The 49938-nt window shown below is 41.6% G+C and carries 50 protein-coding genes, 4 tRNA genes and 3 pseudogenes; 31 read left to right on the top strand and 26 right to left on the bottom strand.

What is annotated here, in order from left to right; genetic code table 11:
• The 3 genes and pseudogenes from IKB69_RS01365 to IKB69_RS01355 all read left to right on the top strand — a co-directional run.
• A pseudogene (locus IKB69_RS01365) lies at positions 1-539 on the top strand (aspartate carbamoyltransferase); the annotation flags it as partial.
• 10 nt (positions 540-549) lie between these two features.
• Complete coding sequence (locus IKB69_RS01360) at positions 550-1860, top strand: homoserine dehydrogenase (RefSeq protein ID WP_290945340.1); 1311 nt, start codon at positions 550-552, stop codon at positions 1858-1860.
• Positions 1853-2317 carry a YraN family protein gene (locus tag IKB69_RS01355; RefSeq protein ID WP_290945325.1) on the top strand — a complete coding sequence of 155 codons (465 nt, stop codon included), beginning with the start codon at positions 1853-1855 and terminating at the stop codon, positions 2315-2317. Before IKB69_RS01360 ends, IKB69_RS01355 begins: the two co-directional genes overlap by 8 nt.
• A 526-nt stretch (positions 2318-2843) precedes the next feature.
• On the opposite strand, the gene IKB69_RS01350 is transcribed toward IKB69_RS01355, so the two are convergent.
• The 4 genes from IKB69_RS01350 to IKB69_RS01335 all read right to left on the bottom strand — a co-directional run bounded on the left by IKB69_RS01350 (position 2844) and on the right by IKB69_RS01335 (position 3259).
• Positions 2844-2931, bottom strand: a tRNA-Ser gene (locus IKB69_RS01350).
• 27 nt (positions 2932-2958) lie between these two features.
• Positions 2959-3033, bottom strand: a tRNA-Cys gene (locus tag IKB69_RS01345).
• A gap of 12 nt (positions 3034-3045) precedes the next feature.
• Positions 3046-3132 (bottom strand) — tRNA-Leu (locus IKB69_RS01340).
• A 52-nt stretch (positions 3133-3184) separates the two neighbouring features.
• Positions 3185-3259 (bottom strand) — tRNA-Gly (locus tag IKB69_RS01335).
• A gap of 129 nt (positions 3260-3388) precedes the next feature.
• Between IKB69_RS01335 and IKB69_RS01330 the strand changes: the two are divergent.
• The 7 genes and pseudogenes from IKB69_RS01330 to lepA all read left to right on the top strand — a co-directional run.
• Positions 3389-4522, top strand: a pseudogene (locus tag IKB69_RS01330) (succinyldiaminopimelate transaminase); the annotation flags it as partial.
• Positions 4523-4606: 84 nt separating this feature from the next.
• Positions 4607-6022, top strand: coding sequence for a UDP-N-acetylmuramate--L-alanine ligase (murC, locus tag IKB69_RS01325; RefSeq protein ID WP_290945338.1), 1416 nt, complete (start codon positions 4607-4609; stop codon positions 6020-6022).
• Positions 6019-6429, top strand: a complete 411-nt coding sequence (locus tag IKB69_RS01320) for a hypothetical protein (protein WP_290945323.1) — start codon at positions 6019-6021, stop codon at positions 6427-6429. Before murC ends, IKB69_RS01320 begins: the two co-directional genes overlap by 4 nt.
• Before the next feature lie 8 nt (positions 6430-6437).
• Positions 6438-6872: a CoA-binding protein gene (locus tag IKB69_RS01315; RefSeq protein WP_290945321.1), complete on the top strand. Its 435-nt coding sequence runs from the start codon at positions 6438-6440 to the stop codon at positions 6870-6872.
• 125 nt (positions 6873-6997) lie between these two features.
• On the top strand, positions 6998-8176 hold the full coding sequence (locus IKB69_RS01310) for an outer membrane family protein (protein WP_290945319.1): 1179 nt from the start codon (positions 6998-7000) through the stop codon (positions 8174-8176).
• A gap of 162 nt (positions 8177-8338) precedes the next feature.
• The gene (locus IKB69_RS01305; RefSeq protein ID WP_290945317.1) at positions 8339-9277 is read left to right on the top strand and encodes a UDP-glucuronic acid decarboxylase family protein; all 939 of its coding nucleotides are present in this window, start codon (positions 8339-8341) and stop codon (positions 9275-9277) included.
• Positions 9277-11070: a translation elongation factor 4 gene (gene lepA, locus IKB69_RS01300; protein WP_290945315.1), complete on the top strand. Its 1794-nt coding sequence runs from the start codon at positions 9277-9279 to the stop codon at positions 11068-11070. The genes IKB69_RS01305 and lepA overlap by 1 nt, the downstream gene beginning before the upstream one ends.
• 73 nt (positions 11071-11143) lie before the next feature.
• Here lepA and IKB69_RS01295 read toward each other — a convergent pair whose 3' ends face one another.
• The 4 genes from IKB69_RS01295 to IKB69_RS01280 form a co-directional block, all read right to left on the bottom strand.
• Positions 11144-12343 (bottom strand): acetate kinase, encoded by a 1200-nt coding sequence (locus tag IKB69_RS01295; protein WP_290945313.1) that lies wholly within the window; start codon positions 12341-12343, stop codon positions 11144-11146.
• Positions 12344-12603: 260 nt separating this feature from the next.
• Positions 12604-13113 (bottom strand): rRNA maturation RNase YbeY, encoded by a 510-nt coding sequence (gene ybeY / locus IKB69_RS01290; protein WP_290945311.1) that lies wholly within the window; start codon positions 13111-13113, stop codon positions 12604-12606.
• 57 nt (positions 13114-13170) lie between these two features.
• The gene (locus IKB69_RS01285) at positions 13171-14304 is read right to left on the bottom strand and encodes an ATP-binding protein (RefSeq protein WP_290945309.1); all 1134 of its coding nucleotides are present in this window, start codon (positions 14302-14304) and stop codon (positions 13171-13173) included.
• A 93-nt stretch (positions 14305-14397) separates the two neighbouring features.
• Positions 14398-14718: a c-type cytochrome gene (locus tag IKB69_RS01280; protein WP_290945307.1), complete on the bottom strand. Its 321-nt coding sequence runs from the start codon at positions 14716-14718 to the stop codon at positions 14398-14400.
• Positions 14719-14951: 233 nt separating this feature from the next.
• Here IKB69_RS01280 and IKB69_RS01275 point away from each other — a divergent pair, with 233 nt between their 5' ends.
• The 17 genes from IKB69_RS01275 (at position 14952) to IKB69_RS01195 (ending at position 26795) form a co-directional block, all read left to right on the top strand.
• Positions 14952-15968, top strand: a complete 1017-nt coding sequence (locus tag IKB69_RS01275) for a flagellar basal body P-ring protein FlgI (RefSeq protein ID WP_290945336.1) — start codon at positions 14952-14954, stop codon at positions 15966-15968.
• Between the two features lie 71 nt (positions 15969-16039).
• The gene (locus IKB69_RS01270) at positions 16040-16333 is read left to right on the top strand and encodes a Rod binding protein (RefSeq protein ID WP_290945306.1); all 294 of its coding nucleotides are present in this window, start codon (positions 16040-16042) and stop codon (positions 16331-16333) included.
• Positions 16334-16393: 60 nt separating this feature from the next.
• Positions 16394-18364 carry a glycosyltransferase gene (locus IKB69_RS01265; protein ID WP_290945304.1) on the top strand — a complete coding sequence of 657 codons (1971 nt, stop codon included), beginning with the start codon at positions 16394-16396 and terminating at the stop codon, positions 18362-18364.
• Positions 18364-19539, top strand: coding sequence for a glycosyltransferase family 9 protein (locus IKB69_RS01260; RefSeq protein ID WP_290945302.1), 1176 nt, complete (start codon positions 18364-18366; stop codon positions 19537-19539). The genes IKB69_RS01265 and IKB69_RS01260 overlap by 1 nt, the downstream gene beginning before the upstream one ends.
• Complete coding sequence (locus IKB69_RS01255) at positions 19536-19736, top strand: hypothetical protein (protein WP_290945300.1); 201 nt, start codon at positions 19536-19538, stop codon at positions 19734-19736. The genes IKB69_RS01260 and IKB69_RS01255 overlap by 4 nt, the downstream gene beginning before the upstream one ends.
• Entirely contained in the window at positions 19714-20277 is a 564-nt protein-coding gene (locus IKB69_RS01250; protein ID WP_363240031.1) for a methyltransferase domain-containing protein, read from the top strand. The genes IKB69_RS01255 and IKB69_RS01250 overlap by 23 nt, the downstream gene beginning before the upstream one ends.
• A 10-nt stretch (positions 20278-20287) precedes the next feature.
• Positions 20288-20452, top strand: a complete 165-nt coding sequence (locus tag IKB69_RS01245; RefSeq protein WP_290945298.1) for a hypothetical protein — start codon at positions 20288-20290, stop codon at positions 20450-20452.
• Between the two features lie 53 nt (positions 20453-20505).
• The gene (locus tag IKB69_RS01240; protein ID WP_290945296.1) at positions 20506-21246 is read left to right on the top strand and encodes a hypothetical protein; all 741 of its coding nucleotides are present in this window, start codon (positions 20506-20508) and stop codon (positions 21244-21246) included.
• A gap of 16 nt (positions 21247-21262) precedes the next feature.
• A complete protein-coding gene (locus IKB69_RS01235) occupies positions 21263-21565 on the top strand; it encodes a hypothetical protein (protein ID WP_290945294.1) in 303 nt (100 codons plus the stop codon).
• A complete protein-coding gene (locus IKB69_RS01230) occupies positions 21562-22113 on the top strand; it encodes a class I SAM-dependent methyltransferase (protein WP_290945331.1) in 552 nt (183 codons plus the stop codon). Before IKB69_RS01235 ends, IKB69_RS01230 begins: the two co-directional genes overlap by 4 nt.
• Positions 22114-22146: 33 nt before the next feature.
• Positions 22147-22539, top strand: coding sequence for a methyltransferase domain-containing protein (locus IKB69_RS01225; protein ID WP_290945292.1), 393 nt, complete (start codon positions 22147-22149; stop codon positions 22537-22539).
• Entirely contained in the window at positions 22536-23009 is a 474-nt protein-coding gene (locus tag IKB69_RS01220; RefSeq protein WP_290945289.1) for a methyltransferase type 11, read from the top strand. Before IKB69_RS01225 ends, IKB69_RS01220 begins: the two co-directional genes overlap by 4 nt.
• Before the next feature lie 82 nt (positions 23010-23091).
• A complete protein-coding gene (locus tag IKB69_RS01215) occupies positions 23092-23571 on the top strand; it encodes a hypothetical protein (RefSeq protein ID WP_290945287.1) in 480 nt (159 codons plus the stop codon).
• A 92-nt stretch (positions 23572-23663) separates the two neighbouring features.
• Complete coding sequence (locus IKB69_RS01210; RefSeq protein WP_290945285.1) at positions 23664-23909, top strand: hypothetical protein; 246 nt, start codon at positions 23664-23666, stop codon at positions 23907-23909.
• Between the two features lie 87 nt (positions 23910-23996).
• The gene (locus IKB69_RS01205; protein WP_290945283.1) at positions 23997-24932 is read left to right on the top strand and encodes a polysaccharide deacetylase family protein; all 936 of its coding nucleotides are present in this window, start codon (positions 23997-23999) and stop codon (positions 24930-24932) included.
• A gap of 24 nt (positions 24933-24956) precedes the next feature.
• Positions 24957-25763 carry a methyltransferase domain-containing protein gene (locus tag IKB69_RS01200; protein WP_290945281.1) on the top strand — a complete coding sequence of 269 codons (807 nt, stop codon included), beginning with the start codon at positions 24957-24959 and terminating at the stop codon, positions 25761-25763.
• A gap of 48 nt (positions 25764-25811) precedes the next feature.
• The gene (locus IKB69_RS01195; protein ID WP_290945280.1) at positions 25812-26795 is read left to right on the top strand and encodes a methyltransferase domain-containing protein; all 984 of its coding nucleotides are present in this window, start codon (positions 25812-25814) and stop codon (positions 26793-26795) included.
• On the opposite strand, the gene IKB69_RS01190 is transcribed toward IKB69_RS01195, so the two are convergent.
• The 4 genes from IKB69_RS01190 to ppsA are packed head-to-tail and all read right to left on the bottom strand — an operon-like array spanning position 26787 to position 30914.
• Positions 26787-27572, bottom strand: coding sequence for a UDP-N-acetylmuramate dehydrogenase (locus tag IKB69_RS01190; RefSeq protein ID WP_290945279.1), 786 nt, complete (start codon positions 27570-27572; stop codon positions 26787-26789). The genes IKB69_RS01195 and IKB69_RS01190 overlap by 9 nt on opposite strands.
• Position 27573: 1 nt before the next feature.
• Complete coding sequence (fliQ, locus tag IKB69_RS01185) at positions 27574-27840, bottom strand: flagellar biosynthesis protein FliQ (protein WP_290945277.1); 267 nt, start codon at positions 27838-27840, stop codon at positions 27574-27576.
• Between the two features lie 33 nt (positions 27841-27873).
• Positions 27874-28485: a penicillin-binding protein activator LpoB gene (gene lpoB / locus IKB69_RS01180; RefSeq protein ID WP_290945275.1), complete on the bottom strand. Its 612-nt coding sequence runs from the start codon at positions 28483-28485 to the stop codon at positions 27874-27876.
• 5 nt (positions 28486-28490) lie between these two features.
• Entirely contained in the window at positions 28491-30914 is a 2424-nt protein-coding gene (gene ppsA, locus IKB69_RS01175; protein WP_290945273.1) for a pyruvate, water dikinase, read from the bottom strand.
• 173 nt (positions 30915-31087) lie between these two features.
• On the opposite strand from ppsA, the gene purL reads away from it, so the two are divergent.
• Complete coding sequence (gene purL, locus IKB69_RS01170; protein WP_290945270.1) at positions 31088-33421, top strand: phosphoribosylformylglycinamidine synthase subunit PurL; 2334 nt, start codon at positions 31088-31090, stop codon at positions 33419-33421.
• A gap of 64 nt (positions 33422-33485) precedes the next feature.
• On the opposite strand, the gene IKB69_RS01165 is transcribed toward purL, so the two are convergent.
• From IKB69_RS01165 to IKB69_RS01145, 5 genes and pseudogenes are all read right to left on the bottom strand, one after another.
• A complete protein-coding gene (locus IKB69_RS01165) occupies positions 33486-34646 on the bottom strand; it encodes a glycosyltransferase (RefSeq protein ID WP_290945269.1) in 1161 nt (386 codons plus the stop codon).
• Positions 34647-34663: 17 nt separating this feature from the next.
• Positions 34664-36265: an arginine--tRNA ligase gene (argS, locus tag IKB69_RS01160; RefSeq protein ID WP_290945266.1), complete on the bottom strand. Its 1602-nt coding sequence runs from the start codon at positions 36263-36265 to the stop codon at positions 34664-34666.
• Between the two features lie 294 nt (positions 36266-36559).
• Positions 36560-36679 (bottom strand): annotated as a pseudogene (tatA, locus tag IKB69_RS09130) (twin-arginine translocase TatA/TatE family subunit); the annotation flags it as partial.
• Positions 36680-36820: 141 nt separating this feature from the next.
• Entirely contained in the window at positions 36821-37471 is a 651-nt protein-coding gene (gmk, locus tag IKB69_RS01150; protein ID WP_290945265.1) for a guanylate kinase, read from the bottom strand.
• Positions 37468-39876: a hypothetical protein gene (locus tag IKB69_RS01145; RefSeq protein WP_290945263.1), complete on the bottom strand. Its 2409-nt coding sequence runs from the start codon at positions 39874-39876 to the stop codon at positions 37468-37470. The genes gmk and IKB69_RS01145 overlap by 4 nt, the downstream gene beginning before the upstream one ends.
• Positions 39877-39941: 65 nt before the next feature.
• Here IKB69_RS01145 and IKB69_RS01140 point away from each other — a divergent pair, with 65 nt between their 5' ends.
• The 3 genes from IKB69_RS01140 to IKB69_RS01130 are packed head-to-tail and all read left to right on the top strand — an operon-like array spanning position 39942 to position 42006.
• Positions 39942-40472 (top strand): phospholipase D-like domain-containing protein, encoded by a 531-nt coding sequence (locus IKB69_RS01140; protein ID WP_290945261.1) that lies wholly within the window; start codon positions 39942-39944, stop codon positions 40470-40472.
• A 21-nt stretch (positions 40473-40493) separates the two neighbouring features.
• Entirely contained in the window at positions 40494-41333 is an 840-nt protein-coding gene (locus IKB69_RS01135) for a protein-glutamate O-methyltransferase CheR (RefSeq protein ID WP_290945259.1), read from the top strand.
• 13 nt (positions 41334-41346) lie between these two features.
• Positions 41347-42006, top strand: coding sequence for a CheB methylesterase domain-containing protein (locus IKB69_RS01130; protein ID WP_290945257.1), 660 nt, complete (start codon positions 41347-41349; stop codon positions 42004-42006).
• Positions 42007-42042: 36 nt separating this feature from the next.
• Here IKB69_RS01130 and IKB69_RS01125 read toward each other — a convergent pair whose 3' ends face one another.
• From IKB69_RS01125 to IKB69_RS01085, 9 genes are all read right to left on the bottom strand, one after another.
• A complete protein-coding gene (locus tag IKB69_RS01125) occupies positions 42043-42807 on the bottom strand; it encodes an arginyltransferase (RefSeq protein ID WP_363240017.1) in 765 nt (254 codons plus the stop codon).
• A gap of 9 nt (positions 42808-42816) precedes the next feature.
• Positions 42817-43332, bottom strand: coding sequence for a hypothetical protein (locus IKB69_RS01120; protein WP_290945255.1), 516 nt, complete (start codon positions 43330-43332; stop codon positions 42817-42819).
• On the bottom strand, positions 43322-43927 hold the full coding sequence (locus IKB69_RS01115; protein ID WP_290945253.1) for a hypothetical protein: 606 nt from the start codon (positions 43925-43927) through the stop codon (positions 43322-43324). Before IKB69_RS01115 ends, IKB69_RS01120 begins: the two co-directional genes overlap by 11 nt.
• A complete protein-coding gene (mqnP, locus tag IKB69_RS01110; RefSeq protein WP_290945251.1) occupies positions 43924-44835 on the bottom strand; it encodes a menaquinone biosynthesis prenyltransferase MqnP in 912 nt (303 codons plus the stop codon). Before mqnP ends, IKB69_RS01115 begins: the two co-directional genes overlap by 4 nt.
• Position 44836: 1 nt before the next feature.
• Positions 44837-45379, bottom strand: coding sequence for a DUF502 domain-containing protein (locus tag IKB69_RS01105; protein WP_290945249.1), 543 nt, complete (start codon positions 45377-45379; stop codon positions 44837-44839).
• 62 nt (positions 45380-45441) lie between these two features.
• Positions 45442-46161, bottom strand: coding sequence for a TerC family protein (locus tag IKB69_RS01100; RefSeq protein ID WP_290945327.1), 720 nt, complete (start codon positions 46159-46161; stop codon positions 45442-45444).
• Positions 46158-47114 carry a magnesium/cobalt transporter CorA gene (corA, locus tag IKB69_RS01095; RefSeq protein ID WP_290945247.1) on the bottom strand — a complete coding sequence of 319 codons (957 nt, stop codon included), beginning with the start codon at positions 47112-47114 and terminating at the stop codon, positions 46158-46160. The genes IKB69_RS01100 and corA overlap by 4 nt, the downstream gene beginning before the upstream one ends.
• Before the next feature lie 34 nt (positions 47115-47148).
• Positions 47149-48360, bottom strand: coding sequence for a phosphoglycerate kinase (locus tag IKB69_RS01090; protein ID WP_290945245.1), 1212 nt, complete (start codon positions 48358-48360; stop codon positions 47149-47151).
• Positions 48361-48411: 51 nt separating this feature from the next.
• A complete protein-coding gene (locus IKB69_RS01085) occupies positions 48412-49707 on the bottom strand; it encodes a hypothetical protein (protein WP_290945243.1) in 1296 nt (431 codons plus the stop codon).
• Positions 49708-49938: the final 231 nt, after the last annotated feature.

Here is a 49938-nt window from a genome sequence, read left to right as displayed (position 1 = left end):
TCATTAATGGTGGTGATGGTGCACACGCCCACCCCACTCAAGCTCTACTTGATTTGCTCACGCTTAGGCAATGTCTAGGGCAAAATCTTGCTGACAAAAGAGTGGGCATTATCGGCGATATTAAAACTTCTCGCGTGGCAAATAGTAATATCGAGCTACTCTCTCGCTATGGAGTAGAGCTTGTGCTTATAGCTCCTCCACACTTTCTCCCACCGCACAGCAAGCTTGCTTATACGCACGACATTACAGAGGCGATAGATTCTCTGCACGCTATCATCTCTTTACGCACGCAGACAGAGCGACATAGCAAGCAAAATTACGGCTCTTTGCGTGATTATGCTAACCACTTTTGCCTAACCAAACAACTCATAGGCGATAGGGATATAGTTATTATGCATCCAGGTCCAGTGCATCACAATATCGACATTGAAGATGAACTACTCAAAGACTCTCGTTGCAAAGTCTTGCAACAAGTGAGAAATGGCGTAGCAGTTCGTATGGCAGTGTTAGAGTTTTTTATCCTAGAAACAAGGGGGTAGTATGAGCAAAATGCTGACAAAAAAACAGCTCAAAGTCGGAGTAATAGGGGTTGGTGTGGTTGGGAGTAGCGTGATTGCCATCCTAGAAAAAAATCGCGATGTTATTACTGCGCGCGCAGGGGTAGAAATCATCGTCAAAAAGGCTTGTGTGCGGGATATGAGCAAGCTTAGAGCCTACCCTATCCCACTTACAGATGATATTAATGAGATAATAAATGATGATGAGATTGATGTCGTGGTTGAGCTAGTAGGCGGAAGAGATTTACCTTATCACATTGCTAAAACTGCTCTATCAAAAGGTAAAGCGTTTGTAACTGCTAATAAAGCTATGCTTGCTTACCACCGCTATGATCTAGCCAAACTCGCACGCACGCCCGTAGGATTTGAAGCAAGCGTATGTGGAGGTATCCCTATTATCAATGCACTCAAGGTCGGCTTAAGTGCGAATGAAATTCTAGCTATAAGGGGGATTCTTAATGGCACAAGCAACTATATCTTAACCAAAATGACTCAAGATAATTGGGATTTTGCCCAGGCACTCAAAAAAGCTCAAGAGCTAGGCTATGCCGAAGCAGATCCCAGCCTAGATATTAACGGACTTGATGCAGCACATAAACTCTCAATCCTTGCTAGCATTGCCTATGGTATTGATGTGCGCCCAGAAGATATGCTTATAGAAGGGATAGAACATATAGCATGTGAAGATATTGAGTTTGCTAAAGAATTTGGCTACTGCATAAAACTGCTGGGGATTGCTAAAAAGCACGATAATTCCATAGAGCTACGCGTGCATCCCACTATGATTGGTGAAGACAAACTACTAGCAGATGTTGATGGTGTGATGAATGCTGTAAGCGTTGTTGGCGACTGCGCTGGTGAGAGTGTGTATTATGGAGCTGGTGCTGGGGGCAATGCCACCGCTAGCTCTGTCATAAGCGATCTTATCGCTATTGCACGCTTATGTAGCCGAAATCTTAAGCAAGAGCAAGCAAACCCAATGCTAGGCTTTATCACAGAGCAAAGCCACAGCATTATCCCTAAGCAAAGCATCACAAGTCAATATTATTTGCGAATCCTAGCTGATGATAAGCACGGAGTTTTAGAAAAAATCGCTGCAATTCTTAGCTATCATAAGATTTCCATTAGCACATTTTTACAAAAACCAAGCACACTAGATTCTAGTGGCTCTCAAAACTGCGCTAAAATCCTGCTTGCCACACACACAACTTCCGAATTTGCCATACAAAATGCGATCGCAGGCTTACAATCCTTAGAAGTTGTGCGTCACAAGCCTGTTATCATCCGCATAGAAGATGAGTAGTCAAAAGCTAGCACAATCATCACAAAAACAAACACATATAAAAGGTAGAGCAGGAGAGCAAAGGGCATGTGAGTGGCTAGAATCTAAAGGTTTTAAGATTCTAGCGCGCAATTATTGCACACAATTTGGTGAGATTGACATCATTGCTTTGCACGATAATTTTTTGCACTTTATTGAAGTAAAGACTTTCGCAGCAAGTTCACTCTCACCACGCTATGCTATCACTTCTAAAAAACTACAAAAAATCTACGCCAGTATTGATGTATTGCTTTTCGCCTGCCACAATCTCCAGCCATCTCAAAAATCTAACTTTTCCAAATATGCGTGTGATACCCATAAGATTACGCAAGGACTACAAGCCTTAGATATTGATTTGCAGAACTGTCAATATTGTGTTGATGCACTGCTAATTTGGGGTAATAGTATTGAATTATTAGAAAATATAAGCCTCGAGTGATCTTCATTAAGTAATCTCACAAGCCTATCAAATCCTATCAACAGCCCAGTAGCAAAGCGTGATTTATATATTTTATTCCCAATATATATAATATGATCATTGCGATCTCTTTCTTTGGCAACTATAACAACTCTCCCACATCGCACATATTCTCAAGCATATTATTGCCAAATTTAGCAAGCTATTCATCAGTTATAAGCCCGTACCAAAAGCATAGCACTATCCAAATCATCTCAGCTCTTACCACGAGATTGAAGAATCGCCCCGACCATAGTCATCTAATATCAGCTTTATCTGGATAGTGCTACGCTTTTGCACTTATCGAATACCGCGTCCATCCACACTTTTGAAAACCTAATACTCTTCTATACCTTTTGCCACATAATTATCAATACCGCTACATATCCACATATTGAGAATATTTTCATTACCCACCATATTATGTAACAATAGACAATTAGCAACTACACAGAATCTACATATCACCTCAATAATCACCGCTATAAATTTATGGAAACAAAATGAGTGGCCGGGAGAGAGGGATTCGAACCCCCGGAGGTGTTACCCTCAACGGTTTTCAAGACCGCCGCTTTCAACCGCTCAGCCATCTCCCGTATATTGCAGAAAATTTAGTAGCTATTTGGAGGCGACACCCAGATTCGAACTGGGGAATCAGAGCTTTGCAGGCTCCTGCCTTACCACTTGGCTATGTCGCCTTAACCCCAAGGTGGTGCCCGGAGCCGGACTTGAACCGGCACGGACACAATGTCCGAGGGATTTTAAGTCCCTTGTGTCTACCATTCCACCACCCGGGCAAGTATTGACAAAAATAGTAAAATATTTCTAAAGATATTGATTAATTAAAAGTGGAGCGGGAAACGGGGATCGAACCCGCGACCCCAACCTTGGCAAGGTTGTGCTCTACCACTGAGCTATTCCCGCGTTGTAAAGCCGTAATTCTAGCAATGCTTGTTAAAAAAATCAAGGTATAAAAGTAACTTTTAGTATTTTTTCTCTACAATATCCCACTTAATATGTCCCCTAACTACAAAATAACTTCAAAGGAATCTTATGCATTTTGAGCCTTATCCTTTCGAGCGATTGCAAAAACTTTTAGCCGACATTACACCTAAAACCCCTGTCCGCAAGCTTACAATTGGCGAGCCACAGCTACCTACACCAGAACCTATCACCAAAGCCCTACAAGATTATGCTAATGAGCTACGCTACTATCCACCATCAGCTGGGACCCAGTATCTCAAAGATGCAATGCTAGGCTTTATCAAAACTCGCTATGGTATTGCACTTAGCCACGAACAACTTATCTCTACCTTTGGCACAAGAGAAGTGCTTTTTAATCTTCCACAATTTTATCTAGCGCAAATCAAAAGCCCTGTCATAGCCCACCCAAACCCTTTCTACCAAATCTATGAAGGAGCTGCAATTGCAAGCTCTGCTAAAACTATCTATATGCCACTTACAAAAGAAAATAACTTTAAACCCATCTTAAGCGATGAACAGTGCAAGCTTGCTAATCTTGTGATACTAAACTCACCTAATAATCCCACAGGTGCTACACTAAGTCTAGATGAGCTAGTAGAGTGGGTGCAAAAAGCCCTAAAATATGACTTTCTACTCCTATGCGATGAGTGTTATAGTGAGATTTATCAAATCCCAGATTCTCTAGAATCTACTTGTGCCAAAGACTATGCCCCAGCGGGGATTTTGCAAGCAAGCATAAAAGCTGGCAATACAAGCTTTAAAAACATCTTAGCACTTAACTCCATTTCCAAGCGCAGTAGCGCGCCGGGTTTGCGGAGCGGTTTTGTTGCAGGGGATAGGGAGATTTTACAAGGCTATATGACTTATCGCACCTATGCAGGATTAGCCCAGCCCATACCACTATCGCGTGCAAGCGCAGTAGCGTGGAGCGATGAGGCAGGCGCACTAGAAATCCGCAAAATATATAGCAAAAATCTACAACTTGCTAAAGCTCTTTTCCCGCATATCCATATCGAGCCTTATAGCTTTTATATGTGGTTACCTGTGGAAGATGACCTAAACTTTACCAAAAAGCTATATGAGCACACAGGCATTGCAGTGCTACCGGGTAGATTTCTAGGCAGAGAAAATGCTGGACGGGGATATGTGCGTATAGCATTAGTGTATCCATCAGAGCAAATGCAAGAGATTTTAAGCGATTTGGCGAAGTTTTACCACACATCTATGCGCACAAATTGTGTAGAATCTAGAGAGTTAGATGTAGCGTTAGATTCTAGCCTAGAATCTATACAAACACAGATTCCACCACTACACAAAGCTAAAATCCACTTCATCGGCATCGGAGGCATAGGGATTTCTGGGTTGGCTAAATATTTGCGCGCACAGGGTGCGAGTATTAGTGGTAGCGACATCGCTCACTCGCCTACGACCCACTATCTCCGCTCTCTTGGCGTGCAAATCCATATCCCCCACGACAAAAGCGCGATACAAGGGCAAGATCTAGTGATCCACTCCGCCATAATTAAGCAGGATAATCTAGAAATTATCCAAGCAAAAGCTAGCAATATCCCTGTCCTATCACGCACACAAGCCTTAAAACTAATCTTAGATTCCAAGCGTGTCTTTAGTGTGTGTGGAGCACACGGCAAATCAAGCATTAGCGCTATGCTTAGTAGTATACTCCCGGATTTTGGCGCGATTATTGGCGCAGAAAGTAAGGAGTTTCACTCTAATGTCCGCGAAGCCCAGAGTGAAAACATCATCTTTGAAGCGGATGAGTCAGATAAGAGCTTTTTAAACTCCAATCCATACCTAGCCATAATCCCAAATACAGAGCCAGAACATATGGAAACCTACAACCACGATCCCCAAGAACTACAAGCTGCCTATAATCAATTCCTTAGCAAAGCCACTTTGCGTTGTGTTAATGATGGTGATGAGTTTTTACGCACAAGCACGATCCCCTGCCTACACCTAAATCCACAGCAAGATATTACAAATATTACCTACCACCTAGAAAATGATATGCCCTATACACACTTTTGCTTGCGCAATGTAGGGGAGTTTGCTGTGTGGGGACTAGGTGAGCATACTGCACAAAACGCCTCTTTAGCCATACTTGCTGCCCTAGAATCTATGCAGATGGATTCTAGGGCTAATTCCACTCAACAAAGAGTGACATTAGATCACGCTAACTACTCTCCTAGCCATATCCAACAAGTGCGCGAAAATCTAAGGCATTTTGCTGGGATTAAAAAGCGTTTTGATATTTTAAGTACTTCTCCTCTTACAATCATCGATGACTATGCCCACCACCCCACAGAAATCAAAGCAACCATACAATCCCTACAAATCTACGCTGAGCTACGAGGCATTACAACTATTACAGCAATCTGGCAGCCACATAAGTATTCTCGGCTTTTTGACAATCTTAGTGCTTTTCAAGCCTGTTTTGATGGAGCATTTTCTAGCGATGGTCGTCTTATCATTCTGCCTGTTTGGCGCGCTGGAGAAGATCCTAGGGAAGTAGATTTACAAAAGCTTTTTGCCCATTATAACCCTCTGTTTGCCACGCGCACGCAACGCAATGGCAATGTCCTAGAAATCTATGATAATGACACATTGCTTACAACATTAACACAAGGCATAGTGATAGGATTTGGTGCTGGGGATATCACCTACCAGTTACGGGGTGTAAAATGATGGGACCAATCTCTGTTGTTGGGATTTTTTGCCTACTAGGTGTGCTAGGCTTTGTGCTTTTGCTTCAATCACATCTCACAAAACAAAGAAAACTTATTGTAGGTACGATATTATCAGTCGTGCTTGTGTTAATTGGCGGATATAATTACACTCAATCAAAACGCACAAGCATCATTACACTCCTAGAAGAAGCATTTGAGTCTGGGCAGACGCTTGATTGCGAAGGATTTTTAGTGCATAAAAACGACTTCAATCTCATTAGCCAAACTTACACACTCATTGGTAAAAATGGTACTCCTACTAGCAACATCATCATCTTACTAGAAAAATGTGAGATTACGATACCTTCTAAGGAAGATGCTGAGCTACTCAATGGTCATACAATCGAAGAAATAGGCAGAGAATAGGAGAAAATATGCCAATCTTAAACGACACGCAAAAAGCACAAATTCTAGCTCAAAGTAAGGTAATTGTCATTATTGGACTCTCGCCTGATCCTACAAAGCCTAGCTATAAAGTCGCTGCATATCTACAAGAGCAAGGCTATAACATTATCCCTATTTATCCAAAGGGCGGGGAGATTCTAGGACAAGAAGTATTCCCCACACTACAAGAGTGTGCTCTAGCCCTACGCGCTCAAAATATCAGCATAGATATTATTAATATCTTTCGCAAAAGCGAAGCCTTACCTCAAATCGCCCAAGAAATTTTAGAGCTAGAACTTAAACCAAGGTGTATTTGGGTGCAGCTAGGGCTACAGAATACAGCAGCAAATACTATGCTAACACAGGCTGGGATCGCCTACGAAGAAGGTAGCTGTATTAAACTTGAGCACCAAAGACTTCGCTAGCTTAGCCCCAGCTTGTTATACACTTCTACACCACTAGAATCTAAAACTTTCACCAAAATCTAAAACTTGGCATTATTTTTGCTGGTGGTTACATTAAGACCTTTCAATTACTACAAGGAATGGTGATGAAGCTAAGGAAGCTAGTACTTGTTTTCTTGAGTGTTGGGCTTATACAAGGAGCGAATATTAGGCTCAATAATGCTCCAGCAAACTCCTTTCAAGATGCCTTTGAGCGAGGGCTAATTTATGGACATGTAGGGCTATTCTTCCAGCAGTCTATTGATAAAGCTCCCACTTATGGCGACATCAATCTAAGCCTTGGCTATGAGTCTAGACGCTTTATGGGTTATAAATTTGGGGCAGAAATGTGGCTTATCCCCAAACTTTATGAAGGAGTCGCTAACGACTTTAGAAAAAGTCAAACCTATTTTGAAATGTCCCAGCTCTATGCAGACTACTATAACCAATACGAGCGTTTTGGAGGGACAGTTGGACGATTTCGTATGGATGAAGAGTGGATCACACACTTCAATGAAGGGCTTTCTCTAAGCTATGATCAAATCCCCAATCTCTCACTAGCATTTGCATGGTCTTTAAGGAATGCCTATATCACCCCGCATTTCTCACAAAACTACAAAGTGTTTGGCGAGTATCAAAGTGGCAAAGTAGGAAAATGGATGGGTGGGGCATTTTATCTGCGTGCGAAGCTCTCTATCCCCCAAGCTCCCATCACTCTCATGCCCTATATCTACCTTGTGCCAGATTTCTTCGTAGCACCCGGGCTTAAAGGCGAGTTAAATCTCCCTATTACTAAGAAAACCCTATTTAAAGGTGTAATACATCTTACTTCTTATGTCGAGCTAAATGACCAGCGTAAAGTACTCAATAGAAGTGGTGGCGGGATTATCTGGGCAGAGGGTGGTGTTGATATGTCTTGGATACGCATTGGTGCTGGTATCATCAATACCCCCAAAGGTGGGGCGATCTACATTGATGGCTTTGGGCAAAAAACACCCTTTGAGCGAGCTGATGGAACATTCTACTATAATGCTACAACCCCTTATGTCTTTGTCTCGGCAGATTTGTGGGAATATATCAGTTTTTACGGAGCGTTTAGGACAAGTATCCTAGATTCCCAGAGCATTTTAAACTGGGAATCTAGGATGGATATCACCCCCATACAAAATGTGCGAATGGGTATAAGCGCACTTGGCGTAAGTAACCCAACACCAGCGCCATCAAAATTTGGGCAAAATCTTGGAAGTTATATGATTTTCCGTGGCTATGTGGAATATCATTTTTAAGCCTTGAACTAATTAATGCAACCACATAGATTTTAGTGATTGACTATAAAATTTTGCATACTTAATGTGTGTCTATCTATAGCTTTGGAGCTTCTTGGGCGCGCCTGCAATCATTATACTACTATGCTATAATCCAAGATATTTACACATTTAAGGATTACTATGCTAAACAAAAAGATTCTAGTAACCGGAGGGGCGGGGTTTTTAGGCTCGCATTTATGTGAGAGATTACTTGAATGCGGCGATGAAGTGCTGTGTGTGGATAATCTTTTCACCGGCACAAAGCAAAATATTATGCACCTTTTGCAAAATCCTAGATTTGAATTTATGCGACACGATGTAACTTTTCCGCTGTATGTGGAGGTTGATGAGATTTATAACCTCGCTTGTCCGGCAAGCCCAGTGCATTATCAGTTTGACCCTGTGCAAACGACTAAAACCTCTGTAATGGGCGCGATAAATATGCTAGGTCTTGCTAAACGCGTGAAAGCTAAGATTTTACAAGCCTCTACGAGCGAAGTCTATGGCGACCCTGAAATCCACCCGCAAGTAGAATCTTATAAGGGTTCTGTCAATCCTATCGGTATAAGGGCTTGCTATGATGAGGGCAAGAGGTGTGCGGAGACGCTCTTTTTTGACTATCAAAGGCAACATAATTTAAATATTAAAGTTATGCGGATTTTTAATACCTATGGTCCTAGAATGCACCCAAATGATGGACGCGTGGTGAGTAACTTTATCATTCAGGCTTTGCGTGGGGAAGACATTACAATTTACGGCGATGGGAGCCAAACACGAAGTTTTTGCTATGTAGATGATTTGATTAGTGGAATGATGGCACTTATGGATAGTAGGGATGGATTTTTTGGACCGGTAAATATTGGCAATCCGCACGAATTTAGTATGCTAGAACTTGCCAACAATGTGCTTGAGCTAACAAATTCTAAATCTAAGCTTGTATTTTTACCCCTGCCCCAAGATGACCCAAAGCAACGCCAACCAGACATAACCCTAGCCAAAAAAGAGCTAAACTTTAGCCCACAAGTGCAGTTGAGAGAAGGGCTAGAGAAAACTATTGCGTATTTTAAAGGAATCATATAGTGCAAGATCGTATTAGAAATTTTTCTATCATCGCCCACATTGATCACGGCAAATCTACACTTGCAGATAGACTTATCCAAGAGTGTGGAGCAGTGAGTGAGCGCGAGATGACAAGCCAGATTATGGATACAATGGATATAGAAAAGGAGCGTGGGATCACCATTAAAGCTCAATCCGTGCGTTTGCATTATACCTACCAAGGGCAAAAATATATTCTAAATCTAATTGATACACCCGGGCATGTGGATTTTAGCTATGAGGTCTCCCGCTCCCTTAGCTCCTGTGAGGGCGCATTACTTGTCGTAGATGCTACCCAAGGCGTAGAAGCCCAAACAATCGCTAATGTCTATATCGCATTAGATAATAGTTTAGAAATTATCCCTGTGATTAATAAAATCGACCTACCTGCAGCTGATGCACCAAAGGTATGCGCCGAGATTGAAGAGAGCATAGGGCTTGACTGCTCTAAAGCTCTATGCGTGAGTGCTAAAAGTGGTATAGGTATAGAAACACTACTAGAATCTATCGTGCTAAAAATCCCCGCACCAAATGGTAACCCAAATGCCCCTACAAAAGCACTCATCTATGACAGCTGGTTTGACAACTACTTAGGCGCACTAGCACTTGTACGGCTTAAAGATGGAGCATTACACAAAGGGCAAAGTGTGCTTGTGATGAGTAGCCAAAAATCCTATGAAATCCTAGGGCTCTACTACCCACACCCTGTACAAAAAATCCCCACGGATAGGATTGAATGTGGCGAGATAGGGATCATCTCTCTTGGGGTAAAGTCTTTAACCGATCTAGCCGTGGGCGATACAATCACTGATGCCAAAGCCCCTATAAAAGAGCCTATAGAGGGCTTCAAGCCAGCCAAACCTTTTGTCTTTGCTGGAATCTATCCCATTGAGACAGATAAATTTGAAGAGCTACGCGAAGCACTAAAGAAGCTTAAGCTTAATGACTCTGCCCTAAGTTTTGAGCCAGAAACTTCTGTGGCATTAGGCTATGGCTTTCGGGTGGGGTTTTTGGGACTTTTGCATATGGAAGTGGTCAAGGAGCGACTAGAGAGAGAGTTTTCTCTAGCTTTGATTGCTACTGCACCAACGGTAGTATATGAAGTCTATTTGACTGATGGCTCTATGATGGTAGTACAAAACCCAAGTGAGCTACCCGAAGTGCAAAAAATAGACCACATCAAAGAGCCTTATGTTCGCGCTAGTATCATTACACCAAGTGAGTTTGTGGGTAATATCATCACCCTCCTAGCCAATCGTCGAGGCGTGCAGGAGAAAATGGACTACATCACACCAGAACGCGTGCTACTAGAGTACGCCCTGCCTAGCAATGAGATTGTAATGGACTTTTATGACAAACTAAAATCCTGCACCAAAGGCTATGCAAGCTTTGATTATGAACCTATAGAATATAGGAGTGGAGATTTGGTTCGGCTTGATATACGCGTAGCGGGCGAGATTGTCGATGCACTCTCAATTATCGTAGAAAAGTCTAAATCCTATGAGAAAGGGCGCGCGCTCGTAGAGTCGATGAAGGATCTCATACCGCGCCAGCTTTTTGAAGTAGCTATTCAGGCAAGTATTGGCTCAAAAATTATTGCAAGAGAGAGTGTGCGCTCTGTGGGTAAAAATGTAACTGCTAAATGTTATGGGGGAGATATAACAAGGAAGCGCAAGCTACTAGAGAAGCAAAAAGAAGGCAAAAAGCGTCTAAAGTCTATCGGCAAAGTTGATCTACCACAAGAAGCATTTCTTGCGATACTAAAAATCGATTAAAGTAGATTCTAGTAGCACAACTAGAATCTATATAAACTAGCCTATGGGATATTTAAACTAACTAGGCTTGATATTAGAGCCTAGAGACGATTGCTTCTGTATCTTGGGCGATGATAAGCTCTTCGTTTGTTGGGACTACACATACTTTAACCTTAGAATCTGCAGTAGAGATAATGGCTTCTTGCCCACAGACATTATTGGCTTCTGTATCAAGCTTCACGCCTAGGAACTCCAAATGCTCTACAATCATTCCACGGATAAACTTTGCATTCTCACCCACACCACCACAGAAACTAATCGCATCCACACCAATAAGCACCGCACAATATGAACCGATGTATTTTAAAACACGATACGCAAACGCAGCTCGAGCCAATTTGGCACGCTCATCACCCTTAAGATCAGCATCTAAAAGATCTCTAAAATCACTTGATAGCCCAGAGATCCCAAGCACGCCAGATTTTTTATTTAAAATATTGACAACTTCCTTTGTGCTTAGCTTTTCCCTATCGGCAATATACTCCAAAATAGCTGGATCTAAATCCCCACTTCTTGTCCCCATAATCAATCCTTCAAGTGGTGTTAGCCCCATACTTGTATCGACAGATTTGCCATTTTTAACCGCAGATATCGATGAGCCATTACCTAAATGGCAGACAATGATTTTAGAATTATAATAATCTAGACCTAGAAACTCCGCAGTTCGGCGTGAGACATACTTATGACTTGTGCCGTGGAAGCCATACCTGCGAACCTTATGCTTCTCATACCACTCATAAGGAACACCATAGATATATGCTCTAGGTGGCATACTTTGATGAAATGCTGTGTCAAATACGCCAACCATAGGGACATTTGGCATAAGCTCTTGGCACGCACGCACACCAATAATATTAGCGGGATTGTGCAATGGGGCTAACATTGAGCATTCTGCTACTTCATCTAAAACTCTCTCATCAATAAGCACAGACTCCTTAAAAGTCTCCCCACCATGCACAAGCCTATGTCCCACAGCAGAAATCTCTGCCAGCGAGCCAATTACGCCCTTATCCTTATCTACCAAGCACTGCAACACAAGCTGTATGGCTTTGGCGTGGGACTCTATAGATGTGTCTATGCTAGTCTTCTCTCCATTTCCGTTTTTATAGCTAATCTCACTCCCATCAAGACCGATGCGATCACATATCCCAGATGCGAGCACCTTGCTTGTAGAAGTCTGTATAAGCTGAAATTTTAACGATGAACTTCCGCAGTTGATAACTAAGACATTCATAATCTCTCTCCTTGAGTAAGATTGACGCATAAAGCCCAATGTATAAGCTAGCCTTAAAGCGACCAAAGTTTAGTGTAAGAGATTTCTGCTTAATACACAAAAATTTACAAAATCCATTTCGAGTTTTGTGTATTTTTAACACACTTTTAACACAAACCTGACGCAAACAACATAATAACAACAAAAACAAAGTGGTGAAATCATAAAAATTAGTGGCACATTGAGAAAATATGTTTAGATTCTACGCACTTATAATATGGCTACGACAAAAGCGTGCGATCAATCAACCCATTTGGAAGTGATAGAGAAGTAATCAATCTAGATTCTAGCGCACGATGTTCGCCACTATCCCTTTCGTGATCAAAGCCTAGTAGATGTAGCAATCCGTGTAAAAAAAGCAAGCACAATTCATCATAAAGACTATGGCTATATTGCTCGCTTATCATCTGGGCTAGGGGAATATTAATAGCAATACTCCCCAAAGGGACTTCCGTCATCAGTTCAAGCTCACTAGAATCTCTAGCTAAATCCAGCGGTGCAAGCGGGAAGCTTAGCACATCAGTCGCATAATCCTTACCCATAAATTCCACATTAAGTGAGTGCATATACTCTTTAGAGCAAAGAAGCAGCTCAATATCCCTATGCAAGAGAGTGCGCGTGCCATTAGCCAAACTGGTGGCAACTTGCTCTAGCACAGCTTGAAGTCTTACTTGCAGAGCTTGCAAAAAGTTAGAATCCAACCTTTGTGTAGAGTCGATAATTTGTAGCATATATAACCTCATTAACCATAGATTCTAGCTCTACAACAGCCTATATTTATCCCGCTCCTAAGTGCTTACCTTGGGCAAATAGATATGAAACTCTTTATCCTTAGCATTGAGCTCTATCCGTCCAGAATGCGCGTGGATAATCTGGCTAGAGAGTGCTAACCCCAAGCCATTACCTTTAAGCTTGGTAGTTACAAATGGCTCAAAGAGAATATTTGGGTCATCAAAAGGCTTACCATTGTCTTTAATCAAAAAGCATACTTGCCCCTGTGCAACATCGCCTTGTATCAATATCTTGCCGCTCTCACTCTCACTCTCTTCAATAGCATCAATAGCGTTAAATAAGAAATTTTGCAAAGCTATGAGCATTAGGTCCTTATCCATATAGGCGATCTTATCAGTAAATGTATAGATAAACTCTATATGCTTACTAAAGCTATAGCTCTTCACTAATGCTTGTAACTCATCTTGAAGCTCACAGATTCTCATCGGCTGCTTGTTGGCACTAATACCTTTAGAAAACAACAATGTCGCCTTAATAATGCGCTCCACGCGAAATATCGATTTTTGTAGCTCATCAATTAGTGGGACTTGCGATTCTCGTGCAGATTTGTGCAACGCAGAAGCCAGAATTGATATAGAGCCAATTGGATTGCGAATCTCGTGTGCCAAATGCGCAGAAATCTGCCCCATAGATGCAAGTCTAGCTTGACGCTTTTGGCTTGTAATATCTGTGGCAGTAATAAGCAAGCGGTTTTGAAAAGAGCCTGTTTGCACGAGAAATATCCTTTTATCATACTCGACTTCAAGCTCGCTATCTACTCCATTGCCGACCTTGTGTTTACAGTGGGGCTTTCTTGCTTGTATGGAATCTAATATCGGAGAAATCTCTATCGCGTGCGTGTTGCGGTAGAAAAAGCTACCATCGTGGTTATAAACCCAAATGGCTTGTGGTAGCGTCTCAATGAGCCACTCATATAAGGCTTTAGCATCTTTAACATCTTTTTCATAGCGGTAGCTAATATTGATAAACTCTTCCAAAAGCCGCTTAATATTCTCTGGGTTTTCTTGGATCTCGCGTAAGAAATCCTGTCCAGCTCGATCATCGTTATCGCTATCAGTAAAAGTTAGTGGCGACTTTTTGGAGCTAGAATTTATAGAATCTAGGGTATTTGTATCGCTAGGCGGCTTCAATTTGTAGCTTCTCTATGTGGTGCTTCTATGTAATTGCGCGGGTATTTCAAAGTCTGCCCACTGCTCTAAGGCAATTAGGCATAGGAGCTATGGCTACTTTTTCAAAGTTGGGATATATTTTGCAAGCGCATCAATCTCTTCATCGCTCAATGCCGCTGCTTGCCCCCACATTGTAGCACCAAGACCGAAGTGGTTTAGGGTTTTTGCTTTATAACCTAGAAGATCGTTTCTAATCTCTTCTTCTGTCATTGCGTTTGTGATCCTGCTTTTACCAAGTGCTTGTTTTTCCATATTGGCTCCGTGGCAAGCTTGACACTTTGTCTTAATAATATCTGCTGGTTCAGCAGCATTAAGAGCAACTGCACAGCCCAATACCCCTAATGTAGCGACAAGTTTTTGCTGAAGTATTTTCATAACCTTCTCCTTTAGTGAATTGTGAGGATGGATTCTACAACGAAAAAATAAATAAATGCCATAATTTTGCGCAAAACCAATTTTTGTGCCAACAGAGACACTTTGGGCTTTAAGTGTAGAGATAGCTTATATGGAATTGTTTTTGCTTAAAAACTCCATACATAAAGAATACGCGCAGATTTCAAGGAGAGATAATGACTGCAAGAATGCATAAGCAATGGCACCACTACATAATGACTGCGATCATCTCGCTACTTTTTAGCACGCACGCAAATGCCGAAAAAATTGGCGATATAGCTAGCATTGTAGGCGTGCGGGGTAACCAACTCATAGGTTATGGGTTAGTGATTGGGCTTAATGGCACAGGCGATAAAACTAGCTCAAAATTTACTATGCAGTCTATCGCTAATATGCTTGAGGGGGTAAATGTCAAAGTAAGCCCTGAAAGCATTAAATCAAAAAATGTTGCCGCAGTAGTCGTTACAGCAAATCTCCCACCATTTGCTAGACAGGGCGATAAGCTTGATATACAAATCTCCTCCATAGGCGATGCCAAATCCCTAGAATCTGGGATTTTAGTGATGACTCCACTTACTGCAGTAGATGGCAATATCTATGCTGTCGCCCAAGGTGCGGTAACCACAGGTAGCTCGGCTAATCTTTTGAGTGCGACCATCGCGCAAGGTGCGGTAGTGGAGCGAGAAGTAGCCTATAATCTAAGTCACCAGCAAGATTTAACCTTAAGCCTAAAGAGCGCAAATTTCCAAAATGCCATCAAAGTCCAGCAAGTGCTAAATAGCACTTTTGGCGAGCAAAGTGCTATAGCCATAGACTCCCGCACTATAAAGCTTAATCGCCCAGAGAATCTAACACCCGTAGAGTTTGTCGCTCTACTCCAAGAAGTGCAAATCGACTACACAATAGGAAGCAAAATCATCATCGATGAAAAGTCAGGCACCATTGTAGCAGGGATTGACATCCCCGTGCGCCCGGTGGTAGTAACAAGCGGAGACATCACGCTAAAAATCACTAACGAGCCACTACTTGATGAAAAGGGCGCGCAAAAGCTGGACTCCACGACAAGCTTTGATCCAAGTAGTACGACAATTAGTGCTAGCGAGCCAAATACCACCATATCCAATGTAGTCAAGGCCTTGCAAAAAATGGGCGCAAGCCCAAAAAGTATGATCTCTATCCTAGAAGCTATGCGTCAAAGCGGTGCAATCACTGCACCCATAGAGATTCTATAAGGATTCTACTAGAGCTAGTCAAAGTGCTAGAATCCACTTTTATATGAAGCACAAAACACAAAGGATACACAATGAAAATCGATACGAGCAATACTCTAGCAACATACCAAGCAAGCAAAACCCCCAGTATTAGCAAGAATAGCAACGATGAAAAGCTGCGAGAGCAAACTGATGCCTTTGAAGCGATTTTGCTAAAATTTATGCTAGATACTTCACTTAATCTTGAGAACGCAATCTACCCTAAGCAGCCCGGTGGCGAGATTTACCATGGAATGTATAAGGACACACTTGCCCAGCATCTCTCCGGAGGTTTTGGCTATAGCCAAGCTCTATTTGATTGGCTAAAAGAGCAGCAAAGAGGCTAGATTTTGAGTAGCTTACAAATAGGCTATAATACGCATTTAAATCAAAGCAAGGTATGGTAGATGAGAGTTATACATCTTATCACTCAGGATAATGGCGGAGCCGGTAGAGCTTGTATAAGACTGCATAAAGCACTGCTAGAAGCGGGAGTAGATTCTATCGTCATCACGCAGACTAAGACAAGTGATACTCCAAAGGTGCAACAACTTGCTCAAACAAAGCTCCAAAAGCTTATCTCAAAAATCCGCCCTTTTCTCTCGCAGATTCCACTTATGGCTTATTCCAATCGCATCAAAGATGTATTTTCCCCGCAAATACCCCTTTTCACTCCACACAATCGTCTCCTTATTTCAAAAGTCAATGCCTTGCAGCCAGACATTGTGCATTTGCATTGGGTAGAAAATGGTTTTTTTAACATTAAAGATTTGGAATCTATCAAAGCTCCAATGCTATGGAGCTTACACGATGCCAACCCCTATACAGGCGGCTGCCACTATGTGGCAGCCGCCTGTATAGGGGTTGGCATCCAGTGTAAAAAATGTCCCCTACTTAAATCCAACTCTTCGTTTGATATAAGCTTTTGGACATTTAGGCGCAAGGCAAAGACTTATGCCAAACTTAATAACCTTACCATCAATGGCTTATCGCGCTGGATTGCACAAAGTGCAAAAGATTCTGCACTTTTAGGCACTAAGCCTATTATCAATCTCCCAAATCCCATTGACACAAGCATTTATCGCCCTATACAAAAGTCCCTAGCACGCGAAATACTCCGTATCCATACACCCAAAAAAATCATAAGTTTTGGGGCTATCGGTGCTACTTCAACACCGCGTAAAGGCTTTAATGAACTAAAAAGTGCATTAGAAAATCTCCCACAATATCTTAAGGACAAATGTGAGCTACTTGTATTCGGCTCTACTGAAGGAAATAATATCAGTGGGATTGCTACGCATTATCTAGGCACTTTGCATGATGATATTACGCTTACTTTACTTTATAGTGCAAGTGATATGTTTATTATGCCAAGTCATTTAGAATCCTTTGGGCAAACCGCCCTTGAAGCTCTCTCTTGTGGTGCGCCAGTAGTGGCGTTTGATACAAGTGGGCTAAAAGATATTGTCACGCATAAACATAACGGCTACCTTGCCAAATGCTATGACACAGACGACCTAGCCCAAGGCATAGAGTGGATCCTAACTCTTGAAAGCACAATGTATGAAAAACTCTCCCAAGCAGCTAGAGCTTCCGCACACAATAGCTTTGAATCTTCGAAAGTCGCTCACTCCTATATCAAAGCTTACGCACAATTAGTTGGGGGGGGGGCAGTAGATAAAGCTTGGCTACTATCCATTGCTAAGCATACTCTCTATGCTCTTTTTTCTCATCTTTTTTCATCGCCCACCTTTTATATCGGCTTTGGTGCTATCGGTGGAGCAAGTGTTGAAAGAAAGGGCTTTAATGAGCTAAAAAGTGCATTAGAAAGTCTCCCACAAGATATTAAGGCAAGATGCGAACTACTCGTATTTGGTGGCACAGCACCGCAGATTCAAGGGATTAAATCCCATGCGATAGGCTTTCTCCACGATGATTATGCCCTATGTTTTGCCTTTAATGCTTGTGATGTGTTTGTCGCACCAAGTTTGGCAGAAAATCTAAGCAATGTCATTATGGAGTCTTTAGCCTGTGGCACACCAGTGGTGGCATTTGACATCGGTGGCAATGGCGATATGATTACTCATAAACACAATGGCTATCTTGCTACAAGCCCAGATGATTTAGCGCAAGGCATAAAGTGGATTTTGGATCAAGATTCTAAAGCCTATGCTAAACTCGCGCAAAATGCAAGGCAATCTGCCTTGAGATTTGAATCTGCAAAAGTTGCAAATACATATCTTGATACTTATGTATTTTTAACGGGGGGGGGGGGGGAGCAGTATAAACTCTTAAGCCTTTCACTTCAGCCACGCCACAATTCTCTTCAATGCAATTCCTATCGCTCTAATATCTCTAGCACAGGACTTGTAGCATAATGCTAAAGTCCATTTTACGCTCAGGTTTCATATCCATTATGGAGCTTTGTGTCAATATTTTTGCCTACACAAAGCCCAAACCCCACAATCCACAAACCCTTGCCATTCTTCGCACTGATGCCATAGGCGATTATCTACTTTTTCGTGCGTTTTTGAGCGAAGTGCGTCAAGCCTACCCTAGCTACCACATCACGCTTATTGGCAATAGTGTTTGGAAGCCCTTATATGAGTATTTTGACCAATCATATTGCAATGATTGTCTTTGGATTAACACAACACATTTTCAAACAAAACGCATTTATAGTAGGGTTAAAACCTTACGCAAAATAAAGCAAAAGCATTATGAGCTACTGCTTAATCCTGTGCATTCTCGCGATTGGCTAAATGCTACTCTTGCTTCACATATAAACGCCCTAAGCAAAATCGCCCCTCAAGGCGATGATGCCAATCTCTCCCCACGCAAAAAAACACGCTATGACAGAATCTACACCACCCTAACCCCAAGCAGCACGGAGATTCTCTTTGAGTTTTATCGCAATAAAGAGTTTTTCGAATATGTATTACAAAAACCACTTAGTACTTCGCCAAAGTTGCATTTGCATACCCATACACAAAATGCCATAGCAGAGCCTTATAGCATTCTATTTGTGGGGGCAAGTGCAAAATATCGCCAATGGAATGTAGAGTATTTTGCAGAGGTTGGAGAGCATTTAATGCGAGTTTATAAGCACAATATCCTTATTTGCGGAGGTAGTGCTGATGTAGAATCTGGTTTTTGCTTAGAGCAGATTCTACAAGAAAAAGCAAAAAAACTTAAACTTTCTCTACACAATCTTACTGGCAAAACTACTCTAGTGGAGCTGGCATTTCTCGTGTATAACGGCAACCTGCTTGTTTCGAATGAAACAAGCGCCGTGCATTTAGCCGCCTTGTTAGACACGACGATAATTATCGTCGTGTATAACGGCAACCATTTGGGTAGATTTATCCCCTATCCCAAGGAGATAAGGGATAAATACTACCCTGTGTTTCACCCTTTTATCACGGCAAATTACGCCAGATACAAGGATCTAAGCAACGCCTTTGCTTATAAAAGCACGCTTGAGATTAATGACATAAAGCCTATGCAAGTTATCAATCTTATAGACCAACTTTACACAAAGGAGCAAAAATGAGTGAATATTTTGAAGCAAGGGGTGTATCCCCAGAAACCTACAAAAAACAAGTCTTGCCAGCGTATTTCAATGAAGTAATTTATCAGCTACCTCCAAACGCTAGAATCTTAGATTTTGGCTGTGGTTTTGGGCAAAATCTTTTGGCAATTAAAGAGCATAATTTTGGCTTTATAGATTCTGGGGGGGGGGGGGGATGAAATCAACCACCACAAGCCTTATTTACTTGGGATTGACATTAACCCGCGCGCTGTTGCTTATGTGCAAAGCTTAGGGATAGAATCTATGAGATGTGAAAATATTTTAGATTTTATCCCTAATCAAAAGTTTGATTTAGTAATTGCCACGCACATTTTGGAGCATCTACCAAAAGAACAAGTGATAGAAATTCTCTCTCATTTTAAGAACAATATTTTGAAAGAAGGGGGAAAGATGTTTATAGCAGTGCCAAATGCCCAAAGCAATACAGGCTGCTACTGGGCATATGAAGACTTTACTCACAATACACTTTTTACAGCTGGAAGCTTAATCTATGTGCTAAAAATGGCAGGATTTACCCACATAAACATCATAGACCAAAATGCACTCGCTGGAACAAAAGGGATAAAAAGAGCTATCCGCATAATCTTTTTAAAACTCTATAAACTTAACTTCGCCTTTTGGAATCGCATAACAAATAGCGCCTTTCATACACCAAGTCCGCAAATTTTCAGCTATGAAATAAAAGCGTTAGCCTATTAAAAGGAGTAATATGAAAAATTTTCTTAAAAAAATCTTAACAAAGCTTAGAGCATTCTTCACCCATAAACTAGATTCTAAAATGGATAAGCTCACCCAGCTACAAGCCACCCTTCTATCAAAGCAACATAAAGAGCTTTATAAGAGGACCATTAATGGGGGGGGGGGGGGCACGTAAACATTATAAATTTTGAGTTTAGTGCATATTCACAAAATGGTGAGGATGGAATCTTGGATTTACTTATTGAAATTTTGGAGCTAGATTCTCCACACTCACCTTATCCTCGTGCTTTTGTGGAGTTTGGAGTGCAAGATTATACAGAATCTAACACGCGCTACCTTTTGAAAAAACGCAATTTTATGGGGTTTATTATGGATGGCAATGCGACACATATTGAATCTATCAAAAAAGATGAAATATATTGGAAGCACGATCTACAAGCGCAATGTGCCTTTATCACAAAGGAAAACATAAACACTCTAATCAAGCAATGGTTAGATTCTAGAAAGCTAGAGAATATCGCTCTTTTAAGCATTGATATTGATGGGGTAGATTATTTTGTATGGGAAGCCATAGAATGTGTAAATCCCGCTATTGTGGTGGTTGAGTATAATGCTGTGTTTGGAGATGAGCTTTGTGTGAGTGTGCCTTATCGGGCAGATTTTGAGCGGTTTGCAGCACATTTTAGCGGACTATATTTTGGTGCAAGCATAAAGGCTTTAATCGCGCTTGGCAAAGCTAAGGGCTATGTGTTTATTGGGGCAGATTCTAGTGGAACAAATCTATTTTTTGTCCACAAAAGCTTAGAATCTAAGCTCTGCTTTACTACCGCTCCTTTGCAGGAGTATTGCTCCATTCATCACGCAAGGCAAAGTCGCGATACATTTGGCAATCTCTCATTTTTGCAAGGAGATGAGAGATTGAGAGCTATTGAACATTTGCCCCTGCATACTTGCAAAGATTTTGACTAACCTAAAAGGAGAATCTATGAATACGCAAAATGTCAAACAAAATATCCCCTGTAAAATATGTGGCACACAAAGCCTATTAGCTTTTTTTACGCAGATTTTACATCAATATAATGAGCCTTTTTACAAATGCCAACACTGCGGATTTTTAGGCTGCGATGAAGCACATTGGCTGCCACAAGCCTACAAAAACGCAATCAATATTTCAGATACGGGCATAGTAGCACGCAACCTTTACTTGTATAAAATCGTATCCTGCGTAGCAGCGATTTTTTTTGCTATGAATACTAAAAGTGATATTTTGATGGAGGGGGGGGGATAAGCGAAAAGACTTTACTTGATTTTGGTGGCGGGAGCGGACTACTCGTGCGTCTGCTGCGTGATGTAGGGATAGAGAGCTATTGGAGTGATGAATATTGTGAAAATCTTTTTGCCAGGGGATTTGAATGGCAAGGAAATATACAGCCAACTTTATGCACTTGCTTTGAAGTTTTTGAGCATTTGCCAAATCCTAGAACGCAAATAGATTCTATGTTAAAAATTTGCCCAAATCTCCTTTTTTCTACCGAGCTTCTCCCTTGTGCTATTCCAGAATCTGGTGGGGCAAATGTGTGGTGGTATTATGGCTTTTCCCACGGACAACATATTAGTTTTTATACTTACAAATCTTTAGAGCTTATCGCTAAAAGTCATAATCTACATTTTTGCTCTTATGGAGGATTGCACTTATTTAGTCAGTCTCATATCTCGCCATTGTGCTTTAAATGGGTTGTTAAACTAGCACACAAGGGACTTTTTACACTTATCAAAATGCGATTTACATCTAAGACTATGAATGATTGTGAAAAATTAAGTCAAATGGGACTATAATGCCAAGCTTTATTTGATACATAAGGATATGCAATGAAGCTTTTAAACTTTGCCTGTGGTAGTAGAATCCACACCGATTGGGTAAATATCGACTTTAGCCCGATTGACAAAAGGGTAAAGAAAGTAAATTTGCTTAACACACTCCCTTTCGCCGATGAAAGCTTTGATGTGGCGTATAGTAGCCATTTTTTAGAGCATTTAACTCCACCAAAAGCCCTACAAATCCTTAAAGAAATAAAAAGAATCTTAAAGCCAAATGGTATCGTGCGAATTGTCGTACCAGATTTAGAGAATCTCGCTTCTGCCTATCTCTCAACCCTTTCACGCCTTTTAGATTCTAAAAAGCTAAATTCTAATGGGGGGGGGGGCAAGAAACACCCACGCAGGAATTTAGAAAGCTTGAGTTTGAATATGATTGGCTTATGATTGAAATGTTTGACCAAATGGTGCGTATGCAAAGTGGCGGAGAGATGGGGGAGTGCTTCCACTCCATAGCAACAAACCAAGATAAAATAAGGGCAGATTTTATCAAACAGCGTGTGGGAGAAAAGCTTTTAGAAAATACACTTACAACAACTAGCCTAAAATCCAAAATCACCCTTGACAAAATCGCAAATAAGATTCTCAATCTTTATCTTAAAGCACTCTATTTTCTCGCCCCTCGTAATATTAGAGATGAAGTCTTTATCCGCACAAGCATTGGGGAGCGGCATAAATGGGCTTATGATAGCTTTTCGCTTCATAGACTACTAAGACTTGCTGGATTTACAGACATACAAACAATGCGTTATGACTACTCAAGGATTCCAAACTTTAACACCTACTTGCTTGATATAAACGCTGATGGCTCTCCGTATAAGGGTATATCAAGTCTGTATATGGAGGCAAAAAGCTAGAATCTAAACTCTCAACAACTATCAAGGGATATTTAAGATTGCAAAATGTAGAATCCACGCTATTTTGATTTTAGGAAACTTTATGCTTGGCAGCACATTACGCACTATACTTAGGCTTCCGTGGCGGATTTTCAATCGATGTAAGTTAAAAGCCCTACAGCACTATAATCGCCTATGCCACCCACCAAAATGGCATAATCTCCGCTCCACAAAACCTATATCAAGGGTTTTTGGCTTCGATCGTGGCACACCTATTGATAGAATCTACACAAATGATTTTTTACAAGCAAACGCACATTTTATACAAGGTAGAGTATGTGAAATTGCCGAAAACACCTACACAAAAGCTTTTGGGAATAATGTAACCCAAAGTGAGATTCTCCACTACACCGCGGATAACAAAAATGCCACGATTATAGGCGACCTCACACAGCACAGCACTCTTCCGCAAGGTATTTTAGATTGCTTTATTTGCACGGTTACACTCAATTTTATTTATGATTACAAAGCAGCGATTAAGGGTATTTATTTAATGCTAAAAAGTAATGGGGGGGGGGCATAACAAACTCAAGGTGTGAAACAAACCCAACAGATCAATCTATAAATCCACCCACAAATCCATCTAGCACCGCTCTTGTAACCGTAGTGGGGCTTGTGCAGATTTCACAATATGATTATGAGAGATGGGGTGATTATTGGCGTTTTACAGATATGGGGATAAAGAAAGATTTTGAAGAAGTGTTTGGCAAAGGAAATGTAGAAGTTACCACTTATGGCAATGTTTTAGCTACTATGGCGGAGCTTCAAGGTATTGCCGCTGAAGAGCTTAAGCACGATGAGCTTTTTTACAATGACCCACTCTACCCTGTGCTTATCACACTTGTAGCCAAAAAATACTAGGAGTATGACTTGAGATATTACATAAACAAAATACGCCACACCCTTTCGCGCTTTGAATCTATCCAAAATCTCTTTAAGGGAAAAGGAATGATTGTAATGCTTCATAGAATCGCACCATTTGAAGATAAGCTCTCGCCCAATGAAGCAATGAAAGTTAGCCCTGAGTTCTTAGAATCTTTCATCACTCAAGCATTAGATTTAAACTTCCACTTTATTAGCCTAGATAGGCTTTATGAAGGGCTTGTGCATAATGATTTACCAGAATATTTTATCTGCTTTACCATTGATGATGGCTATAAAGACAATCTCACTTTTGGCTATCCTATCTTTGCAAAATATAATATTCCATTTTGTATCTATATCTGCACATCTTTTCCAGAATCTAGCCATAATATGTGGTGGTTTGCCCTAGAAGATTATCTTTTAAAGCACGATCATATTTCTTATCATAATACAAAATATGATATTTCAACAAAAGCTTTAAAAGAAGAGATGTTTCTTGCAATACGAGCTGAAATTATCACACATATCAATGACTATGAAAGCTGCAAACAAACCCTTGAAAATCTTGGCATCTCCTATAATCCACGCGATTATGATAATCTTACACTTTCTTGGGAAGATATACATTTTCTCCACACTCAAAAGCCACAAAATACGCTGGGGGGGGGGAGGCAACTTTGTACCATAGGCTGCCACACTCACTCACACCCGATTTTTAATAATCTTAGTAATGATGGAATAATAAAAGACATAGTAAAATCCCAAAAACTTTTTGAGCAAAAACTACACTTTACGCCCACACATTTTGCCTATCCTTTCGGTAGTAGAATAGAAGTAAGTCCTAAGCATTTCTCACTCATTCAAAACCTTGGTTTTACAACCGCTACTACAACAAGACACGGAACTATTTATCCACAACACGCTAAACATATCCACGCCCTACCTCGTGTGTTTTTTAATGAAAATTTTATGCTAGAATCTGCCTTTAAGATTCGTAAAAAACGCATTGTAACAGCTTAAATACACTTGCTCAAAGGAGATAAAATGACTATTGATTTACAAGAAAAGAATCTTACAGAACAAGAAAAATTAGGCGTAGAACGCTTGTTAGAATCTCAAAATCCAAACATCACTGATGATTTAGAGCAAATCTGGTATCTACTTGATAAAACTTGGCACGATATGGGCTGTGATAATAAAAATTTAGATTGGGATAAAATCGCTAAATTTTATGCTCACCCTGTATGGTTACTCAATGGACTTTTTATAGAAACACACGAACTTTCAATGCAAATACGCAAAAGTATAGCTTCATATATCGCAGAGCAAGGTTTTAAACGCATTTGTGATTATGGAGGAGGGTTTGGCACTTTAGCAAGAGAGATAGCGCAGATTTGCCCATATATTCATATTGATATATATGAGCCATTCCCAAGCGAGTATGGCAAAAAATGTATAGAAAATTTCGCAAATATTCACTTTGTCGGCGATCTTAAAAAAGATTATTATGACTGCCTTATTTCAACAGATGTGCTAGAGCATGTGGATAATGTGCTAGAGACATTCAACACAATGCTTGAAAGTCTGCAAATAGGTGGCAAAGCACTTGTTGGCAACTGCTTTTATCCTGTTATCAAATGTCACTTGCCAAAGCATTTCCACTTCCGTTACACTTTCAAACACATCGCCACGCTTATGGGCGTTACGCACATTGGCAATATACAAGGAGCGGACTATGTCCAAATCTATCACAAATCTAAAGCTACGCAAGTAGGTTTTATGGCAAAATTAATGGGGGGGGGGGAGCAAATGTATATTTCCCTTGCTCAATATAACGCGATTTGTGCTTAGACCTTGCGTGAGATTATTAAGAAAATTAAAAAGAAGAAGGAGCTTTAGATGACACCACAACCCCATACATCTTATCCTTGCATACTTTGCCATAGCAACGATACGCATATCACACAAAGTGTGGCTAAAAGCGACATAACTACACTTTATCAAAAAGCTTTTGGTATCGATACACAATCACTTATCACGAGCAATTTGCTTTTTCATCACTGCAATACTTGTGATTTACGATTTTTTACCTGTGAAGATGGCTCTATCCCTACTGGTGATGACGCATTCTACAATACCTTAAATCAACTTGACTGGTATTATTTTAGCGAAAAGCACGAGTATCACTTTGCTAAAAAGTTCATTGCCAAAGATTCTAAAGTCCTAGAAGTCGGCTGTGGTAAAGCTGCATTTGCCCACTTTCTACCGCAAGAGACAAAGTCCCACTATGTTGGCTTAGAGTTTAGCACTCAAGCCAAGCAAATGGCAGCAAAAGATGGAATCTTGATTGAAAATATATCCGTTGAAGAGTATGCAAAATCCCACGCTGGGCATTTTGATGTCGCTTGTAGTTTTCAGGTTTTAGAGCATGTGGCTAATCCCTATGCCTTTATACAAGCACAAGTTGAATGCTTAAAAAGTGATATTTTACGGGGGGGGGGGGGGAATAAAACTCCATATCTAATCATAGCTATCCCAAGTGAAAATAGTTTCTTGCAATATTGTGTCAATGGCATTCTCAATATGCCACCCCATCATATATCCCGCTTCAGCGATAAAACTCTCCAAGAAATAGCTAGAATCTTTAAGCTTAAATTGTTAGAAATTCACCACGAGCAAGTCCAGCCAGAACATATTGACTTTTATAAAGCAACAATGTGGGCGAAACTCTTTTTACCAACCCCTCTTATAGATAGGGGATTAGCAAGAAAATTTATCAATAAAATAGGGATTATCGGCAAATCTTTTATCAAAATCCCACACAATGCCTATGGACATACAGCAGTAGCGGTATACACTTTAGACAAATCCACACTAATCTAAAATCCGCACTTCTGGCTCAAGCAAAATCCCAAAACGATCTTGTACTTTTTTTTGCGCATATTCTATCACCCATAGCACATCTTCAAAGCTTGCTCCACCGCGATGCACTAAGAAATTTGCGTGTTGCTCACTAAAGCCTACACCATTTTTCATAAAACCTTTTAGCCCGGCTAGCTCCAGTAATCTACCCGCATAATCTCCTTTAGGATTTTTGAAGCAGCTACCACAGCTAGGAAGCTTAGGATGAGTCTTTCTCATTATCTTGCAAGCTTGTAACACTTCTTCCCTAAACCCCGGCTTCTTCCTAAAGCGTACAGCACTAATAAGCCCACAAATCGCACTGTGCCTATATGCAAGCCCTAAATCCTGAGTCCAAATACCATTAACACAAGCACTTAACACACAATCTTTCATCTCATACTGCTTCATACCAGCATTCATCATCAAAAGCCCCCCAGCACTACCGGGCAGCGCCTGCAAAAACTCTAGCCCACGCAAATTATGCTTGCGGAAAAATGCAAATATTTTTCCACTTGGTGTCATCGCCCCCACTTCTACCCACTCCTCACTCTCCAAAATATAGTCAAACTCTCTACTAAGCATTGCGAGATTTAGTGCATTTGGAGAGACTAGTAGATTATATGCATGCCCTATATAGCGATATTTCCGCATCGCGACAAAGCTCTCTTTATCGCTTTTCTCCAGCACCACAACAGGCGTTACTCCGCCAATCTTTAAGCTACTATATTTAGCGAAATCTATGTAATTTTCGCACATACTAGCTGATAAATCTTGGAATTAGCTCGATAATATTCTTCGTATAATCTGTAAGCATTGTAAGCATCCAAGGCATTGTAAAAATAATTACAACAATAACGCCTAGAATCTTAGGCACAAACGAAAGCGTCATTTCATTAATCTGTGTTGTCGCTTGAAAAATACTAACAAAAAGCCCTATCACAAGCCCTGTGGCTAAAATAGGCAGAGAAATCAGCAATGTGATCTTGTAGGTCTCAATGGCTAATGCCATAAGCTGCCCTTCCATATCAATCCCTACTACCTACGCTAGAATCCACTCTTACCAAGCCGAGGTGTTTTTCCCAACCTTGATAATATTAACTTCATTATCCCACACTACAAGCCCACTCTTTAAATCAGTAAGAGTGAGTAAAAAAAAGTAATCCACCCTTTGCTTAGATTTTACCTTTGTATTACGCTGGACAATCTTGCCCGACAGTGATAACTCAGGGGCGATGATACTGCCTTTTTCTGGGACTCCATATTGATTAACTTCATCATTTCCGCGCGCATCTCGCACAGAATCTAGCATTTTATCTTTGCTACCACCACTCCCTGCAAACGCCATTGTTAGGATAAATTTCCCACTATTACGCATATCACGCGTAATTTTACGCGTAAGCTCTTGAGTAGAAAAATGTTGCATAGTATCATTGATCACATCAGAAATCACAAGCACTTTAGGCTTTGAAAGTCCAGCTAGAGAGCGCACATACCCACTTTCCAAAAGCGACTTAATATTATCACTTGCTGCTTTCTCCAAATCATGGTAATCAATCCCCAAAGAAGAATACTCCCTAGATTCTGCATTATCCACATATTGCACACCACCACAGCCACATAGTATAAGTCCAGCTACCAAAGCCCAGTAACAAACCATCCACTTCATCATCGCACCTATTTTAATGTTTTTTCAAGATCTGCTATGCGCGTCCAAGTAGCCACCACAGAATCTGGGTTCAAAGAAATAGAGCTAATACCCTCCTTGACTAAAAACTCTGCTATCTCAGGATAGTCACTAGGAGCTTGCCCACAAATCCCACAGTATTTGTTGTGCTTTTTGCACGCGACAATAGCACGCTTAAACATCTCTAGCATAGCAGGATTGCGCTCATCAAAAATGTGGCTCACAAGCTGCCCATCTCTATCCACCCCAAGAGTAAGCTGAGTAAGGTCATTTGATCCGATAGAGAAGCCATCAAACATACTTAGAAAATCATCTGCTAAAATCACATTCACAGGTAGCTCACACATCACATAAATTTCTAAGTCATTCTTGCCGGATTCTAGCCCGTTACGGCGCATAATCTCAAGCACCTTTTTTCCCTCTTCTGGCGTGCGAAGAAATGGCACCATAACCTTCATATTTGTAAGTCCCATTTCTTCACGCACTATACTAAGCGCCTCACACTCCCACTCAAATGCCGTGCGATATAGATCAGAGTAATACCGACTAGCCCCACGATAACCAAGCATTGGATTTTCTTCTAGAGGTTCATAAGCTAGCCCACCAATCATACCTCGGTATTCATTAGACTTAAAATCACTCACACGCACAATCACAGGTTTAGGATAAAACGCTGCAGAGATCATACCCATCCCCTCTGCGATCTTTTTGATGAAAAAGTCCTTAGGACTCTCATAACCAGAAATAAGTCTCTCTATCTCCTCCTTGTCTTTTATGTCTTTTTTGCCATTTTGCAAATCAAGCAAAGCAAGTGGATGGGCTTTGATTTGATTTAAGATAATATGCTCCATACGCGCAAGCCCCACCCCATCATTTGGCAATTGCGAAAATCCAAACGCTTTCTCTGGGTTACCAATATTCATATAGATCTTAGTCTTTGTCTGCCCAAGATTACCAAGCTCAATGGTCTCAATCTCAAAAGGGTGGATTCCAGCATAAATATAGCCCTCTTCACCCTCAGCACAAGATGCAGTGATCTCCATACCTGTATAAAGCCTATCAGTCGCACCCACTGCCCCAACAATAGCAGGTACGCCGATTTCACGCGCGACAATAGCAGCATGGCAAGTGCGCCCACCACGATTAGTAATAACTGCGGCTGCTTTTTTCATCGCTGGCTCCCAATCTGGGTCAGTATTGTCTGTTACAAGGATTTCACCTTCTTTAAAAGTGTTCATATGCTCCAGATCATTTATGATACGCACTTTTCCGTGTCCAATCTTCCCACCAATCGCACGCCCTGTGAGTATTACTTCTCGCTCAGCGCCTCTATCTTTAAAACGAAATTTCTCTAATTTTTGCGCGCAACCATTTTTGCTCTTTTGACTCTGCACGGTTTCAGGGCGCGCTTGCACGATAAATATCTCCCCGCTCTCACCATCTTTAGACCACTCCATATCCATAGGGCGATACTCGCCTGCTTCTTTTGTGTAGTGTTCCTCAATCTTTATCGCATAGCGCGCTAGGGTTAAAATATCTGCATCAGTGATAGAGAAAGTGCGCATTTCTTCTTGGGTGGTTTGGATGTTTTTTGTCGGGTGTGGATCGCCGGGCGTAGCATAAACCATTTTTTGATGCTTGTGCCCTAGCTGTCGCTTAATAATGGGTCGTTTACCCTCTTTGAGTGTAGGCTTAAAGACATAGAATTCATCAGGATTTACCGTCCCTCCCACGACATTTTCGCCTAGCCCCCAGCTAGAAGTGATAAATACCGCATCTTTAAAGCCTGTTTCTGTATCGATAGAAAACATCACCCCAGCACTGCCTTTATCAGCGCGCACCATCTTTTGCACACCCACAGACAAAGCTACCTTAAAGTGATCAAATCCTCTAGAAGCACGATAGCTTACTGCCCTATCAGTAAAAAGTGAAGCAAAGCAAGATTTAATATAATGCACCAAATCTGTCTGTCCCTTTACGCTTAGATAAGTATCCTGCTGCCCTGCGAAGCTCGCATCAGGTAGGTCTTCCGCAGTAGCTGAGCTACGCACAGCCACATCAGCATAAGTCATACCATATTCTTCACTCAAAATCCTATATGCCTCAAAAATCTCATCACGCAAGTCGTGGGGTAGTGGCGTGCCAAAGATCAGCTCACGAATCTGCTTGGATCTAGTTTTAAGTACATCAATTTCTGTTACATCAACACCTGCGAGCAAGCCAATGATTTTTTGTCGAATCCCACCAGAATCCAAAAGATACCAATACGCATCACTTGTGATGGCAAAGCCATTTGGCACTTTAATTCCAACAGGGACAAGCTCCTGGAACATCTCACCAATGCTAGCATTTTTACCACCAACAAGCGGGACATCTTTATTATTGAGCTCTTTGAAAAACTTGATATACTTCATTCTCTCTCCTAGTGGGTATGTGGTATTGCGCTGCTTCTATTGATTGCGACTCACAAAAGCATATTGTAATTGATAAACCTTTAATAAACCTTATACGAAAACTTAATACAAATGCAAAGAATCAATTGCTACAATACCAAGCATTACCCAATCACAGCATCTCAAGGACATCTATGAGTAAGACATTTTTGATACAAGATATGCCAAGCGCATTACAGGCACACAAACTTTCACAAGATGATTACAAGCAGATTCTAGCGATTTTAGGGCGAGAGCCAAACCTTGTGGAGCTTGGAATTTTCTCAGCGATGTGGAGCGAGCATTGTAGCTATAAATCAAGTAGAATCTATCTCAAGGGCTTCCCCACAAGCGCGCCTTGGGTCATTCAAGGTCCGGGAGAAAATGCCGGCGTGATTGATATAGGCGGAGGCTATGCCGCTATTTTTAAAGTAGAATCCCACAACCACCCTAGCTTCATTGAGCCTTATGCTGGGGCAGCAACTGGTGTGGGTGGGATTATGCGCGATATTTTCACAATGGGTGCGCGCCCAGTGGCAAGTTTAGATTCTATTCGCTTTGGTGAGATTTGGCGAGATGATGAAGTAGGCAAAAAGCATAAATCTCTGCTTAGTGGTGTAGTAGCTGGGATTGGTGGATATGGGAATTGTATGGGCGTACCAACTATCGGCGGAGAAACAAGCTTTGAGTCTTGCTACAATGGTAATATTTTGGTCAATGCCTTTTGTCTAGGCATTGCTAAAACACAAGAGATTTTCTACGCTAAAGCGCAAGGCAGTGGTAACCCTGTCTTATATGTAGGGAGCAAAACAGGACGCGATGGCTTAGGTGGGGCAATGATGAGTAGTGATTCTTTTAACGAGAATTCTAAAAACTTACGCCCAACGGTGCAAGTAGGCGATCCTTTCACAGAAAAGCTCCTGCTTGAAGCCTGCTTAGAGCTATTTGCGCAAGATCTAATCATCGGCATCCAAGATATGGGAGCAGCTGGGCTTACAAGCTCTAGCTTTGAAATGGCTGGGCGAAGCGGGAGCGGAATGAAACTCTACCTAGATAAAGTCCCTATGCGCGAAAAAGCTATGAATGCCTATGAGCTTATGCTTAGCGAATCCCAAGAGCGGATGCTAATTTGCGCTAAAAAGGGCGCAGAAGCGCAAATTAAAGCGATCTTTGATAAATGGGAGCTCGATTGCGAAGTGATCGGAGAAGTTACACAAAGTGGCGATATGGAGCTATTTTGGGGAGAAGAGAAGATAGCGCATATCCCCATTGCACCCATCACAGAAAACGCCCCTATTCTTCATCTCCACACCAAAGAGCCAAGCTATATACGCGAACTCCGCAAGCTAAACCCACTAGAATTCATCTCCTACCACACGGCTCAACATAGCCTTACAGATATAGTGCGGATTCTACTAGGAAGTCTTGATATTTGTGATAAAGGGTGGATTTATAGCCAGTATGATAGTAGCGTGCAGACAAACACGCTTATCGCTTCTGGGCAAGGAGAGGGTAGCGTGATTCGCGTGAAAGAAAATGGCGTAGCCCTTGGTATGGCTATCCACGCGCCTGTGCGCTACTGCTACCTAAACCCAAGAGAAGGTAGTAAGATTGCCGTAGCACGCGCAGGGAGAAAATGCGCTACAAGGGGTATCAAGCCACTAGCAATTAGTGATTGCCTAAATTTTGGCAACCCAAACAATCCAGAAGTAATGTGGCAGTTTAAAGAGAGTTGCGAGGGCATAAAGCAAGCGTGCGAAATACTACAAACCCCGGTAGTAAGTGGTAATGTCTCCTTATACAACCAAACCAACACCACAGACATCTACCCTACCCCAACAATTGTGAGCGTAGGCATAGCACAAAACCCACAAACCATCATCGATTCTGCTTTCACAAAAGTGGGGAGCAAAATCGCCCTGCTAGGCGAGATAGGCGAAGACTTTGGTGGCAGCGTGCTAGAAAAACTTGTACAAATAGGCAGTTTTAATCGCGAGCTAGATTCTAGCTCAAACAATCACGCTACAAAAACTCCTACCAATACACAGAGTCAAGTCACGCCCCAAGGAGACACTCCAAATATAGACCTTAACGCAGAAAAGCGGTTATGGGATCTTTTGTTAAACGGAATTACAAAAGGGCTTATCCTTAGCGCAAAAGAAGTGGGTGATGGTGGCTTAGGCGTAGCTTTAGCGAAGATGTCTATCCTTAGCAGGCTAGGCTGTGTCGTGCAAATCACCCTACCAAAGCGCGAAATGCTTTTTAGCCAGACACAAAGTTGCGTAGTGGTAGAAACAAACGATTTTGTGCATCTGCAAGAGCTAGCAAAACTGCAAAACTTCTCTTGTACGCTATTGGGAGAAGTGCAGGGAGATAGCGTTAATGTCAGAGTAGATTCTGGTGTAAATGAGCAATTAGAGCTTACACTCCAAGAAGCAAGTGAGATATTTTTTCAAAGTTTTGCAAAACACTTAGGCACAAACGCCTAGATTCTAGTCAAACAGCCTGACTAGAATCTAGCGCGCAAACTTTTGGTGGATTAAGACAAGGTTATTACAGCGAGTCCAAGAGTTCTTCCCACTGCTTCAATACCATAGCTTTAGAAAACTTCTCTTCTACACATTGTTGTACTCTAGCTCCACACTCTTGGCGCAAGCTTTTTGAGTGCATAAGCTCCTGCAATCGCGTAGCATAAGCTTGCAAATCATTATTTTCTATTAAGTTTTTAGCAGATTCTATCACATCGCTAGGTCCAGTATTCACATCAAAAGCGATAAGTGCTAGTCCCATAGAGCCAGCTTCTAGTAGCACCATAGGCAAAGCTTCATAGTAGCTACTCATCGCATATATGCTAGCCTTAGCATATTCCTCATAGATTTTTGTAGTAAAAGGCTTTAGCTTGATGCTAGATTGTAAGCCCTTTTGCGCGATTTTAGATTCTATCTCGCTTTTTATCTCACCATCACCTATAATACAAAGCTTCCAAGCAAATAGCCTCTCATCCTCACGCACTTTCTCCCAAATATCAATAAGTCGCAAAAAGCCCTTTTGATCACCTTCTTCCATACGCCCAACACTTAGCACCACCTGCGCACAGCTATCACACTCCTTTTTGCCAGCAAACTCTGTGATAAAATTAGGGATCACTTCTACACGCTTATAGTGCTTGCTCCAAAGACTATACTGCCTATTTGACAGCACAACAATGCTATCAAATCGTCTTGCGCGCGCCCTTGGGCGAGAAAATGGCAAATGAAAAATTTTGATACTCTTTGGGAAATGACTAAAACTTAATAGGGGGGGGGGCAGATAGATATGGTCATTATCAATAAGAAAGTCAAAGTCTCTAGCAAGCTTACAGATTTTATAGCTTAAAACTCGCTCAAAAACACCGCGGTAGTAGAGCTTGTAGAGTTTGCTTGCTTGTGCTTTTTTATGCATTGGCGCACCACTAAAGTCATAGGCATAATGCAGTCTAACACTAGAATCTAACTCATAGGGCAACTCATTATATCGCTTAAAGCAACTACAAATCCCAACTTCATAGCCTAAATCTTTGCTAAAGGTATTGGCTAGATTTACCACCACGCGCTCTATCCCACCTTTGCGCGTAATATCCCCTACGACAAGGAGCACTTTGCGCGTAGTTTTGATAGATTGACAAGCCCGAGAATCCACTTTCACACTAAAATCATCATTCTGCGTTTTTGACATTGGCTTTGATCCTTGAGCTACATTTGTGTTTTTGCTTCTATGCCAAGTAAATCTAGGGCTTTGGTTAGAGCTAGACTAGTAAGCATGGAAGCTTTCAGCAAGGGGGCTTGCAGAGTGGATTCTAGGATTTTATGCGCATTATAGAATGCGTGGAAGTCCCCAGCAAGCAATTTGGCGTATTCGCAGATTTTCTGCAAGCTTTTCTCCTCCCACGCCATTTGCGCGACTCTTGGCAGTAGCAGTGCCTCAAATACCAACCCTCTAGCAGCCTCTAAAGCCTTACTAGAATCTTTGCTTGCAAAATCAGCTTGTAATATCGCACTAGAATCTAAAGTGCTTTTTTTAAGTAGGGTGTGAATTCTAGCGTTGGCATAATTGATATAAAAAACAGGATTACTAGAGTCCTGCTTACTTAGTGTTGCTACATCAAACTCTAAATGCGTGTCAGGCTTTTTAGAGAGAAAAACAAAGCGTAGCGCATCAGATCCAATATCTGCGACCACATCACGCATAAGGATAAAATTCCCCGCGCGCTTGCTCATTTTATAAGGCTTGCCATCTTGTAGTAAGCTTACCATTTGCGCGAGAAGCACTTGCAACTTAGAAGAATCATAGCCCAAATACTCAATGCTAGCTTTCACCCTAGCGATATAACCGTGGTGATCAGCCCCCCAGATATTGATATAGCGCGAAAAATCTCGGGAAAATTTATCGCTATGATAGATAATGTCCCCAGCTAAATAAGTAGGCTCGCCATCATCGCGCACAACCACGCGATCTTTCTCATCGCCCTTTTTGCTTGAAGCAAGCCAAAGCTTGCCATCTCGCTCATATATGCCTTGATGAGCCTTTAGTTTATCTAGCGTGCTACTCCAGCGCGTAAAAAGCTCTCTTTCACTCACATACCTATCAAAGTGTATCCCACAAGCCACAAGATTATCTTTAATCTCTTGAAGCATTAGGTCTTTACCAAAGTCGCTTAAGGTGGAAATTTGCTCCTTAGTCATTATCTCTTGCCCAAAGTGCGCAATCGCAGCTTTAGCAATGTCGATGACATATTCACCCTTATAGCACTCATCATCATATTCTACACTATCCCCTAGAATCTCCCTGCCTGCTAGGTAGATAGATCTCCCTAGTTTGCTAATTTGCGCGCCTGCGTCATTGACATAGTACTCACTGCTGATACTATGCCCAAGATAGCTCCCAAGTCTCTGCAAGCTATCACCAAGCACCGCACCGCGTGCGTGCCCTATGTGTAGAGGACCTGTGGGATTAGCACTTACATACTCAAGCAAGATCGACTCGCTTGTATCTAAGCACATACTAGATTCTATACGCTTTTTGACTAAGGCAGAGTTAGCAAGCTGATCTAGTAAAGAATCCGCTAAAGTGAGATTAATATACCCCCTAACTTGAGCAACTTTGGCAAACGCGCTATGCTCTTCTAACTGCTTACATAAATCATTGGCAATTATCTCTGGAGAAAGCTTCTGTACTTTAGCTAGTATAAAAGCCACTGGTGTGGCAAAATGCCCAAATTCTCTATTTTTAGGTCGCTCTAGCACAGCATCGCAACGAGCGACTTGAGAGATGATGGACTTGATATACTCATACATTGTACTACCTTAAGCAAGCGGTTATTTAGTAGTTTTTGAAGATTTGGTAGCTTTGGCAACCTTAGAATCTTTCGTGCTAGATTGCTTAGCTTTTGACTGCGTGGGCTTTTGAGAACCTGCGCTTTCGCTAGATTTTGTCTTGTTTGTTGAGCCTTTGGGGCGTCCGCGCTTTTTGGGTGCGGTGCTTACTTCAACGCGCACCACTTGCGGCTGCTGGACTTGTGTTTGCTCAAGGCTTTCTTGCTTTGGTGCCGGGCTAGCTAGGGGAGCAATTGAGCTAGAATCTAGGCTTCCTTCTTCATCATCACGCACTGCTTTTTTAAAGCCTTTAATCCCTGTACCAAGCCCTTTCAAAAGCTCAGGGATCTTTTTTCCCCCACCAAATAGCAATAGGACCACAAGCAAAACAATCAGTCAATGCCACCAACTAAAACTTCCCATACTTGCTCCTTACATAAAAATAGGCGGTATTCTAAAGTGTTTTTATTTAATTGTAAATTAGATTCTACTATCGATGCTATTTATAATGCTATCCACAACGCCACCTTCGTGCCACTATTTCACATCTTCACCGACATCCTGCCATAGCGATTTGTAAATGCTAGGCTGCGGGATAAACTCTAGTGAAGTAGCGATCCCTATAATAGCGCGCTTGGCACTTTGTATATCATCGTTGACGATAAGATAGTCAAAATGTGAAAGTTGCTGCATTTCATTATAGGCGTGCAGCAAGCGTAGCTCGATGTTTTGCGCAGAGTCTGTCTGCCTACTCTCTAATCTTTTACGCAAAACTTCCTTGCTTCGTGTTGTGATAAAAACTGAGCGCGCTAGATTTCCATAGTACTCTTTAATGCTCTGGTGTCCTTGCACATCGACATCAAATACCACAAGCTTGCCTTGCTCTAGTGCTTGTGTGATAGGCGCAAGTGCGGTGCCGTAGTAGTTATTATGCACATGTGCCCACTCCAAAAACTCCCCTTGCTTGATATCCGCAATAAACTGCTCTTGGCTTACAAAGTGATAATCCACTCCATCGCGCTCACTCTCTCGCGGAGCACGGGTAGTCGTAGAAATAGAGAAGTAAATATCACTAAAATGCTCTTGTAAAATCTTACATAAAGTCGATTTACCTGAGCCTGAAGGACCAGATAGGATCAATATCCGACCAAACAAATCCCCTTGGGTAGATTGTGGCGCGCGTGTCATATCTTATCCGAGAAGCTAATATTGATTGAGATTTGCGCACCATTGAGCAAAGATCGGATCTCTTGGGCAGATTTGTTGGCTAAAAGCTCACTAAATAGCTGAGCTTGAGTTTGGTTCGCCTGTGTGATGCTGGGACGATCATCTGGCTGAGCTAAGCCACCTAGAGTATCTCCGCAATCGCTTGCAAATAGATCCAAACCGCCAAGCGATTGCATTTCATCACGCAAGGCATTAATAGCCTGCAAACTCGTGCCAAACTCGCCAAGATCCTGCGGTGCACCTTGATCAGATGCGGACTCACTCTCAAGCTCTTGCAAATCGTGTGCCACCATAGAATCCAATGTATCTTTAGATGTTAGCTCATCTAGTATTCGCTCTTGCGCTTGGGACTCTTGGTCTAGCATACTGGATTCTAGCCCTATGCCCAAATCTTCTTCTACATCTTTAGTAACACTCTCTTCCAAATTTCCCAAATCTTGCGCTAAATCCTTCCCTGATTCCCCCAAATTCTCTTGAGACACAGAATCCACTTGAGTGCCATCCTTAGATTCTAGCTCTTCATCACTAGACGCTTGCCTAGCTTCGATCTCTTGCTCTTGTGCGCCTTGAGCAAGCCCTATAGCTTCTTGGGCTTGAGCTTCTTCTGTCTCACTCTCTTCTATCTCCATAGTTTCATCTTCTGCTACTTCTGCTAGCACTTCAAACTCTTGCTCTTTCTCGCCTTCTTGCTCTTGTGCAGACTCTACCAGCTTGCTTGCTTGATCTTGTGGATCTAGGGTCTCTAACTCACTAGACTCTATATCTTCCTCTTCCATCTCTATATCTGCTGTCTCTGCACTTTGTGTAGATTCTACATTTGGGAGATCTTCGCCTAATGCTTGACAAATCTCACTCTCACTTAGCTGCAAGTAGTCTTCGTTAGCAGACTCTTTGGCTTCTTGCGCACTAGAATCTGTCTCCACTTGCGCCAAATCATCAAGCTCAATATCAGCAAACTCCTGTGTGTTAGATTCTAGATCACCCTCATCATATACACTATCTGTGCTCTCGCTACTCTCATTGCTGCTTTCTAGTGTGCTAGATTCTAGTGGCTCTGCGGCATCAGCTGATGTAGTTTCTTCAAGCAGATTTTTGACAAGCGTGAGCTCATCTTGTGAGAGCACTTCACACTCAGCTTGCTCCTCCAGTAACTCCATAGCAGCACTTCCCCCATCTTGTGCATTTTGCGCACTCTCACCTAATACACTCATCTCACTGCCATCAAGCACCTGCTCGGTAGCTTGATCATCGCTGGCTTCATCTTGCGCTTGCCCTAATACTTCTTCAAGCTCCACTTCAGACAATTCATCTTGCGCGCTAGATTCTAGCTCATCAAGATCCACCGTACTTGGTGCTTCTTCCACCACATCTAGCTCTGCAATATCATCTGTTTGAACTTGTGGGTCGCTAGAATCTATCTCTTTTGGGATATTCTCAAGCAACTCGCCTTGCGCGAGATCTCCTGCTAGATCTTGTGCACTTTCCTCCAAAGAAGTGTCAAGAGCTATGTCAATATCACTAGATTCTAGTGATTCTTTTGTTTGAGACTCCTGCACTTGCTCGCTAGAATCTAAGCCATCAAGCCCCTGTTCTCCAAGCTCATCTAAGCTACTATCTGCGACTACCAAAGAATCAGCAATATCACTAGACTCTACACTATCTTCTGCTATTGGTGCTGACGACTTCTTAGCACCAATAGCATCTAAATCATCCATATCGCTTTCTTCTAGGAAGTTTATGGCACTATCAAGATCTTCCAAGCCACCTTGCTCTAGCTCACTAGAATCTAAGCTATCAGAGCTTTGATCAGCACTCTGTAGCACTTGCTCTAGCTCACTTGTCTTGACATTTGGCGTGTCTGCAATATCAGACGATATATTATCTGCCAGCGGTGGAAGTGGAGACTCTGCATCAAACTCCTGTGTAATATCAAAATCTCCAAGCTTATCAAGTGCGCTCATATCAATGTCTGGTATTTTTAGATCACCATCAACTTGGGCAATTTCTTCCTTTGTAACTTCAGAAGCATTGTGCAAGTCCTGCCCTACTTTTAGCAACTCTGCTTGCAAAATATCCAAAATATCCGTGGGTAAAAATGGCTTCTTTACAATATGAGAAAACTCTTTAAGTGCTTTTGTCTTAGCGTAAAGCAAGCAGCTTAAACAATCTTGCGCAATAGATTTTATGCGATCCTTATCTGTGCCCAGCGCACCTTCATCGACAAAGACAAAATGATCTTTTGTCAATGCGCTTACATCAAGCTCATCTGTGTTTGCATAGCCTGTAAGTGTAATCCCTATTTTTTTGGCTGTGGCTTCAATGAGTTTTGCCACCATTGGATCCATATTGATCAAAATGATTTTCATAAAGTTACCTAATTTGGAGTAGAATAGCGTGGATTATAGCATATTTTTTACCCAAAGGGCTTTTGATGAGAAAAATCCTAACATTGCTGATGGGCTCGTGGCTCACAGCGACACTCTGCCAAGCAAAAAGCGATCTGTTTATGTTACCTTATGAGCAGGACAAAGCCTTTAAAAGCCTGCACGGCTCACTAAAGCACGCGCAAAAAAGCATTGATATAGCCATTTATAGCTTCACTAATAGAGAGCTTGCCAAAGCCCTGCGAGATAGCGCTAAAAGGGGCGTTAAAATCCGCATTATCTTTGATGAAAGCAACAAGAATGATGCACGCTCAATGATTGGCTACTTGGAGAAGTATAACAACATCACAACCTGCTTGCTCAAAGGAGAGAAATCCCCAAATGGCAACTACTATGGTATAATGCACCAAAAGCTTGCAATCATTGACAAACGCCTACTTTACATCGGCTCAGCAAATTGGAGTAAAAATGCATTTGAAAACAGCTATGAAACGCTATTTTACGATGATGATCCCTATCTTGTCTCCAAAGCTTCGCGCTACTATGCGGAGATGTTTAAACTCTGCCGACCATTTTAGCCCAGCAGTCAAAGGATAATCTTGAATATAGACACCAGCAGGGGGTTCAAGGAGATTCAAGCCTATCTCCACACAATTACGGGAATCTACCTAGATGCCTCTAAGCAAACAATGATGAAAAACCGCTTAGATTCTCTTAAGCAATTTCCTATCTTTGATGGTATCACCACGGCAGCCGAGCTAATCACCCTTGCGAACAAAAACTCTCAAGCAAAACAGCTTTTCATCAATGCTTTTACCACTAATCAAACAGACTTTTTCCGCGAGAAAGTGCATTTCCAAGATATGCTTGATCGCGTTTTACCAACACTCTTTCAAAACCAATTCAATATCAAAATCTACTGCGCTGCTTCATCAACAGGTGAAGAGCCTTACTCCATAGCAGCCACGGTACTATATGCCTGTGAGATATATAACTCTTCTTGCAATGTGGAGATCTATGCAAGCGATATTGACACAAAAGTCTTGCAAGAAGCTAAAGATGGGGTTTTTACCTTAAGTCCCACGCTTAATCTGCCTAATTGGGTGAATATGGATAGGTATTTTGACACACTGCAAATCTCTGCAAATGGCACAAAAACTATCCGCGCTAAAACAGCTCTAAGAAAAATGGTAAAATTTTTCCAGCTTAATTTGCACGACTCCACTTATCCATTTCGCCAAGATGAGTTTGACACCATCTTCTGTCGCAATGTGCTTATCTACTTCCAGCCTCAAGAGCAAGAAGCAATTTTAGGGAAGCTTTTACGATTTTTAAAGGTTAATGGCACACTCTACATAGGACACGCAGATGATATTTTAGGGCTTAAAGATAAGGTGGAGAGACTAGGTAACAAAACCTATGTCAAAATCCGGGACTAACTAAGGATAATATATGAGAGCGGTTGAAGAGAAGCGGCATCCAGATGTGCTACTAAAGAGTAATCCTTGCTTGATTAATCGCGAGAAACTCATCGTTATAGGCTCTTCGACAGGCGGTCCCATAGCCCTAGAAGAAATCTTTGTCGCTCTGCCAGCGTGCAGTCTTCCACCCATTGTGGTGGTGCAGCATATCCCAGAGCATTTTAGCCAAACGCTAGCCAAGCGGCTTGATATGAAATCCAAGCTTAGTGTATTTGAAGTCAATCAGCGACTTATCTTGAAAAACGACAGCATTTATCTCGCAAAAGGTGGGACGCAAATTATGCTAGGTTATGAAAATGGCAAATACTCTGCTCGCCCCATCTTAGATGCCCCTAGAATCTCAAGACATCGTCCAAGTGTAGATATTCTTTTTCGCTCAGCAAACAATATCGCTGGACGCAATGTACTAGCTATTATCCTTACAGGTATGGGTGATGATGGCTGCATAGGCATTAAAGAGCTACACGATAATGGTGCTAGAACAATTGCACAAAATGAGCAAACCTGCGTGGTATTTGGTATGCCAAAGCGCGCGATAGAAGTAGGTGCAGTCGATGAGATTTTACCACTAAATAAAATGGCAGATAGGATTGTGAAATTTGCTAGCAAAAATGATGAGAGCCCATACTAGTTCTCTAGCTTTGGTAGTTTTAGATTCTACTAAAATCTAGCTCTTACGATCTTGCCCCACTATCCCTTGTGGCTTGGCATAGTGCTCCCAAATAGGTAGATCAAAAATCTCTGGTGTATTTACCAGCACTTCAAAAGGCGTGAAACGCTCCTTATACCCCACACTATGATGATCTTTAATCCAATACCCCGGATAAAAGTAAGGGAGATTTTTGCTCTTAGCAATGAGAAGCTGGGTTAGGATATTAAAAGTCCCTAGGCTAAGTTTAGAGAACTTATGATCATAGAAAAAATATGCCGCAGAAATTCCATGATGCAGTAAGTCAAAATACCCAACCCCAGCAAGCTTACCATCGATTTTGTAGCTAATTTCACAGCCAAAGTCCCCATACCCATCAACAAAGCTTTCGCGATAGCTATCCGCGCTCATTTCTTGGTAGTTCCAGCCTTTTTTACCTTCCATAACTTGATGATATTTATCATAGAGCCACAGCTTTTCATCACTTATACTAGGGCGTGCTATGGTGATAGAAGTTTGCACATTTTTGGCAATTACACGACGATGAGATTTACTAAGGACAAAGTCCCCTACCCTTTGGCGGATTGATATACACTCGCTACACCCCGCACACATCGGAGTGAAAAAATACTCCCCAAACCGACGAAACCCACGCTCAATCAGTGCTTGACAAAGAGATTTTGAGCAATCTTGAATAAAAAAGTAGCGAAAGTAAGAATACCTATCGCCATAATAGTCACAAGTCCTACAGGGCTTGGAGTAAAACTCTATAAGCTGCAACAATGATAAAACCTATTTGATATTAGCAAGTTTTAGAGTAAATTCCACTTCACCGCGTCCTATACGCAACTCCTTAGCAATAGAATCCACACTAAAGCCATTTTGAAACATATCAATAATCTTTTTCTCATCAATATCCCCACCACTTGAGCTAAAGCTCCCATACTCACGCACACGATTTTCAAGACTCATAATCTTCTCATCATAATGATTGCGTAACAAATCAATGTCCTTATCTAGCTCTATGAGCTTTTTATTAAGCGCGATAAGCTTGTCGTTGGTAGCGTTGAACTTGAATTCTCCATTTTCTGTGGTGAGAAACTCTTGGCTTGCGAGACTTGCTTCGATCTTTTGCTGGGTTTTTTGCACTTTATACATCTCTTTGACAATTGTTTCTATGGCATTTTCAAAGCGTAGAATACGCTTTGAAGTGTCTTTGTCTTTAATGATCATATAGGCAAGCACACACACTAACACAAATCCGATCCCCCCAACACACACCAAAAAAAGATCTTGATCAATCATCATTTTTTATCCTTTGCTGAAGTTGTCTCTGTCGTAGCTGCTCCATCTCCATAGATACAATAAAACTATCAATCGCTTGAGTGTTATGTGAATGTATGCGCACAATTTGCAAGATATTTTCTGCGATAGCACAGGCAAACACTCCTATCACACGCTGGGAAAAATTAGGCAAACAAAAGCGCGCATAGTAGAATCTACCTTTGATAAAGGCAGATTCTTTCACACAAAGCACGCCGTGCCCTAGCCCATACAATACCCCCTGTACTTCAAGTGGAAGCAAAATATTCTTCTCTTGTAGGATATGGCTTTCAATCTTACTAAGTCGCTGTTGCAAGTCAACAAGCAACTCTAGCACAAGGATCAAAGAAGTGCTTTTTTCTTTAGAAGCAAAATGCATAGCTTGCGCAATAAGATCATGACCCATCGCACTAAGTGTTTCGTATTCTTGTAGGAACTTTATATCATCGCTAGATTCTAGAGTGTTTGTCTGCGAGTGGATCATTGTAAAATCTACAGGGATACGGCACTCTATAATGCGCGTTTGTATGCCACACTCTTGCGTGGTTCTTATAAAATCATGCAAGAGATCGCTACTCATAGTGCCCCACTCAAACGCACAGCCCCATCACATACAATGCAAGCCAAAAACACAAAGCCCAAGTAGCCATTTGTTACAAAAAATGCTTTAGGAATATTAGCGAAGTTTTTATGCACAAGATATTGCTCGTAGATAAGCATACCCATACTTAGCCCCACACCAAGCCACGCAAGTGCACTAAGCCCAGCCACATACACAAAGCCACACCACAAGACTACTGCACAAATATGAAAACCCCGAGAAATGAGCAAAGAGTACTTAATACCAAAGCGTGAAGGAATTGAAAACAGCCCTTCTTGCTTATCTGCTTGTATATCCTGTAGGGAGTATAACACATCAAAGCCAGCCACCCAAAACACCACACCAAAAGCTAGCAACACACTCCACACAGGCACGAAACCTTGCACAGCAATAACTCCAGCAATAGGTGCAAGCCCTAGTGAAACCCCAAGCACCAAATGCGCTAGAGAACTAAAACGCTTCATAAAACTATACCCACCCAAAATAGCCAAAAACGGCACGCTAAGAGCGAGTGCAAGACTATTGATTAATGCACTTGAGAGCACAAAAACTAGCACATTAATAATACAAAACACTAGAATCTTGCGTGCAGAAAGCCTACCATCCACACTTGGGCGACTTTTTGTGCGCTCGTTGCGCGCATCAATATCTCTATCGCAAAAGCGATTAAACCCCATAGCAAAATTCCTAGCACTAATAAGTGCTACAATACATAGAGCAAATGTCTTCCACCCTACCCAAAGACTCATATTTGTCTCTACACTTGCTACACACATAGCCATTAGGATAAAAGACGCGCTAAAAATCGTGTGCTCAAAGGCTACTAGCTCGCTAAAATTTTTTAGTGATATTTTCGTGCGACTCCAGATTTTTACAGCAAATTGCATACTACTTGATCCCTAGTGATACGACTTTTTTCAATCCATCTGCCACACTAATATCTGTACGCTCTACCTTATCCTTTTCCACGCGGAACAAAAAGCCTGAAGTGGGATTAGGAGTCGTAGGCACAAACACCCACAAATGCTCATCTTCTTCTTTTGTAATAAAGCCCACTACCTTATGCTCTCCCAAGCGTAAATAGCCCACTCCTAAATATTCCGCTCCACCAGAGCCAGAAAACATCTTTACTACATCTTTGATAATATGATAGACCGATGCGACTCCGGGGATTCTATCAATCACAAATTCTGAGAGCTTTAGCAGGATAAAATCCTTATTTTTCTCAAGCAAATATCCAGCATATGCCAAAATAAAAAGCAGTATTAGCACAATCGCAAGAGTCGCTAACGAATTATTTGCAGTTGTGTTGAAAATCACCCCAATAATGCGTGCTAAAATCCCATAAGCAAAAGTAAGAATCCATAGCAGAATAATAACAGGAGCCAATGCCAAAAGCCCCTTGCCAATGAGTCTAAAAAGCGTAGGCATAACCAATCTCCTTATGTATAGCTTGTAAGTCTAACATTTTATCTAAAGCTTTGCAAACCCTATTAGTGCCTCAGCTTACTCCGCTGGGCAAGGATATTAAGTACTTCTACACCCAGTGCAAAGAACATCGCAAAATACACATACCCACGCGGGATTTCAAAGTGGAATCCATCTGCAAGCAGCACAATGCCCACAATGAGCAAAAATGCTAGAGCTAGAATCTTAAGAGTAGGATAAGTGTCAATAAACCTTGAGATAACTTCAGAAGCAAACATCATCAAAAGCACCGCAATTATAATAGCGATTATCATCACTTCAATATGCTCTGCCATACCAACTGCTGTGATAACAGAATCTAACGAAAACACAATGTCAATAATCCCTATTTGCACAATCGTACTAAAAAACCCAGCTTGTCGATTTTGGACTTCTTGTGTCTCTTGTGTATGTGTGATGTGGTTGTGAATTTCTAGCACGCTTTTATACATTAAAAACATCCCCCCGGCAATTAACACAATATCTCGCCCGGATATTGATAAATCCATTGTGTTAAAAAGTGGCGTTGTAAGCTTGGTGATCCAAAAAAGCATACCAAGCAAAGCCATACGCGTAACAAGCGCGAACCCAAGCCCTAGAATCCTAGCCTTACGCTGCTGCTCTTTAGGTAGTCTTGCAACCAAAATAGCAAGAAAAATTAGGTTATCAATCCCAAGCACTATCTCTAGCGCCACAAGCGTTATAAGAGAAATCCACGCCTGCGGATCGCTTAAAAATGCCATTATAACCAGCCTTTTTTCTTAAAATACAAAATCGGTATAACAGTTGAGATAATCATCACGACAATGACCATAGGATAGCCGAGCTCCCACTCAAGCTCTGGCATATATTTGAAGTTCATACCATAAATAGTGCCAATGAGTGTGGGAGGCATCATCGCCATAGTTGCCACCGTGAAAAGCTTGATAATCTTGTTTTGTTCAATATTAACACGACTTGCAAAGAGACTTTGTGTATTATCAAGCATATTGAGATTAACTGTGGTAAATTCTACAAGTGAGTTTAAATCTTTTAGCACAATGCTTAGGTCCTTTTTGATCTCAGGATCGACTTTATAGCTTTTAAGCAGTGCTGTAATAGCACGCCGTTTGTCAAAGAGTGAGTCTCTAACGCTTAGATTAAACTCCTGTAAGCTAGAAAGCTTGGCAAGCTGGGCGGTGTGATCACTTGCTTCTTCATCAAAGACAGCCTTGCGCAATAGCTTTGTAAGCTGCGCTGCACCTTCCAGCATATCGGCATCTTGCTCCACACGCACTTCAAAGATTTTACTTAAAATATCATAGCCATCTTCAAAGCTCCTAGGGCTTAGCAACACGCTTTGCTGAATCTCACCAAACACCTTAAAATCTGCATAGCGAATCGTAAAAAGTATGCCTTGAAAAAGGATAAAAGTAACCGTCTCATTCTGCAAATCCATACTTGTGCTACGCATAAGGAAGTAAGTATTAATCGTAATGCTTTGGGCATCTTCAAAATATCTAGCTGACTGCTCAATCTCTTCTCGCTCTTCTTTTGTAGGTATATCAAGCGTATAGGTTTGAGCGATATGAGAGACTTCAGCAGTCGTAGGATGGAGCAAGTCTATCCATAGCACATCTTCTGGGAGTTGTAGATTCTCTGTGCTGCTAATGTCTTTCCTGCAAACGCTGCCACCTTTTTTGAAGAATACATTCATCATCACGCACTCCTAAACCATCTACTAGAATCTACTATTACTTCTTATCAAGCACCTCAAATGCTGGGAGAATCTTACCTTCTAAAAGCTCTAGGCTAGCTCCACCACCTGTTGAAATAAAGCTCATATTATCTCTCTCCCCCGCACGCTCAATCGCATCAGCCGTATCTCCGCCACCAATTAAGCTAAAGGCATAGGTATCTGCGATAGCATGAGCTAGATTAAATGTACCCCTTGAAAATTGTGAGATCTCATAGATACCTAGCGGTCCGTTCCAAATAATTGTCTGTGAGCTTTGGATCACCTCGCTAAAAAGCTTTGTTGTAGCAGGTCCCATATCCACTGCCATATAGCCACTTGGGACATCTTGGGCTGGTGTGATTTTGATATTAGCGTGGGTGGCAATATCATCTGTGCTAACAACATCAACAGGCAGATAAATTTTCACGCCCTTTTGTGCAGCTTTGTGCAAAATATTGCGCGCTTCATCAATAAGCTCCACTTCTACAAGCGACTTTGCCATATCAAAGCCTAGAGATGCTAGGAATGTATTACTCATCGCTCCACCGATAATGATTTTATCAACCACATCAATGATGTTTGAGAGTAGCTCAAGCTTGGAACTAACCTTACTCCCACCCACGATGAGTAGCACGGGCTTGAGTGGATTAGCAAGAGCTTTGGCAAAAGAATCGATCTCCTTTTTTAGCAAGAGTCCTGCGACTTTATGCTGCACAAAAGAGGCGACTCCATAGGTACTGGCGTGCGCTCTATGACTCGTGCCAAAGGCATCATTAACAAAAACATCACACAAAGAAGCAAGCTTTTCACTAAGCTCTGGGGCATTTTTTTCTTCTTCTTTGTAGAATCGTATATTTTCTAGCAAGATAATGCTCCCCTTAGGCGCGCTCTCTTGTAGATCTTTTACCGCTTCAATGGAATCTGCAAAGAGCACACTTGTCTCTAATAGTCTCTCCAAGCGTTTAATGATGTGCTTGAGAGAAAACTCTGGCTGCATACCTTTAGGGCGTCCTAAATGACTTACAAGCACAATTGATTTTGGCTCATTATCAATACAGTAATTAATTGTAGGTAGAGCCTCTCTAATTCTCGTATCATCAGAAATATCGCAATCATCATCCATTGGCACATTGAAATCCACGCGAATTAAAATATGCTTATCACTTAAATCTATATCTCGTATAGTTTTTACTTGTTGCATAAAACTAATACCAGCAACTTGCTTCATATCTGCTCCTTAAAATCTTGCAATTATGGGCTAATGATACCACAAAAAGACTTAAGCTTGCTTGCGCAATATAAGCGCGCATTCTTTATGGTGCGTGTGTGGAAACTGATCAAAAAGCGCGAAATTTTCTATGCTATGTGTTTGCAAAAGCACTTGCAAATCTTTTAGCAAAGTTTCTGGATTGCACGAGATATAGATGATATAGCAAAAGTCTGCGATAAATGTCAGTATTGCTTTATCACCGATCCCACTTCTTGGCGGATCTATAAGAATATGCGAGAACTTAAAGCTTGATAAATCTATCCCTCTTAAGCGGTAGAATTCTCTCTCTCCACGCAATGCACTCATTGTCTCTGCTCCGCTTAGACGCACGCTTGTGATATTTGTGATGCTATTTAGCAGTGCATTGCGCACAATATGCGCACTAGCAGTTTTGACCATCTCTGTTACTAGCACTTTATTAAAGCACTCTGCTAAAGCTATGGAGAAATTCCCATCACCCCCATACATTTCTAGCAAATCTACGCGCTTGTGCGCTTGTATCATTGATTTAGCAAAGGAGAGCATACAGGCATTCATATAGGCATTTGGCTGGCAAAACTGCCCTTCTTTACGCAGATAGATATAGGGCTTTCCGCATACTTGCACTACATCAGTAACGCAATCTTGCACACTAGAATCCATAGTCCCATCTCTAAAACAGAGTTTTTGATTTTTACTACGTGCTATAACAGCGATATCACACACTCTCTGCTTGCATAGAGCCTTAAGCTCGTGCAGTAGCCCTCTAGCTGCTTGCTCATAGGTAGAATCTAGTCTTTTGTGATAAATAAGCGTTATAGCAACATCGCTACACTGCCACTCATCAGGCTCAATCACATAGCACAAGCCCTGTAAGCTAGAATCCAGCCAAGTCATTGTAGTGGGTTTGGGGAGATTTTTGGGAAAATGCTCTAGCGTGCCAAAGCGTGAGCCTAGCACTTCAATAGCATAGAGCTTTTGGCTTAGGATGCTTGAATGCTGAAGGAGCGGTAGCAATGCGTGCAAGACACTTTGCAAAGCAGGCAAGAGTATAGGGCAGTTTTGGATTTTTATGCGAGAGTTTTTGCCCTTTGCACTCATAGAGAGATAAAGATTTGGTAAAGCATTGGTAGAATCCACATTACTAGACTCTCTATATATGCGAAACTCCGCGCGCGCACGATACCCAGAATCTGGAGAAGCGTAGAGGTGGAATCTAGAACCTAAAGCACTTATATGAAAACACCTATAAAGCTCGCGCGCTTTTGTTTCTAGCGTATTGCTTCTCTCACACCCTCCACATATATCTACAACGGGACAAACCATCGCTATTAATCCTTCAGTCGTGGTAATTCAGCAAGTATCCCCTTTGCTAAAGAAGCCACGCTTGTATGATTGCAAACTAGACCCTACCTACCCCCTGTGCTGGTGGATTGCTTCCACACAATGGATACTGCTTAGACTTATGCAGTTTCTTTAGTAAAATCCAATTTTCTTTACACTAAATCTTTTTCTTATTTGCATCATCTAAGATCGCCTTAGCAATCCCTGATACAC

The sequence above is a fragment of the Helicobacter sp. genome (assembly GCF_017502485.1).
Classification (GTDB): domain Bacteria; phylum Campylobacterota; class Campylobacteria; order Campylobacterales; family Helicobacteraceae; genus Helicobacter_B.
This window is presented reverse-complemented; position numbering and strand designations above follow the sequence as displayed.

Bases quoted from the DNA above. Each gene is read 5' to 3' on its own strand.
- IKB69_RS01140 (WP_290945261.1), top strand. From the start codon at position 39,942: ATGAGAAAAATCCTAACATTGCTGATGGGCTCGTGGCTCACAGCGACA.
- IKB69_RS01320 (WP_290945323.1), top strand. From the start codon at position 6,019: ATGATGGGACCAATCTCTGTTGTTGGGATTTTTTGCCTACTAGGTGTG.
- purL (WP_290945270.1), top strand. From the start codon at position 31,088: ATGAGTAAGACATTTTTGATACAAGATATGCCAAGCGCATTACAGGCA.
- IKB69_RS01090 (WP_290945245.1), bottom strand. From the start codon at position 48,360: ATGAAGCAAGTTGCTGGTATTAGTTTTATGCAACAAGTAAAAACTATA.
- IKB69_RS01190 (WP_290945279.1), bottom strand. From the start codon at position 27,572: ATGTGCGAAAATTACATAGATTTCGCTAAATATAGTAGCTTAAAGATT.
- IKB69_RS01305 (WP_290945317.1), top strand. From the start codon at position 8,339: ATGCTAAACAAAAAGATTCTAGTAACCGGAGGGGCGGGGTTTTTAGGC.
- ybeY (WP_290945311.1), bottom strand. From the start codon at position 13,113: ATGCTACAAATTATCGACTCTACACAAAGGTTGGATTCTAACTTTTTG.
- IKB69_RS01120 (WP_290945255.1), bottom strand. From the start codon at position 43,332: ATGATGATTGATCAAGATCTTTTTTTGGTGTGTGTTGGGGGGATCGGA.
- IKB69_RS01085 (WP_290945243.1), bottom strand. From the start codon at position 49,707: ATGGTTTGTCCCGTTGTAGATATATGTGGAGGGTGTGAGAGAAGCAAT.
- gmk (WP_290945265.1), bottom strand. From the start codon at position 37,471: ATGACACGCGCGCCACAATCTACCCAAGGGGATTTGTTTGGTCGGATA.
- corA (WP_290945247.1), bottom strand. From the start codon at position 47,114: ATGATGAATGTATTCTTCAAAAAAGGTGGCAGCGTTTGCAGGAAAGAC.
- IKB69_RS01355 (WP_290945325.1), top strand. From the start codon at position 1,853: ATGAGTAGTCAAAAGCTAGCACAATCATCACAAAAACAAACACATATA.
- IKB69_RS01275 (WP_290945336.1), top strand. From the start codon at position 14,952: ATGACTGCGATCATCTCGCTACTTTTTAGCACGCACGCAAATGCCGAA.
- IKB69_RS01270 (WP_290945306.1), top strand. From the start codon at position 16,040: ATGAAAATCGATACGAGCAATACTCTAGCAACATACCAAGCAAGCAAA.
- IKB69_RS01315 (WP_290945321.1), top strand. From the start codon at position 6,438: ATGCCAATCTTAAACGACACGCAAAAAGCACAAATTCTAGCTCAAAGT.
- IKB69_RS01195 (WP_290945280.1), top strand. From the start codon at position 25,812: ATGACACCACAACCCCATACATCTTATCCTTGCATACTTTGCCATAGC.
- IKB69_RS01255 (WP_290945300.1), top strand. From the start codon at position 19,536: ATGAGTGAATATTTTGAAGCAAGGGGTGTATCCCCAGAAACCTACAAA.
- IKB69_RS01310 (WP_290945319.1), top strand. From the start codon at position 6,998: ATGAAGCTAAGGAAGCTAGTACTTGTTTTCTTGAGTGTTGGGCTTATA.
- argS (WP_290945266.1), bottom strand. From the start codon at position 36,265: ATGTATGAGTATATCAAGTCCATCATCTCTCAAGTCGCTCGTTGCGAT.
- IKB69_RS01265 (WP_290945304.1), top strand. From the start codon at position 16,394: ATGAGAGTTATACATCTTATCACTCAGGATAATGGCGGAGCCGGTAGA.
- IKB69_RS01205 (WP_290945283.1), top strand. From the start codon at position 23,997: ATGATTGTAATGCTTCATAGAATCGCACCATTTGAAGATAAGCTCTCG.
- mqnP (WP_290945251.1), bottom strand. From the start codon at position 44,835: ATGCAATTTGCTGTAAAAATCTGGAGTCGCACGAAAATATCACTAAAA.
- IKB69_RS01360 (WP_290945340.1), top strand. From the start codon at position 550: ATGCTGACAAAAAAACAGCTCAAAGTCGGAGTAATAGGGGTTGGTGTG.
- IKB69_RS01225 (WP_290945292.1), top strand. From the start codon at position 22,147: ATGAAGCTTTTAAACTTTGCCTGTGGTAGTAGAATCCACACCGATTGG.
- IKB69_RS01235 (WP_290945294.1), top strand. From the start codon at position 21,263: ATGAATACGCAAAATGTCAAACAAAATATCCCCTGTAAAATATGTGGC.
- IKB69_RS01295 (WP_290945313.1), bottom strand. From the start codon at position 12,343: ATGAATGTCTTAGTTATCAACTGCGGAAGTTCATCGTTAAAATTTCAG.
- IKB69_RS01115 (WP_290945253.1), bottom strand. From the start codon at position 43,927: ATGAGTAGCGATCTCTTGCATGATTTTATAAGAACCACGCAAGAGTGT.
- IKB69_RS01220 (WP_290945289.1), top strand. From the start codon at position 22,536: ATGATTGAAATGTTTGACCAAATGGTGCGTATGCAAAGTGGCGGAGAG.
- ppsA (WP_290945273.1), bottom strand. From the start codon at position 30,914: ATGAAGTATATCAAGTTTTTCAAAGAGCTCAATAATAAAGATGTCCCG.
- IKB69_RS01280 (WP_290945307.1), bottom strand. From the start codon at position 14,718: ATGAAAATACTTCAGCAAAAACTTGTCGCTACATTAGGGGTATTGGGC.
- IKB69_RS01165 (WP_290945269.1), bottom strand. From the start codon at position 34,646: ATGTCAAAAACGCAGAATGATGATTTTAGTGTGAAAGTGGATTCTCGG.
- fliQ (WP_290945277.1), bottom strand. From the start codon at position 27,840: ATGGAAGGGCAGCTTATGGCATTAGCCATTGAGACCTACAAGATCACA.
- IKB69_RS01105 (WP_290945249.1), bottom strand. From the start codon at position 45,379: ATGCCTACGCTTTTTAGACTCATTGGCAAGGGGCTTTTGGCATTGGCT.
- IKB69_RS01130 (WP_290945257.1), top strand. From the start codon at position 41,347: ATGAGAGCGGTTGAAGAGAAGCGGCATCCAGATGTGCTACTAAAGAGT.
- IKB69_RS01145 (WP_290945263.1), bottom strand. From the start codon at position 39,876: ATGAAAATCATTTTGATCAATATGGATCCAATGGTGGCAAAACTCATT.
- IKB69_RS01215 (WP_290945287.1), top strand. From the start codon at position 23,092: ATGCTTGGCAGCACATTACGCACTATACTTAGGCTTCCGTGGCGGATT.
- IKB69_RS01245 (WP_290945298.1), top strand. From the start codon at position 20,288: ATGAAAAATTTTCTTAAAAAAATCTTAACAAAGCTTAGAGCATTCTTC.
- IKB69_RS01200 (WP_290945281.1), top strand. From the start codon at position 24,957: ATGACTATTGATTTACAAGAAAAGAATCTTACAGAACAAGAAAAATTA.
- lpoB (WP_290945275.1), bottom strand. From the start codon at position 28,485: ATGATGAAGTGGATGGTTTGTTACTGGGCTTTGGTAGCTGGACTTATA.
- IKB69_RS01260 (WP_290945302.1), top strand. From the start codon at position 18,364: ATGCTAAAGTCCATTTTACGCTCAGGTTTCATATCCATTATGGAGCTT.